A 57671-nucleotide genomic window follows, 5' to 3' on the forward strand; every position below is an offset into this window, starting at 1 on the left:
GAGCGACAATGCGGCGCACGGCTTGGGACCTGTAATGATGCGCGACGCCAAAGAACTGGAAGCCTTGAGTGGCAGCTTGAAAAATCAGGCCACCGGTAGCCAGGCCGGCGGACCGGCCGACGGCATTCTGATCCAGGAAGGCGTTTTGACCCGGGAGCGGCTGAACGACGCGCTGGCCGAGCCGCTGGTTTTCATGATGGACCGCTATGTGGTGGGCGGCTTTTATCGCATCCATGCGCCGGGTGGTGACGCTGACAATCCGGCGCCGACGGGGGCCAGCTTTGTGCCGCTGGCGTTCGAGCAAAGCACCCATTTGCCGCAGCCCGGCAGCAAGCCCGGCGCCAGTGTGCCGAATCGTTTTTACATGTACGGTGTGGTGGCGCGTCTGGCGATGCTGGCCGCCAGTTATGAGCTCGAAGCGACCGATCCGGATGCCGAGAACTATGAGTGAGCCCGGCGCGGGCGCAAATTGGCGCACCCAGAGAAAATGGAATCCCGCTGAGAAGCAAGACCGGGTGAACTAGTGGCAGTCTCCAAATCGTCTCTCTCAGCGCTCACGCTGGGTGCCATCGGTGTTGTTTACGGCGACATCGGAACCAGTGTCCTGTACGCGGTGAAAGAGGTGTTTGGCTCCGGTCACGTGCCGTTCACCGCCGACAATGTGTATGGGATTTTGTCGATCTTCTTCTGGACCCTGACGATTATCGTGTCGGTCAAGTACGTGATACTGGTGCTGCGCGCCGACAACAATGGCGAGGGCGGCCTGGTCGCGATGCTGGCGCTGGCCTCCCAGTCGGTCAAGGACAAGCCCAGGCTGCGGCGCCTGCTGCTGCTGGTGGGTATCTTCGGCACCTGCCTGTTTTATGGCGATGGCGTCATCACGCCGGCGATTTCCGTGCTGTCCGCGGTGGAGGGTCTGGAGGTGATATCGCCGACCTTCAAACAGTACGTGATTCCGCTCACCCTGGTCATCCTGTTTGGTTTGTTCGGGGTGCAAAAGCGCGGTACCAGCGGCATCGGCAAATTTTTCGGGCCGATCACCCTGGCCTGGTTCGCCTGCATCTCGGTGCTGGGGGTCTCGCACATTGTCGACAACCCGCAGATCCTGTGGGCCGTCAGCCCGCACTTTGCGCTGGGTTTCATCTGGCACAACCCGAAGATCTCTTTCATCGTTCTGGGCGCCGTGGTGCTGTGCGTCACCGGGGCCGAAGCGCTCTACGCCGACATGGGCCACTTCGGCAAGAAGCCGATTCGGGTCGCCTGGTTTTCGATTGTCATGCCGGCGCTGACCCTGAATTACTTTGGCCAGGGCGCGCTGCTGCTACAGAACCCGGCAGCGGTGAAAAACCCGTTTTTCATGATGGCGCCGGATTGGGCCCTGATGCCGCTGGTGGGCCTTGCCACCATGGCCACCGTGATTGCCTCGCAGGCCTTGATTTCCGGCGCCTTCTCGGTCACCAAGCAAGTGATCCAGCTGGGCTATCTGCCGCGGCTGCAGATTCTGCACACCAGCGTCAAGGAAACCGGTCAGATCTATTTGCCGCTGGTCAACTGGGGCTTGTTCACGGCCATCGTGATGGCGGTGGTGATGTTCAAGTCGTCCAGCAATCTGGCGGCGGCCTACGGCATTGCGGTCTGTACCGACATGCTGATCACCACCATCCTGACCTTCTATGTGATCCGTTACAGCTGGAAATATCCCTTGCTGTTGTGCGTGGCCGCGACCGGTTTCTTTCTCATCGTCGATCTGGCGTTTTGGGCCTCCAACCTGCTCAAACTGTTTGATGGCGGCTGGTTCCCGCTGCTGATCGGGGGTGCCATCTTCACCCTCATGCTGACCTGGAAGGACGGCCGGCGTTTGCTCAACGACAAGCTGCGCGCCGATGCGATTGATTTGAGCAGTTTTCTGGAAGCCGTGTTTGTCAGTCCACCGCAACGGGTCGACGGCACCGCGGTGTTCCTGACGGCCGAGCCGGGCACGGTGCCCAATGCGCTGCTGCACAACCTTAAGCACAACAAGGTGCTACACCGCAACAACCTGTTCGTCACGGTGCGCAACCACGAAGTGCCGCGGATCGGGCTGGACAAACGGCTGGAGATCGAGTCGCTGGGCCACAACTGCTGGCAGGTGATCGTGAACTACGGCTTCAAGGGCGACCCGGATCTGCCCAAGGCGCTGCAACTGATCAAGGGCCGCGGCTGCGAACTCGACCCGATGACCACCAGCTACTTCCTGTCGCGCGACATCGTGGTCCCGACCATCGGCGGCGGCATGGCGCAGTGGCGCGAGAAGCTGTTCTCGCAGATGCACCACAATGCCAGCGCGGCCGCCGAGTTCCTGAATCTGCCCAATAACGCCGTCGTTGAGCTGGGCTCCAAAATAGAAATATAGAACCTTGTGGGACAGACCAAGGCTACAGGAGCGAAGCGAGTGAGCTTGCTCTGTCCTCAACGCGAAACGGGATGTCGGAGGTCCACCTTGTGGGACAGACCAAGGCTACAGGAGCGAAGCGAGTGAGCTTGCTCTGTCCTCCACCTTGCATCGAGACGCCGCGCTGCGTGCTGACCCTGCTCTGCCCCGACAACGTCGCCCTGCTGAGCGACTACCGGGAGAAGAACCGCAGCCATCTGGCACCTTGGGAGCCCGCCGCGGACCCGCGGGTTTCACTGGCCGAGGCTTGCCGGCAGGCAGCGCGCAGGTCCTGGCAAGGCTATGCGGAAGGTTCGGCGCTGCAATTCGTCGCCGTCAGCCGCGCCTCGCAGCGCATGGTGGCGGGCTGCAACTTCACCAACATCGTGCGCGGTCCGCTACAGGCTTGCCATCTGGGCTATTCGGTGGACCAGGAACTGCAGGGCCAGGGCCTGATGCGGGAGGTTGCCGAGGCCGCCATTCGCCATATGTTCGACAGCGTGGGCCTGCACCGCATCATGGCCAACCACATGCCCGCCAACCGCCGCAGCGAGAACCTGCTGCGCGCTCTGGGATTCGAGCGCGAAGGCTACGCCCGCACCTATTTGAAAATTGCCGGGAAGTGGGAAGACATGGTGCTCAATGCACTGGTCAACCCCAGGGCGTAGCCCTCTTTGCGCCGGCTCCGGCGGCGGCACGCCGTTTGTGTCACAGTAGGGGTGTTGACGCAAAATACCCTGCTATCGAGCCCCGCAAGTACACCATGAACCTTCTTTTTATTGCCGATCCGCTGGACTCCTTCAAGATCTACAAGGACACCACTTTTTCCATGATGCGCGAGGCGCAAAGGCGCGGCCATGGCGTGGCCGCCTGCGAGCCGCAGGATGTGCTGTGGCAGCGCGGCGCCCTGGTCACCGCGCATGTGCGCGACATCGCTCTGACCGGTCAGCCAGATGCCTGGTTCGAAGTCCGGCAGACGCGCGCCGTGGCGCTGAAGGAATTCGACGCCATCATCATGCGCAAGGACCCGCCGTTCGACAGCGAATATTTCTACGCCACGCACCTGCTGGCGCAGGCCGAACGCGAAGGCGCGCGGGTCTTCAACAAGCCCGGCGCGCTGCGCGACCACCCGGAAAAACTCGCCATCATGGAGTTCCCGCAGTTCATCGGTCCGACCCTGGTGACGCGCGACGAGGCCGACATCAAGCGCTTCCACGCCCAGCACGGCGACATCATCCTCAAACCCCTGGACGGCATGGGTGGCATGGGCATCTTCCGCGTCGGGCCGGATGGCTTGAACCTGGGCTCCATCACCGAGACCCTGAACCGGCACGGCGCGCAGAGCCTGATGGTGCAGAAGTTCCTGCCCGAGATCGTGGACGGCGACAAGCGCGTGCTGGTGATCGGCGGCCAGCCGGTGCCTTACTGCCTAGCCCGCATCCCGCAAGGCAGCGAAGTGCGCGGCAACCTGGCGGCCGGCGGCAAGGGCGTGGCCCGAGCATTGAGCGCGCGCGACCGCTTGATTGCCGAGTCGCTGGGTCCGATTCTCAATGCGCGCGGGCTGCTGCTGGTGGGGCTGGACGTGATAGGCGACTGCCTGACCGAGATCAACGTCACCAGCCCAACCTGCTTCCAGGAGATTTTCGATCAGACCGGCTTTGACGTGGCGGCCATGTTCGTGGACGCCGTCGAGCAAGCCCTCAAGCGCTGACGGGCGCCGGCGCGCCGCTGCAGCAGCGGCATTTGGCGATCGCGCCGTCGACAAAAGCATGCAGTTCGCCGGTCTTCATGGCGACCCAGTTTTCGTTGGTGGTCAGCGGTTCGGTCACCACGATCGCCAGCCGGTCTTCCGGGCCGTTCAGATCGGCCAGGTCGACACTGACGTCGTCGTCCTTCAGATGCACTTGCGTGAACGGGTGCTGGCGCAGCACGTAATGCAATTGCGTGCTGGCATGCGCCCACAAGGCCTGGCCGTTGCTGAGCAAAAAGTTGAAAGTGCCGTGCTTGGCGATTTGCGGCACCAGCTCGGCCAGGGTGCAGGTCAGCTCCTCGACACTGGGCACGCCGGCATGCGACTTGGCCAGTTCCTGAAGCAGCCAGCAAAACGCCAGCTCGCTGTCGGTATTGCCGACCGGCCGGAAACTGCCGTGCAGCGCGGGCTTGTAGTCTTTCAGATCGCCGTTGTGGGCGAAAACCCAGTAGCGGCCCCACAGCTCGCGCACAAAAGGATGGCAGTTTTCCAGTGTCACGGCGCCCACCGTGGCCTTGCGCACATGGGCCACCACGTTGTGGCTCTTGATCGGGTAAGTGCGCAGCATGTTGGCGATGGGCGAGGTGGCGGCACCTTCCTTGTCGACGAAATAGCGCACCCCCTTGCCAACCTGCCCCGGCGTCGTCGCCTCGCTCTCGAAGAAGGCGATGCCCCAGCCGTCGGCATGGTGGCCGGTACAGCCGCCACGCTGCGAAAATCCGGTAAAACTCAGCGTCAGACTGGCGGGCAAGAGGCTGTTCATTCCAAGCAATTGGCACATGCCGCAATTTTACCGTGGGGTGCTGGCCCCCCATGGCCGGTTGCGGCGCGAACTCAGGCCGGCTTCAGTCGCGGCCCCGGACGCAGACGCCAGGCCGCCAGCAGCGCCAGCGCACACAAAAGCGCCAGCAGGTAAAAAGTTTCATTGAAAGCGGCCAGCCGTGCCGGGTTGCTGGCGCGGCTGGCCAGCGACTCGCCATGGCTGGCCAGTCGCCACTCCAGCACAATGCCGCAGGCACTGACCCCCATCGCCCCCCCTAGCGTGCGCAGGAAATTGATGACGCTGGAGCCCTGCGGCAGCAGGTCTTTGTCCAGGCCGCGCAGGGCGCCCGAGTTGAGCGAGGGCAGGATGAAGCCCAGCCCCATGCGGCCCAGCATGGCCCACGCGCCCAATACCCACAGGCTGCCGCCCAGGCCCACGCTGCCCATCAGGACGAACGATGCCGCCAGCAAGACCAGGCCGGTGCTGACCAGCAGGTGCGTCGGTTGCCGGTCCGCCAGATGCCCGGCCAGGGGAATGGTGAGCGCCAGCACCAGTCCGGCGGGCAGCAAAACAGTGCCCACATGCGAGGCCGAAAAAGCCAGCCCCAACTGCATGTAAACCGGCAGCAGGTAGGTCGAACCGAACAATGCCATGCCGTAGATGAAGGCCACGATGCTGCCCATGGCAAACGCGCGATGCTCAAACAGGGCCAGCTTCATCAGCGGCGCGGCAGCGCCGGCTGCCCCATTGCGACCGAGCCGTCGCTGCCAGCCGACAAAACCCATCAGCGTGGCCACGCCGCCGGCCAGCAACAGCAGGGCCGGCGCTGCCGGGCCGCGGCGCAACTGCACCAGCCCATTGAGCAGGCCCACCGTGCCGGCGCCGGCCAGCAGCAAGCCGCGCCAATCCAGTTTGCCGCCCGCGCGCTGGGCGCCCGGTTTTCCAGCGGGCATGGTCGGGACGAAGCGCTGCGCCAGCCACAGCGAGGCCAGACAAAAGGGCAGCACCATGAAGAAGATGGAACGCCAGCCAAACCAGTCGACCAGCAGTCCGCCGATGCTGGGCCCGATGGCCGGCGCCAGCACCACGCCCATGCCGAAAATGCCGCCGGCGCGGCCCTGCTCATGCGGCTGGAAAGCCCGCACAATGATGATGACCGGAATCGGTTGCACCACGCCGGCGGCCAGTCCCTCGGCCACCCGCGCCGCCAGCACCAGCGAAAAATCGTTAGCCAAGCCACCAACGATGCTGCCCGCCAGCAGCAGCCACATGGTGCCGGCGTAAGTGCGCCGATAGCCGTAGCGCGCCAGCAGCCAGGGCGTGGTCAGCATCGACACCGTCATGGCGATCATGAAGCCGGAGGCGACCCATTGGGCGCGTTCCTGCCCCAGTCCAAAGTGACGGCTCATGTCGGGCACCGCCACGTTGACGATGGTCGACGACATGATGGCCGCCATGGTGCCCACCATCACCGCCAGCAGCAACAGCCAGCGGTAACGCTCGCCGTAGTGGGCTTGCAGTTCGGTCAAGGTGGCAGGGTGCGTCAAGGGTTTCCTCGGGACCGGTGGCGAAAAATTTCAGGCCGGGTGGGGCTATGTTACCGGGGCTGCAACCGGTTTGGGTTGGACGGCCCGGCCTGCTTCAGACCGGCATGGGTGGCGCACCAATTTGACCGGATGCCACTGGCGCCGAAATCCGCTATTTCCGGGAAGACCTTGCGCATGATCAACATGGTGGCGGGCAGCAGCGTGTGTACTGCTGTCAGCTGTGTTGTCGGCTGCGGTGCGTGGCGGAGCGCCGCCAATGGAGTCGATTGGCCGGGCGCGGGTGCAGCGCAAAGTCAGTGGGCGACGCCAGCGCTGCGTCTGGCTGCCGGGCCAGGGTTTGGTAGGAGAAACGGCATGAATCATCTGCGGACATGGTTTGCCACGGCTTGGCAGCGCCTGATCGCGGTGCAGGCGCGCGACGAAGAAGAGGCGCGCCTGGGACGCCTGTTCAATACCATGATGGTGATCAGCCTCGGCATCGTGGTCTCGCTTTCGATCGACTTTTTGCTGCTGCAACCGCTGGGCCTGGTCGGCGCAAGTCTGAGCTGGACCGCAGCCGCTTTTCCCCTGGCCTTCATCCCGCTCTCGGTCTTCTGTCTGGTCCAGGCGCGGCGCGGCCACATCCGGTCAATGATCCTGCTTTATGTCTGGGTCAACCTGCTGGCCATTGGCGCGGCAGTCTGGCTGTTCGAAGGTGTTTACTCGCCGGCCTGGGTGCTGTTTATCTGGACCGTCACGGTGGCCGGGATTCTGTTGACACCGGCCTCCTCGCTTTGGATCACCGGCGGCGTGCTGGCGTACTTTGTGCTGTTGTGGTGCCTGACCAAGGCCCATTTTTACACGCCGCCTCTGACCTTCGGGTTGGCGGGGCGCGAGTTTGTCAACATGTCGGTCCTGTTGATCATGCTGGTGTCCACCGTCGGTCTGCTGACCTACCTGAACATGCGCAGCTTGCGCCAGGCGCTGGGGAATCTGCGGACCGAGATTGCCGGACGCAAGCGGACCGAGGAATCTCTGCGCCAAAGCGAGGAACGCTTCCGCGGCATTTTTGAACACGTCAACGACATCATCTACACGGTCGAGGCCGACGGCACGTTTTCTTCCATCAGTCCGTCCTGCGAACGAATGCTGGGCTGGCAGCCTGACGAATGGACAGGACACCCTTTTGCGCAGATCGTTCACCCGGACGATCTGCCGCGCATGCAGGAGTTGTTTCAGCGGGTGCATGCGGGAAGGGCACTGCCGGTTTTTGAAGTCCGAATCTTGACCAAGGCCGGTGGCTATCTGGCGTCCGAGATCGCGGCGACCCCTATTCATCGCGACCACGCCATCGTCATTCTGGGGGTGGTACGCGATATCACCGAGCGCAGGCAAGCCGAGGCGGCGCGGCAAGTCAACGAGTTGCGGCTGCAGTTGGCCATTCGATGCGGCCACCTGGGCGTATGGGATCTGGACCTGATAGATCACACCGCTTACCGGTCGCTGGAACACGACCGCATCTTCGGTTACCAATCGCTGTTGCCGCAGTGGACCTTGGAGATGTTCCTGGAGCACGTTGTTCCCGAGGAACGCATCGAGGTGAGTCGCCTCTTCAACCAGGCCGTGGCGAACCAGAGTGACTGGAATTTCGAGTGCCGCATACGCCGCATCGATGGCGAGGTGCGCTGGATATTGGCCAACGGCAGCCACCAACGCGACCCCACTGGCTTGACGCGGCGCATGATTGGAATCGTGCAGGACATTACCGAGCGCAAGCAGGCGGAAGATCAAATCCGGCAACTGAACGAAGAACTCGATGCCAAGGTGAAGCAGCGCACCCAGCAATTGCTGCAGGCGCAGGACGAGTTGCTGCGCAAGGAAAAACTGGCGGTGCTGGGCCAGGTGGCGGGCAGCGTCGGACACGAGTTGCGCAACCCGCTGGGCGTGATGAGCAATGCCGTCTATTTTCTCCAGACCGTGCTGACCGGTGCGGATGATAGCGTCAAGGAATACCTGAACATCATCCGCAGCGAGATCGCCGATTCCGAGCGCATCGTCTCGGACCTGCTGGACTCCGTGCGCACCAAGCCGCCGCAACCGGAGACGGTGGGCGTCGTCGAAATGATAGAGCAAACTCTGGGCAAACTCACGCTGCCGTCCTCGGTCACCGTGACACTGGATATTCCGGAGAAGCTGGCGCCCTTGCGGGTGGACGCCATGCAAATCCAGCAGGTGTTGCGCAACCTGATCGGCAACGCCCTGGAAGCCATGCCGCAGGGCGGCACGCTGGAGCTGGGCGCCACCGAGAACCGGCCGGCCGGCAGCGTTGCCATCAGCGTGCGTGACAGCGGCACTGGCATGACACCGGAAGTCCTGGCCAAGCTGTTCCAGCCCCTGTTCACCACCAAGGCGCGCGGCATCGGGCTCGGGCTGGTGGTGGTGAAGAACCTGGTGCAGGCCAACGGCGGCAGCGTGCAGGTGGCAAGCGTTGCCGGCAAGGGCAGCCTGTTCACCGTCACATTGCCAAGCGACAGCGCCGGGCCGGCGGCGACAGCGGAAGGAGCCGTTCATGCCTGAAAAAGCGACCTCGCGCAGCAGCACGGTCAGGCGGGTGTACCTGATCGTTGCCCTGTTCGTGGCGCTTATCTTTGGCCTGGTCTGGCTGGTTCAGATCCAGATGGATACCTTGAGCGCCATACGCGCCTTTGTCGGTGGCGAAGGGCTGTGGGCCAAGGCCCAAAAAGAGGCTATGCACAGTTTGGAGCATTACGCGGTCTCGCACGACGAGGCCCAATACCAGGCCTACCAGCAGCTGATCCAGGTGCCGCTGGGCGACCGGCGGGCGCGCATCGAACTGCAAAAGGCAAATCCGGATAGCGCCATCACCATGCAGGGCTTTGTCCAGGGGCGCAACCATCCGGACGACCACGACGCGGCGGTCCGGCTCTTTCGTCGCTTCCAGCATGGCGCGGCCCTGTCCCATGTGGTCGAGCACTGGACCACGGGCGACCGCTTGATTGCGGAATTGAACCAGGTGGCCGAGGCTTTGCACGAAGAGATTGCCTCCGGGCGCAAGCAGCCGGAAGCGATCCGCTCTTACCTCGGCCGGCTGGATGACATCAATCGGCGGGTGACCCTGGAAGAGGACCAATTTTCCTCGGCCCTGGGAGAAGCCTCGCGCTGGGTGAAGGATTTTTCCCGCAATCTCACCTATGTCATCGCACTCCTGTTCGTGACACTGGGTGTTGGCGTGTCATGGTCGATCATCACCCGCATACGCGCCACCGAGACCGCTCTGTCTGGAAGCGAGGAACGGCTGCGCAGCATCTTCGAGCATGTCGACGACACCATTTACCTGGTCGCGCTGGACGGAACCTTCATCTCTCTGAGTCCTTCGTTCGAGCGGCTGACCGGCTGGCAGCCCCGGGAGTGGGTCGGAAAACCTTTCGTGCAGATCATTCACCCGGACGACTTGCCGCGCGCCCTGGAAGTCTTCCAGAAGGCTCTTGCCGGCCGGCCGACGCCGGCTTTCGAACTGCGCGTTGCCAGGAAATCCGGGGGCTATTTCCATTCCGAGCTGAGCATCGTGCCGGTCACCCCCGGCGGTGAAACGGCCGCCATCGGGATTGCGCGCGACATCACCCAGCGCAAATTGGTGGAAGAAAAAATCCAGCGGCTCAACGAGGAGTTGGAAGCCAAGGTTCAGCAGCGCACCAGGCAACTGCTGGAGGCGCAGGAAGAACTGGTGCGCAAGGAGAAACTGGCGGTGCTGGGGCAAGTGGCAGGCAGCGTTGGGCACGAGTTGCGCAATCCGCTGGGTGTGATGAGCAACGCGGTTTTCTTTTTGCAAACCGTGCTGGCCGATGCGGACGACAGCACCAGGGAGTATCTGAGCATCATCAAGGAAGAGATCGCCAGTTCCGAGCGCATCGTCTCCGACCTGCTGGATGCGGTGCGCACCAAGCCAGCGCAACCGGAGCTTGTGGCGGTGTCGGAATTGCTGGCGCAAACCCTGCACAAACTGGTGGTACCTGCCTCTGTCAGCGTCAAACTGGACATCCCCGCGGCACTGCCCCCACTGCGGGCCGATCCCATGCAAATCCAGCAGGTGTTGCGCAACCTGATTGGCAACGCCCTGGAAGCCATGCCGGATGGCGGCACACTGGAGCTGGGCGCCGCCGAGAACCGGCCGGCCGGCAGCGTTGCCATCAGCGTGCGTGACAGCGGCACTGGCATGACACCGGAAGTCCTGGCCAAGCTGTTCCAGCCCCTCTTCACGACCAAGGCGCGCGGCATCGGGCTGGGGCTGGTGGTGGTGAAGAACCTGGTGCAGGCCAACGGCGGCAGCGTGCAGGTGGCAAGCGTTGCCGGCAAGGGCAGCCTGTTTACCGTCACGCTGCCGAGTGCCAGGTCGGAGGGGGAAATAGCATGAACAAGCCGGGGTCATGGCTTGCATCGGTGTGGGAGCGCCTGATCGCGGTACAGGCGCGCGACGAGGAAGAGGCGCGCCTGGGGCGTCTGTTCAACACCTTGATGGTGATCAGCATCTGGATCGTCGTCGCGCTTTCCATCGTCTTCCTGCTGATGCAGCCGCTGGGCTTTCTCACCTTGCGGCTGAGCTGGACGGCGGCGGCTTTTCCTTTTGTCATGTTTGCTTTTTCCGTATTCTGTCTGGTCCAGGCCCGGCGCGGCCATGTCCGGCCGATGATTCTTCTCTACGTTTGGGTCAACCTGATCGGCATCAGCGCCGCCGCCTGGGTATTCGACGGCTTGGTGTCCCCGGCCTGGGTGCTCTTTTTCTGGACCGTCACCATTGCCGGCATCCTGCTGACACCGGCCACAGCCCTGTGGATGACGGGCGGGGTGCTGGCCAGCTATCTGCTGATGCTGCTGCTGTCCCGCGCCGGTCTTTACACGCCGCCGCTGGTTCCCGGGGCGGCCGGACGCGAGTACGTCCACATGTCGCTGGTGCTGATCATGCTGGTCTTCACCGTCGGCATTCTGACCTACCTGAACATGCGCAGCCTGCAGCAGGCCTTGAGCAACCTGAGGGAGCGCTCCAGGCAGTTGCTGGAGGCGCAGGAGGAACTGCTGCGCAAGGAAAAACTGGCGGTGCTGGGGCAGGTGGCCGGCAGCGTGGGGCATGAGTTGCGCAACCCGCTGGGCGTCATGAGCAATGCGGTGTACTTTCTGCAAACCGTGCTGTCGGATGCGGACCCGACCACGCGGGAATATCTGGACATCATCAAGAGCGAGATCGCCAGTTCCGAGCGCATTGTCTCCGACCTGCTGGACTCCGTGCGCACCAAACCGCCACAGCCCGAAACCGTGGGCTTGGCGGAATTGCTGGGGCAGACCTTGCGCAAATGCAGCCTGCCTCCGTCCGTCAGCGTCAAGCTCGACATCCCGGCCGCACTACCCCCCTTGCGGGTGGACCCCGTGCAAATCCAGCAGGTCTTGCGCAACCTGATCAGCAACGGCGTGGAAGCCATGCCGGACGGCGGCGGGCTGGAAATCCGTGCGCTTGAAAACAAGCCCGAGGGCACGGTTGCCATCAGCGTGCGCGACAGCGGCAGCGGCATGGCACCGCAGGTGTTGGCCAAGCTGTTCCAGCCGCTGTTTACCACCAAGGCGCGCGGCATCGGGCTCGGTCTGGTGGTGGTGAAGAACCTGACCCAGGCCAACGGCGGCAGCGTGCAGGTGGCAAGCGTTGCCGGCCGGGGCAGTGTCTTTACCGTCACGCTGCCGGTGCTGATTGAAAAGGGGAAATGACCATGTTTAAAAAGTTGAGTCACTTGGCGCAACCGGCGTTGCCATGGACCGTGCACCAGCTGCTCAAGCTGGCCCTGCCGCGAGTCGCTACCTTGTTCGTCATGTTGGCGGTGCTGGTTTCCGTGCTGCTGGTGACGATCATCGACTTGTTGTGGGATGGCCGCTTGAATGCCGAACTGCAGTTTGCCGGCGTCCTGGTTCCTTTTCTGGATAGCCTGCTGATCGTTGGTTTGCTGGTGGCCTTGCTGGGCGAGCTGCGTGAGGAAGTGAAACGGCGCAAGAGGGTGGAGGATGAGATTCGCAGCTTGAACTGGAAACTGGAGGCAAAAGTTCAGCAACGCACGCAGCAACTGCTGGCGGCGCAGGAAGAGCTGGTGAACAAGGAGAAGCTGGCGCTGCTGGGCCAGGTGGCCGACACGGTGGGGCACGAGCTGCGCAACCCGCTGGGCGTGATGAACAACGCGGTCTACTTTCTCCAGACGATGCTGGCCGATGCGGATGAAACCACTCGGGAATATCTGGGCATCATCAAGGACGAGATTGGGGCTGCCGAGCGCATCGTCTCCGACCTGCTGGACGCCGTGCGCAGCAAGCCACCGCGGCCGGACACGGTGGCGCTGGCCGGCTTGTTGCAGCAGGCCTTGCGCAAGTGCAAGGTTCCTTCCAGCATCAGCGTGCGCCTGGACATCGCGGCCACGATTCCCCCCATTCGGGTTGATCCGCTGCAAATGCACCAGGTGTTCTGGAACCTGATTACCAACAGCGTGGAGGCGATGCCGCAGGGCGGCGTGCTGGAAATTGGGGCGTCCGAGGACCCGCTGGCGAAATGCGTGACCGTCAGCTTCAAGGACAGCGGCAGCGGCATTGCGCCGCAGCATCTGGGGCAACTGTTTGTGCCGCTGTTCACCACCAAGGCGCGCCGGGTTGGGCTCGGGCTGGTGGTGGTGAAGAACCTGACGCAGGCCAACGGTGGCCACGTCGAGGTGCAAAGCGCGCCAGGCCAGGGCAGCACATTTTCCGTCACGCTGCCCAGTGCCGGTCAAGCGGTGCGGGGTGATTCTTCTCAACAATCAGTCGGGAGTGAAAAATGAAAATTCTGGTGGTGGACGACGACCGGCGCATCGTCAAGACGACTTGCGACATTCTGACAATCAAGGGCCATGAAGCCGTCGCTGCCTACTCGGGCGAGGAGGGCGTGGCGATGGTCCGCGGCGATGCGCCGGATTGCGTGCTGATGGACATCAAGATGACCGGTATCACCGGTGTCGAGGCACTCAGGCAGATGAAGCAGATCGCTCCGGCGCTGCCGGTGGTGCTGGTCAGCGCCTACGCCACCGACGAACTGATGGAGCAGGCGAAGGGGGCTGGCGCCTATGCCGTCCTGAGCAAGCCGCTCAACTTCCCGCTGATCCTTTCCTTTCTTTCCCTGTTGCGTCAGGAGGAGAGCATTCTGGTGGTGGACGACGACCCTGAATTCTGCAGGACACTGAAGGACGTTCTGAGCCTGAAAGGGTTCCATGTCGAAACGGAAACCGAGGCGCAGCGTGTGATGGGGCATCTGGAGAGTAACTACAAGCTGGCGGTGATTCTGCTGGACCTCAAGCTGGGGGCGGTGAACGGCATCGACGTGCTGAAGGACATCCAGGCCAAGTACCCCGGCAAGCCGGTGGTGCTGGTGACCGGTTACCGCGAGGAAATGGCCAGTTCGATCGAGAAGGCGCGCCAGATCGGCGCCTACACCTGCCTTTACAAACCGCTGGAAATGGACGCCTTGTTTCAGGTGATCGAGGAGATCCGGATCAAGAAGCTGAAAAACGCGCTGATCTCGACTTAACCGGAGCAAACCGTGAAAACCAAGAAAAACATCCTGGTGGTGGACGACGACCCCAATCTCAGAAAGACGCTGGCCGACATCTTGCGCGTCAAGGGTTATGAGACGGTGGTCGCCGGCACCGGCGCCGAGGCCATCGCGGCGGCGCAACGAGAGGTGTTCGGTCTGGCGTTGATCGACCTGATGCTGCCGGACATGTCCGGCCTGGAAGTGATGGCGCACATCAAGACCCTCGCGCCGCTCACCGAGGCCATCATCCTGACCGGGCATGCCTCCATGGACAGCGCCATCAAGGCCACCGGACAGGGAGCCTTTGCCTACCTGCTCAAACCCTACCAGATGGATGAATTGCTGCAGAAGATCGGGCATGCGGTGGAACGCAAGCAGGCGCGCGAGGAGATCCTGCGGCTGGCGTCTTTCCCGCGCTTGCTGCCCAGCCCGGTGATCGAACTTGACGCCGCCGGTCAGGTGACTTATCTCAATCCGGCGGCCGAGCGACTGTTTCCCGAGTTGAGCGCGCACGGCCAGTCGCATCCCCTGCTGCGGGACCTGGGGCCGCTGCTGGCCACTTTGTGGCAGGGCCAGCAGCCGGGCGAGACCGCCCGCGAGGTCAAGGTTGGAGAAGCGACTTACGAGCTGCGCATTTCCTACGTGCCGGAGGTGGACCTGGTGCGCATCTACGTTCTGGACATCACCCAGCGCAAGCAGGCCGAGGAAGAGATCTATCTGCTGGCCACCACCGACGGTCTGACCGGCATTGCCAACCGGCGGCAGTTCGCGACCATCATGGCGCGCGAAGTGGAACGCGCCAAAAGGTATGGCATACCGATGTCGGTGGTGATGTACGACATCGACTACTTCAAGCGTGTCAACGACAGCTTTGGCCACGATGTCGGCGACGTCGTGTTGCAGGCGCTCACCGGCCTGGTGAAGGAAAACATCCGCGCCAATGACGTGCCGGCGCGCTGGGGCGGTGAAGAATTCATGCTCTTCATGCCGCAATCTAACCTGGAGGCGGCGCGCGATGCGGCGGAGAAGTTGCGGCTGGCCATCGCCGCGCACCAGTTCCACAAGTGCGGCCAGTTGACGGTCAGTTTCGGAGTTGCCACGCTGGAGCCGCAGGACGATCTCAATTCGCTGCTCAAGCGCGTCGACGACGCGCTTTACCAGGCCAAGGCGCTGGGTCGCAACCGGGTTGAAGTCCTGACCGGGGAGATGACGTCAAAGTGAAAACCCATGCCGGGCGGCTCCTTGGCTGGCGTCGGCGCGGTGTACCATTTGTCGAGCCAATTACGGATTGGGTGAAATGATGAAGAACCTGCTGCTTGGATTCATGGCGCTGCTGCTGGTCGCCTGCGGCCAGAACGAGGGGGGCAAAACGGCCGGGCCACAATTTGCCGCGCAGGCGCCAGTGGCCAGCCGGGAATATGTTTTCGCCATCCACCCGCTGCACAATCCGGTGCGCTTGTTCGAGATCTACCAGCCGGTGATCGATCACCTCAACCGCAATATCCCCGGCACCACGTTCAAGCTGGAGGCCTCGCGCAATTACGAGGAGTTCGACAAGAAACTGTACACGCGCCAATTCGACTTCGCCCTGCCCAATCCCTATCAGACGCTGAATTCGCTGGAGCACGGCTACCACGTCATCGCCAAGATGGGGGACGACTACAAGTTCACCGGCGTGATCCTGGTCCGGCGCGACAGCGGCATTCAGAAACTGGCCGACCTGAAGGGCAAAAAAGTCTCGTACCCGGCCCGCACCGCCCTGGCCGCCACGCTGATGCCGCAATACTATCTTCACACCCACGGCCTGGATGTGAACCGCGACATCGAGAACCTGTATGTCGGCTCGCAGGAGTCGTCCATCATGAACGTCTACCTGGGTCAGGTGGCGGCCGGTGTGACCTGGCCGTTGCCCTGGGAGGCGTTTCAGAAAGAGCATCCCGAGATGGCGCGCGAGCTGGAACTCAAATGGGAAACCGAGCCCATGCTCAACAACGGCGTGGTGGCCCGGGACGATGTGCCGGCGCCGCTGGCCGAGCGGGTGGCGCAACTGCTGGATACTTTGCATACCACGGCCGAGGGCAGGGCCATGCTGGCGCGCATGCCGCTGTCGCGCTTCGAGCTTGCCGACGATCGGCGTTACCGCGTGATAGCGGACTTTCTGCGCCAGTTCAGCCAGACCGTGTACCCCCTGGAAGAGGCGAAAAAATGAAACTGCTTGTTCCCGGCATTACCGCACGAGGATCCTTCAAACGGCAGATCATCCTGGCCTTTGTGGTCGGTTTCTTCTTGCTGATCAGTGCTTTTTCGATTCACCTGGTGAGCACGGAAAAGGAAAGTCTGTACCGTGACAGCAGCGAGGCCACGACCGGCCTGGCGCAATCGCTGGCGGTCAGTTCCCTATCCTGGGTGTTGGCCAACGATGTGGTGGGGTTGCAGGAGGTGGTGCGCTCTTTTCAGGGTTACCCCGGCTTGCGCTATGCCATGGTCATTTCACCCACCGGCCGGGTGCTGGCGCACAGCGACGCGGCGAAGGTCGGGCAGTTCGTCGCGGACCCGCAAAGCCTGGCCCTGCTCAAGGGGCCGCCGGGGAAACGGATCGTGACGGACGATGCCACCATGGCTGACGTTGCGCTGCCCATCAGCGTCGAGGGTCGGGCGGTCGGCTGGGCCCGGGTTGCCGTGGGCCGGGAAAAAATTTCCGGCGATTTGAACCAAATGATGTGGCGCAATGCGCTGTTCGTTCTGTCGGCCACCCTCCTGTCGCTGCTGGCTGCCCTTTTGATCGCGCATCGTCTGGGATCCCGCATCGGCGTCCTGGTGAAGGTGGCGGAGGAAGTGCGCTCCGGCAATATGGCGATGCGCGTCGGGATTCCGGCTGGTGCGGATGAAATCACGCTGCTGGCCGATAACCTCAACCAGATGCTCAATGCGCTGGCGCGCAACGAAGAACGCTTGCGGGCGGCCTCGCTCTATACCCGCAGCCTGATCGAAGCCAGCCTGGACCCGTTGGTGACCATCAGTGCCGAAGGGAAAATAACCGACGTCAATCAGGCCACCGAGAACGTCACCGGCCGGAGCCGTTCGGAACTGATAGGGACCGACTTCTGCGACTACTTCACCGCGCCGGAGCAGGCGCGAGAGAGCTATCGGCAGGTGTTCCAGAGAGGATCGGTGGCCGATTACCCACTGGCCCTGCGGCATCGCGACGGTCACATCACCGATGTGTTGTACAACGCCAGCGTCTACCAAGGCGAGAAGGGCGAGGTGTTGGGCGTGTTCGCCGCCGCGCGCGACATCACCGAACAAAAGAGGGCGCAAGGGGCACGTTCGCGGCTTGCCGCCATCGTCGAATCGTCCAGCGATGCGATCATCGGCAAGACGCTGGACGGTGTCATCACCAGCTGGAACAAGGGTGCGGAAAAGATCTATGGCTATCGCGCCGACGAAATCATCGGCAAGCCCATCACCATGCTGGCGCCGCCTTCGCTGCATGCCGAGGTCGACGCTCTGCTGGAAAAAGTGCGCCAGGGTGAAGCAGTGGTCAACCACGAGACCGAGAGAGTGCGCAAGGATGGAACGCGTTTTCATGTCGCGTTGACGCTGTCTCCGATCCGGGACGACGCCGGCCACATCGGCGGGATTTCCACCATTGCCAGGGATATCACCGAGCGCAAGCTGGACGAGGCGGCGCTGCACCGGCTGAACCGCGAACTGCGCGCCATCAGCAGTTGCAACCAGACTCTGATGCGGGCCGAGGACGAGGCGACGCTACTCAAGGAAATCTGCGATATTGTTTGCGACGAGGCCGGTTACCGCATGGCCTGGGTGGGCTATGCCGAAATCGACGCGGCCAAGTCGGTGCGCGCGGTTGCTTGGGCCGGCGTCGAGGAGGGCTATCTGGCACAGGCCGGCATCACCTGGGCCGACACGGATCGGGGGCGTGGACCCGCCGGCAGCACCATCCGCAGCGGGCGCAGTACCTGCCTGCAGGATTTCGGTACCGACCCCAGGGGCGCCCCTTGGCACGATGGCGCCTTGCAGCGCGGTTATCGTTCCTGCATCTCGCTCCCACTCAAGGACGAGAGCCAAAATACCTTTGGCGTTTTCACCATCTACTCATCGGAGCTCGGTGCCTTCACGCGGCGTGAAGTGCGGCTGTTGGAAGAACTGGCCGGCGATCTGGCATTTGGCATTGCGGTTCTGCGCACACGCAACGAGCGCCAGCGGGTGGAAGCGGTATTGCGCAAAAGCGAGAAGGATTTGAAGGATGCCCAGCGTGTCGCCCACACCGGCAGTTGGGATTGGGACGCAAAGACCGACAGCATCACCTGGTCAGAAGAGTATTACCGTATTTACGGATTCGATCCGGCACAGCCTGCGCCAGGATACGAGGCGCATTTGAAGGCCTACACGCCGGAGAGCGCGGCGCGACTGGATGCGGCCGTCAAGAGAAACATGGAAACCGGGGAGCCGTACCAGCTCGATCTGGAGCTGGTTCGTCCTGCAGGAGAGAGCCGCTGGATCACAGCCCGCAGTGAAACCAGGCGCGACGCACAAGGGCAAGTGATCGGCTTGCGCGGGACGGCACAGGACATCACCGAGCGCAAGCAGGCAGAGGAGCAGTTGCGCCGCAGCGAGCACCGTCTGGCAGAGGCGCAGCGCATGGCCCACCTGGGTAACTGGGAGCTTGATTTGGCAAGCAATGTGCTGACCTGGTCGGACGAGATTTACCGCATCTTCGAAATCGATCCGGAAAAGTTCGGTGCCTCCTACGACGCTTTCCTGAACGGGATTCATCCGGATGACCGCGAGTTGGTGAACCAGGCCTATACCGATTCGGTCAATAACAAGAAGCCCTACGACATCGTGCACCGGCTGCTGATGAAGGACGGGCGCGTGAAGTACGTCAACGAGAAGTGCGAGACCTATTACGGCGCGGATGGAAAGCCCTTGCGCTCGGTCGGCGCGGTGCACGATATCACCGCGCAGAAGGTCGCCGACATCGCGCTCTCCGCGCTGAAGGACGACCTGGAGCACCGGGTCAGGCTGCGCACGGCCGAACTGGAAGCCGCCAACAAGGAGCTGGAAGCCTTTTCCTATTCCGTCTCGCATGACTTGCGCACGCCTTTGCGCGCCATCGACGGCTTCTCGCGCATCCTGCTGGACGACTACACCGACAAGCTCGACGACGAGGGCAAAAGACTGCTCAAGGTGGTGCGGGACAACACCAGCCGGATGGGGCAATTGATTGACGACATCCTGAAGTTCTCGCGCGCCGGGCGGTTGGAGATAAGCTATGCCGAGATTGACATGGCGAGGCTGGCGCGCGAGGTTTTTGAGGAACTCCGGCCCGACGTCACGCCCGACAAGCTGCAACTCGAAATTGGGCCCATCCGGCCAGCCACGGGAGACCCCGCCATGATGCGCCAGGTATGGGCCAACCTGCTGTCCAACGCCATCAAGTTCAGTCGCCCCAAGGAAGCGGCCCGGATCAGGGTCGGCAGTTTCGTCGAGGGCGATGAAACGGTCTATTTTGTCGAGGACAATGGCGTCGGTTTCGACATGCGCTACGCCGACAAGCTGTTCGGCGTGTTCCAGCGTTTGCACGGCGTGGACGAGTTTGAGGGCACCGGCATCGGCCTGGCAATTGTCAAGCGCATCGCCACCCGCCACGGTGGGCGGGTCTGGGCTGAAGGCAAGGTCGACCAGGGTGCGACGATTTATTTCGCTTTACCGAACAAGGAGAAGGAACATGGCTGAAGCGCTGAAAGAAGTGGAAGTGCTGCTGGTGGAAGACAACCCGACCGATGCCGAGCTTTGCATCCGGGCGCTGAAAAAAAGCAATCTCGCCAACAAGCTGGTCTGGGTCAAGGACGGTGCCGAGGCACTCGATTTCATTTTTGCCAAGGGCGCTTATTCCGAGCGCACCGGGATGACCGTGCCCAAGGTCATCCTGCTGGACTTGCGTCTGCCCAAGGTCGACGGCATGGAAGTGCTGCGCCAGATCAAGGCCGATCCGCGCACCCGGACCATTCCGGTGGTGGTGCTGACCTCTTCCAAGGAGGACCGGGATGTGGCGCAGAGTTACCAGTTGGGCGTCAACAGCTTCATCAGCAAGCCGGTGGAGTTCGATGAGTTTGCCAAGACCGTGTCCGAGCTGGGGCTTTACTGGCTGCTGATGAACCACCCACCGGTGGCGGCAAAGTAGCATGGAGCAGGCGCCGATGAACCGGGAACTGCGGGTTTTGATGTTGGAGGACACGCCCACCGACGCGGAACTGGCGGAGCACGAGCTGCGCAAGGCCGGCATGACCTTCACTTTAAAGCGCGTGGAGCGGCGCGCTGCGTTCGTCCAGGCGCTGGAGGAATTTCATCCGGACATCATCCTGTCGGACTACAAGCTGCCCGACTTCAACGGCATGGACGCGCTGGGAATAGTGCAGCGCGACCATCCTGATATACCGATGGTCATGGTCACCGGCGCGCTCAGCGACATCGACGCGGTCGAGTTGATCCATGCCGGCGCCAAGGATTACGTGCTGAAGGACCGGCTGGCGCGCTTGGCGCCGGCGGTCCAGCGGGTGCTGGCGGCGGCGCAAGTGGAGGCGGCGCGCAAGTCGGCTGAAATGGCGCTGCGCGAGAGCGAGGAAACGCTGCGCATGGTTGCGGCGTCGGCACAGGACGCCATCCTGATGCTGGACAACGATGGCAAAGCCGTGCTCTGGAACGCGGCGGCGGAAAGAATGTTCGGTTATTCAAGGCAGGAAGCGCTTGGCAGGGATCTGCACGCCTTGCTCTCACCGGCACGTTTTCTCGAAGCGCAGCGCACGGCGTTCAGTCGCTTCAAGTCGACTGGAGAAGGCGCGGCAGTGGGCAAGGCGCTGGAGCTGGCGGCGCTGCGAAAAGATGGCACGGAGTTCCCGGTCGAGCTGTCTCTTTCCGCGGTCAAGCTCAAGGAGCGCTGGCACGCGGTGGGCATCGTGCGCGACATCACCGAACGCAAGCGCGGCGAACTGGCGCTGGCCAGAGCCAACCGCGCCCTGCGCACCCTGAGCGCCTGCAACGTGGAACTGGTGCGCGCCGCCAACGAGCCGGAGCTCCTCAACGCCGTTTGCCGGTTGCTCGTGGACATCGGCGGCTACCGCATGACCTGGGTCGGATTCCCCGAGCAGGACGCGGCCAGGACGGTGCGCGCGGTGGCCCATTATGGGCACGAAGAAGGCTACCTGGCGACGGCCGAAATCAGCTGGGCCGACACTGAGCATGGTCGAGGCCCGACCGGCACGGCGATCCGGACCGGCAGCGTTCAGGTCAATCAGGATTTTCTGGCCAACCCGATGATGACGCCATGGCGTGAGGAAGCGTCCAAGCGCGGCTATCGGTCCAGCATCGCATTGCCGCTCAAGAGTGCGGCGGACATTCTGGGCGTGCTGACCATCTATGCAGCGGAGCCCGACGCCTTCAATGAAGCCGAAATGAGCCTGTTGCAGGAGCTTGCCGAAGACCTGGCTTTTGGCATCCAGACCTTGCGCACCCGCCTGGAGCGCGACCGCATTGCCCACGAGAGCCTGCAACATGCCGAGGTACTGCGGCAAAGCCTGGAGGAATCCATCAAGGCGATTGCCAATACGGTGGAAATGCGCGACCCGTACACCGCCGGCCACCAGCGCCGTGTCGGGCAACTGGCGGTCGCCATCGCTCGGGAACTGGGCCTGCCAGAAGAGACCAATCATGGCATCGAACTCGCGGCCAGCATTCATGACCTGGGAAAGATCAGCATCCCGGCGGAAATCCTCTCCAAACCCAGCAAGCTGACGGCGATCGAGTTCATGCTGCTCAAGAATCACGCCCAGGCCGGTTTCGACATTCTCAAGGGCATCCAGTTTCCCTGGCCCATCGCCACCATGGTGCTGCAGCATCACGAACGGCTGGACGGCTCCGGCTATCCGCAGGGACTCAGGGGCGAGCAAACGTTGCTGGAGTCGCGCATCCTGGCGGTGGCCGATGTGGTCGAGGCGATGGCCTCGCATCGACCCTACCGGGCGGCGCTGGGGAGCGGCAGCGCGCTCAAGGAAATTGAAAGAGGCCGGGGCACTGTCTACGACGCGGCGGTGGTCGATGCCTGCCAGCGGCTATTTACGCAGAAGCGCTTTGCCTGGTCCGCCTGATTCGGCCCTGGAGAAGAAATGAACAGTGATCTGAGGGTACGACCGTGGAACAGCATCCCCATCAGGCTGGGCCTGGGGGTGCTGCTGATCAGTCTGGCGGCGTTTGCGCTGACGCTGTCGATCCTGGCCCGGCAGGAAGAGCAGCAGTTCACTGCGGCGCATCTGGCGTCGGCGCACAAAATCGCGGCTGTAACGGTGGCCGATCTGGCCGATCAAATGATGGCCGGGGGCGGCACGGCGGTCTGGCGTGCGGTCTCCGCCAGAACGGTGCTGCGCGCCCAGCTGACCGGCGCGGCCCCGATTCTGGTGCTGAACCAGGACGGCGTCGTCAAGGCCGGCTCCGACAGCGCCCTGGTCGGCACGCGCCTGGCGACCCGGGGCAACGCCGCCTGCCCGGCCTGCGACAGCGCGCGGGCACAGGACTTTCCGGCGTCGGCGATCGTCAGCACGGCGCAAGGCGCACGCCAGTTGCGCGTCGTCAACCTGATCCCGGTCACGCCAGCCTGCCAGAGCTGCCACGGTGCCGATGCGCCGCTGCGTGGCTACGTCACGATTGATTTCGACCTGTCCGCTCTCGATAGCAGCATCGCCCAGCGGCGCCTCAGCGTCCTGCTGGTGAGCCTGCTGGCAGGCCTGGCCATGCTGGCGCTGGTCGCGCTGCTGTTCCGGCGGCTCGTGATGCGGCCGATCCACGCCTTGATGGGTTCCCTGCAAGACCTGGCCGGTGGCGACCTGGGTGCGCGCACGCTGGTGCAGGGGCGCAATGAACTGTCGCTGCTGACGCGCGATTTCAACCACATGGCGGCTCGCATCGAGGAACAGGTGGCCCGCATCGCGTCGGCCCACACCGAATCGGCACTGCTCTACACGCTGGTGGTGGAGGCTTCCAAAAATCTGGAGATGAGCGACTTTGCGACCGGCGTGGCGCGAGTCGTGCTGGACAAGCTGCATGCGAGCTACTCGGCCTTCTTTCTGGAGGCCAGCGACGGCGGCTGGATCTGCGCCAGCGCCGGGACGCCGCGACAAGAGGTCCTGGCCAGGGGCGAGGACAGCCTGGAGACGGCGCTGCTGTCAGACACGGCGCAAATGCAGCAACTGCTCGATGGCATCCCGGCGCAATTTGTGGCAACTGCTTGTCGCAGTCAAAAGTTGCAGTTCACGGGAGCCGCCGGCGAGCTGACATTTGCCCTGCCGGTGCTGGCCGAGACGCGCCTGGTGGGTCTTTTGCTTTGCGTCGGTGTTGCGCAAGCGACCCGCGTCGATGAAGAACTGCTCACCAACCTGGCTGCCCACCTGACCCTGGCGGCGGTCAATTCGCGCAACTACACGGGGGCCATTACCGATGGGCTGACCCGGCTCAAGAACAAGCGTTATGGCCTGGCCCGACTGGAAGAGGCCGTGTACGCGGCGCGGCGTTACAAGTCCGGACTGGCGCTGGCGATGTGCGACATCGACCATTTCAAGCGGGTCAATGACAACCACGGCCATCAGGCCGGCGACGCCGTCCTGAAGGAAGTGTGCCGGCGCATCGTGGCCTGCATTCGCAAGGCCGATATCGCGGTACGTTACGGCGGCGAAGAATTCCTGCTGATCCTGCCCGAGGCCGACGCCAATTCACTGTCGGTCATCGGCGAGACGCTGCGCCGGGCGGTGGCTGCTGCGCCGGTCGACCTGGGCGCGGTCGGGGGTTCCCTGCCGATCACGCTGAGCGTTGGCATTGCCGCTTTTCACGCCGACAGCGACAGCGCCGACGCGCTGATCGCGCGGGCCGACCGGGCGCTTTACCGGGCCAAGGAAAGTGGACGCAATCGGGTCGAACTCGATCCCTGAAAAAGAGATCGTGAGGGGGCGGACATGACAGCGACAAGGAGACCTTATGCATACCAATTTCGATGTCAATGAGCATGTCGGTCCGGGGACCCGGCGCAACAAGGTGGTGTCGGCCACCGAAGCGGTGCGCCTGATCCATGACGGCGACACGGTGGCCACCGGGGGGTTTGTCGGCGTCGGCTTCGCCGAAGGAATTGCGGTGGCGCTGGAGGCCCGTTTTTTGGCGACTCAGGCCGAAACCGGCAGCGGCGCCCCGGCGCAACTGACTTTGGTCTACGCCGCCGGGCAGGGCGATGGCAAAACGCGCGGACTCAATCATTTTGGCCACCAGGGCATGGTGCGGCGCGTGGTGGGCGGCCACTGGGGGCTGGTGCCGGCACTGCAAAAGCTGGCGGTGGACAACCAGATCGAGGCCTATAACCTGCCGCAAGGTGTCATTTCCCATCTGTTTCGCGACATTGCGGCGGGCAAGCCCGGCACTCTGACGCATGTCGGCCTGGACACCTTCGTCGATCCGCGCTTTGGCGGTGGCAAGGTCAATGCGCGCACCACGGAAGAGCTGGTGCGCCTGATGGAGATCGATGGCCGCGAGTATCTGTTTTACAAGGCGTTCCCGATTTCGGTGGGCATCATTCGGGCCACCACGGCGGACCCGGACGGCAACCTCAGCATGGAGCGCGAAGCACTCACGCTGGAGGCGCTGGCGATTGCCATGGCGGTGCGCAATTCAGGCGGCATCGTGATCGCGCAGGTGGAGCGCCTGGCGGCGCGCGGCACCCTGCATCCGCGTCAGGTCCGGGTGCCGGGCGTGCTGGTCGATGCGGTGGTGGTGGCGACCGAGCCGGCGCACCACATGCAAACCTTTGCCGAACAGTACAACCCGGCCTATTCGGGCGAAATCCGCGTGCCGGTGGACACGCTGGCGGCGCTGCCGCTGAGCGAGCGCAAAGTGATTGCCCGGCGCGCGGCCATGGAGTTGCGCCCCAACTCTGTGGTGAATCTGGGCATTGGCATGCCCGAGGGCGTGGCCGGTGTGGCGGCCGAGGAAAAGATGATCGACTTGATGACCTTGACGGCGGAGCCCGGTGTGATTGGCGGGATTCCGGCCAGTGGCATGAGCTTCGGCGCCGCCGTCAATACCCAGGCGGTGATCGACCAGCCCAACCAGTTCGACTTTTATGACGGCGGCGGGCTCGACATTGCCGTGCTGGGCCTGGCACAGGCCGATGCCGAGGGCAATTTGAATGTCAGCAAATTCGGCAGCCGGCTGGCCGGCGCGGGCGGCTTCATCAACATCAGCCAAAACGCCAAGACGGTTGTGTTTGCCGGAACTTTTACCGCCGACGAACTGGACCTGCAGGTCGAAGGCGGTCGGCTGCGGGTGGCCCGTGAGGGCCGGACGCGCAAATTCGTCAAGGCGGTGGAGCACCGCACCTTCAGCGGACGCGAAGCCCTCAGACGGGGCCAGCGCGTGCTGTACGTGACGGAGCGCTGCGTGTTTCGGCTGCAGGGTGACGCCCAGCGCGGCGGTGGCCTGGAGTTGATTGAGATTGCGCCGGGCATTGACCTGGAGCGCGACCTGCTGGCACACATGGATTTCATGCCGGCGATCAGCCCGCAACTCAAATTGATGGACGCCGCCCTGTTTGCGCCCGAGCCCATGGGTTTGCGTGAACGCCTGCTGGCGACACCGCTGGCACAGCGCTTTGAACTGGACCGCGAGCATCGTCTGCTGTTCATCAATTTTGAAGGGCTGGCGATCGATTCGCTGGCCGATATTGTCGAGGTCGAACGCATGGTGGAAGCCCTGCTGACACCGCTGGTGCGAACGCCCGAGGAGCGGGTGGTGGTGGTGGTGAACTATGATAGCTTCAGCATCCTGCCGGCGTTGGTGGAAGAGTATTCCGCGATGGTGAAACGTCTGACCGAGCGCTTCTACAGCCGGGTCACCCGCTACGGCACCGGCGGGTTCTTGAAAGCCCGGCTTGATGCTGGCAAGATGGCGTCGGTCGGTTAACTGAAAGGCATTCGAATGGTCTTGTTTCACTGGCGGCGCGACGCCTTCATCGGCTTGCTGGGCGCCGCCCTGTTTTCAGCGCTGGCGGCGCAGGCCAGCTCCCAGTTGGCGGCGGACAAGGGCTGCTACGCTTGCCATGGCGCTTACCGGCGCGCCGATGCCCCGGCCTTCGACAGCCTGTCCAGGCGGCTGGGTCGGCTCAAGGGAAATCCGGCGGCGGAGAAGGATTTTGTCGAAAAGTACAACCAGGGTGAGTTCCTTGAACACATCGAGGCGCATGAGCGCATCAGTCGCGAGTCCGCCAGCCTGCTGATTCATTGGCTGGTCGAGGGCGCAAAGTAGACCGGGTGGCGGAGAGTCATGAGAGAATAATCGTCACTCGGGAAAGCTTTGTTGAAACATAGAACCAAAATTGTAGGACTGGCGTTGCTTTGCGTGGCGTTCGGCAGTGCCGCGCTGACGCTGGGCCGTGCTCGCGGTGCGGTGTTGATCGGACAGCCCCTGGACCTTGCGGTGCAGATTCAATTGGATGCAGGGGAGGAGGTTTCGGCCTCATGTTTCGATGCCGAGGTATTCCATGCCGATGCACGCCAGGATGGCAATCTGGTGCGTGTGCTGGTCGAGGCGGAGCCGCAAAGCCGCAGCGCCAGGGTCCGGGTTTTGTCTTCGGCGCCGGTCGACGAGCCGGTGGTCACAGTCTATTTGCACAGCGGCTGCGGCCAGCAGACAACGCGGCGCTATGTGCTGCTGGCCGATTTGGCCAGTGAAGCAGCGCCGTCCCAAGTGCCCACGCTCTCCGCAGCGGCGCTGTCGGCAGCGGCCAAGCCGGATGTGACGCCGCCCCGGGCCGCTTCCGCCAAGCCAGCGGCGACGGCTTCTGCGGCGCCGCTGGCCGCCACTGTTGCGCCGGTCAAAGCGAAGACGGTGGCGACCCTCAAGGCGGTTGCCGGGCGCGCCGTTGACGGCAAGCAGCCGGCGGTGAAGGCGGCCCCGAGTTCGGCCCGGCCGGCGCTGTCCGCCAGCAAAGCCAAGGCGAGTCGCCCGGTTGGCCAATCGCGCTTGAAACTCGACCCCCTGGAAGTGTTGTCGGACCGCATCGCCAACCTGGATTCCTTCATGAGCTTCGCGCCGTCCGAGGATGCGCTGCTGAACATCAAGAAAGTGCAGACACTGGAAGCGGATGTCAAGGCTTTGCGTGCTTCCGCTCTCAAGAGCGAGGCCAGTCTGGCGGACTTCAAGGCCCGGTTGCAGAAGGCCGAGGCGGATCGTTTCCCGGGCGTTGTCATTTATGCCTTGGCCGGCCTGGTGGTGGCCTGCCTGGCGGCTGTGGCCTGGCTTTGGAATCGCCAGCGCCGCGCCACGCCGGGGGGTTTCGATTGGTGGAGCGACGCCACCGCGCCGCCGGACTCGCACTTGCCGGTGGATCGCGTCAGCGATTTGGCAGCGCGCAAGCCCGCGGAGCAAGGGGCTGAAGCCAAGGATTCGCGCGGTGCCGCGTCGTCCTGGTCAGCCAGTCAGCCGGCTTATTCGTCCAAGCCTGATGCGCTGTGGGATGAAGCGGGCCGGGCGGCCCCGTCCGGTCTTGCGCCGGCCAGCGCGGCTGCAGGAGAAGACCACAATCAGTCGGCGCCGGAGCACGCCAGCCTGGTGCGCAGCCTGAACTCGGCGGCGATATCGGAGATACGCCAACAGGCCGAGTTTTTTGTCACGCTCGGCAAAACCGATCAGGCGGCGACACTGCTGAAGAAGCAAATCAGTGAAAGTGAAGAGCCCAATCCCTTTGTCTATCTGGATTTGCTCAGCCTGCTGCACTCGCTGGGCCTGAAAACCGAGTTTCAGCAGTATTGCCAGGATTTCAATTTGCTGTTCAACGGGACGGTGCCGGAGTTTGCTTTCTTCAAGGATGAAGGCCGCGACCTGGAGTCCTATCCCGATGTCTTGTCCCGCATTGCCGAACAGTGGCCGACCGTCAAAGTGCTGGAGCTGATGGAGGCTTGCATTTTCCGGGATCCATGGGCCGAGCTGAACCAGCCTTTTGATTTGGCGGCATTACGCGACCTGCTGCTGCTGCACGAAATAGCCCGCGGCATTGTGTTGGCGCCAGTATCGCAAGGGGCTGAAGCAGCCCGCGGCAATGCGTCAGGATCAAGTTCCGCGACCGAAACAAGCGAGTCCCCGTCGGCCGATTTTGACTTTGTGGATTCCGTGTCATCGAGTTTCCCGGCCTTGTCGGAAAGCGCCATGGCCGATTTGTTTGCCCGGGAAGTGCCGGAGCCTCCCATGCTGGACCTGGACCTGTCCGTCCTGGAACGACAGAGTTCTTCCGAGCCGCCGACCCATAACCCGGATATCGACCTGGCCCAGTTGCCGCCCAGTGCGCACGGCACGCAGACCGACGACGCCGGTACCACCGAATGGCCTGAGCCTTTTCCGCTACCTGGGTCGGGCCGCCAAAAACCGGGACCGGAACCGATCCTTTGATGCCGTCGGGGCGGCCAGGCTTTCTACAATCGCCGGATGTTCTCTGAATCGACACACGGGCTCGCCCGGAATTCCCCGCTGCTGCAAAATCTCAACCCGGAGCAATCCGCCGCGGTCACCCTGCCGGCCGAGCACGCGCTGATTCTGGCCGGCGCCGGCTCCGGCAAGACCCGGGTCCTGACGACCCGCATTGCCTGGTTGCTGCAGACCGGCCAGGTGTCACCCGGCGGCGTGCTGGCGGTGACTTTCACCAACAAGGCGGCCAAGGAAATGCTGACGCGCCTGTCCAGCCTGTTGCCGCTCAATGTACGCGGCATGTGGATCGGCACTTTTCATGGTCTGTGCAACCGCTTCTTGCGCGCCCACTTCAAGTTGGCGAACCTGCCGCAGAGCTTCCAGATCCTGGACACGCAGGACCAGCTCTCCGCCATCAAGCGCTTGTACAAGCAGTTCAAGCTGGATGAGGAACGTTATCCGCCCAAGCAGATGCAGTGGTTTATCGCCGGCTGCAAGGAAGACGGTTTGCGCCCCAACATGGTCGAGGCACGGGATCAGGAAACGCGCAAGAAGATCGAGATTTACCAGCTCTATGAAGACCAGTGCCAGCGTGAAGGGGTGGTCGATTTCGGTGAGCTGATGCTGCGCAGCTACGAGGTGCTGCGCGACAACGATCCGATTCGTGAACACTACCAGCGGCGCTTTCGCCACATCCTGATCGACGAGTTTCAGGACACCAACAAGCTCCAGTATGCGTGGATCAAGATGCTGGCCGGCACCGGCGCCGCCAGTTCCATTGACGATGCGTCGGCTTTCAATCCCACCGGCTGTGTATTGGCGGTGGGCGATGACGACCAGAGCATTTACGCTTTTCGCGGCGCGCGGGTCGGCAACATGGCCGATTTTGTGCGCGAGTTCAAGGTCAAGCACCAGATCAAGCTGGAGGAGAACTACCGCAGCGGCAGCCATATTCTGGACACCGCCAACGAGCTCATCAGCCACAACAACAAGCGCCTGGGCAAGAACCTGCGCACCGCGCAAGGCCCCGGTGAACCGGTACGGGTGTTCGAGGCCAACAGCGACTTTGCCGAGGCCCAGTGGCTGGTGGACGAAATTCGAGAACTCGTGGGGGCCGCCGCGCCGGGCCGCCCCAAGCAAGGCCGCGCCCCCTCGGGGGGCAGCGAAGCACACGAAGTGGCAAGCGTGGGGGCCGGTTTCTCCCGCAAGGAAATCGCCGTCCTGTACCGCAGCAATGCGCAAAGCCGGGTTTTGGAGACCGCCTTGTTCACGGCCGGCGTACCGTACAAGGTGTATGGCGGCTTGCGCTTTTTCGAGCGCGCCGAAATCAAGAATGCACTGGCTTATTTGCGCTTGCTGGAAAACCCGCGCGACGACACCAGTTTTTTGCGGGTGGTGAATTTTCCGCCGCGCGGCATCGGCCTGCGCAGCCTGGAACTGTTGCAGGACGCGGCGCGTGCCAGCGGCTGTTCCTTGAGCGACGCCGTCAGTGGTCTGGGTGGTAAAGCGGGCACCAATATTGGTGCTTTTCTGGCCGGCATTGACGTGCTGCGCGAACAAACGCAAGGCCAGAACCTGAAAGACATCGTCGAGGCTATGCTGCTCCACAGCGGCTTGGTCGAGCATTACAAGGCCGACCGCGAAGGCGCCGACCGGGTCGAAAATCTGGAAGAACTGGTCAACGCGGCGGAGAGTTTTGTCTCGCTGGAAAACTTTGGTCAGGATGCCGGCGCGTTGCCGCTCGATGAACAGGGTCGCGCCCTGACCCAGTCTCCGGCGTCGCAAGGCCTGGACCTGAATCAGGCAGCGGCGCCGGAGCCGGCGCCCGATCTGGAGACCGGCGAAACCCAATCGCCGCTGGCGGCGTTCCTGTCGCATGCGGCGCTGGAAGCGGGCGACAACCAGGCGCAGGCCGGGCAGGACGCGATCCAGCTCATGACGGTGCATTCCAGCAAGGGGCTGGAGTTCGATTGCGTCTTCATCACCGGCATGGAAGAAGGCCTGTTCCCGCACGAAAACTCCCTGAGCGACCGCGACGGCCTGGAGGAAGAACGGCGCCTGATGTACGTGGCCATCACCCGAGCCCGCAAGCGGCTCTACCTGAGCCATTCCCAAACCCGCATGCTGCATGGCCAGACGCGCTACAACCTCAGGAGCCGGTTCTTTGATGAGTTGCCGGAAGCGGCGCTCAAGTGGATCACGCCCAGGAAGCAGGGATTCGACGCCGGATCGGCTGCCGGTTCAGGCGCTTTTGGTGCTGGTTACAAGGCCGGCCGAGGCGCCTTCGGCACCGATTATTCGAGGTTTTCCGCCGCCCCCCTGCCGCCGCAAAAAGCGGCTCCCACGCAGGGTCTGCGCGCCGGCATGAAGGTGTTTCACAACAAGTTCGGCGAGGGCACGGTGCAAACCCTGGAGGGCAGCGGTGACGATGCCCGGGCGCAGATCAGCTTCCCGCGCCATGGGGTCAAGTGGCTGGCACTGAGTGTGGCCAAATTGACGCCGCTGCCGTGATCCCGTTCGCCTGGGGTCGCCATCAATTGCCGGTCTGCTGCTTGTGGCGCGCCGTTGGCGTGGTCTGGCGCTGAAAACATGAGGAACTGTGGATTTAACTGGAGTAAAAATGACTAAAAAGGGAAGGTGGGTGCGCCGTGCACTGGCGTGCGGTGCGATTCTGGCGACAACCTCGATGCCGCCGGCATGGGCGCAAGCTGAGAGCGGCGCGCCAAAGCAGGCCGCCAATCCGGCCGGCGCCAGTTCGGCCGCTGTCGCTGGCGAGAGCGAGTTGACGGTACGGCCGGAGATCGGCCTCCTGCTGCGCGAGGCACAGCGTCTGTTGGGTGAAAAAATGAACCAGGAGGCAGCCGGCAAACTGGTCGCGGCCGAAGCGGTGGCCGACAAGACCCCTTATGAGCAGCACATTCTGGCGCGCTTGAAGGGAGCCCTGGCGGTTGCGACCGGTGACATTGCCCAGGCGGCCCAGCAGTATGAGCTGGCGAGCCAGGGACCCTGGTTGAAGCCGGCCGACAAGGTCGTCAGTCTGCAAGTGATTGCCGGCATGTACTACAACGCCAAGAACTACGCCGAGGCGAGCGCATGGATAGTGCGTTACCGCCAGGCCGGGGGTGACGACCCGGCCATGAACCGGCTGCTGGCGCAAAGCTATTACCTGGCCGCGGACTACGCCAATGCGGCGCAAGCGCTGGAGGCCGAGATCGGCAAGGCGAGCGCGCTGGGCCAAACCCCGAGCGAGCGGCAACTGCTGCTGCTGGCCGACGCGCGCAGTCGCTTGCGGGACGACGGCGGCCATGCCAAAGCCCTGGAAATGGTGGTCCGGTACTACCCCAGCAAGGCCAATTGGCGACCCCTGTTGGGGCGTTTGTGGGCCACGCCCCAGTTGGCGGGGCGTTTGCAGCTCGATGTGTTTCGCTTTCAATTGGCCAGCGTGGGTTTCAGCCAGGGCAGCGACTACGGCCAGATGGCCGAGTTGGCCTTGCAGGAAGGCTCGGCCATCGAAGCCGCCAAAGTGCTGGAGCAGGGCTACGCCGCGGGTCTGTTGGGCAGCGCCGACAAGGCCGGCGATCTGAAGCGCCTGGGTGACAAGATCGCCAGGTCGGCGGCGGAAGACCGCGGCACCCTGGAGAAGGATGTGGCCCGCGCCAAAACCCTGCCGGATGGCTTGGCGATGTTCAATTACGGCTTCAATTTGTTCCAGCTCGGGCAGACCGAGCGCGGCCTGGCCCAGATGGAACAGGGACTGGCCAAGGGCATCGCGCGCAACAGCGATCTGGCCAGGCTGCGGCTGGTGGCGGCCTACGCCCAATTGGATCAGCGCGACAAGGCGACACAACTGCTGTCGACACTGGCGGGCAAGGCCGAGCCGGTCGGGCTGGCTGAGCTGGTGCGCTACTGGAACCTGTGGCTGCGACGGCCGTGAGGCCGCTGCGCGGCGCCGCTGGTGGCGCCGTCAGAGCGGCGCTTGCGGCGGCGGCTGGAAGCTGTCGCGGAAGGTGAAATAGAGCGAGGTAAAAAACATCGACGCCAGCAGCAGCAGGGCCGGAAACAGCAGGTCGACGGCCAGGCCGGGGTTGCCCAGCAGCGCGCCCAGCGTGGTGATGGCGGCCACCAGCAGCAACAGCGTCGCCAGCCACATCAGGGCAAAAACGGCATAGGCCCAGAAATTGCGCAAGCATGCCACCAGGCTGAAGAAAAGGCTTTTGATCGGTGGCAGGGCATGCCAGTGCACCAGCGCCGGCGCATGCCAGAACATCAACGACAGAGGCAGATGCAGGCCGATGAAAACCCACATGGCGGCCTGAAAATCGCCCTCCAGCATCATCTCGCGGCTGGGGGTTGCGCCGCCCAGATAAACGCGGGCAAAGTTGCCCCCATCGACCAGGTAGGACAGCGCCATGGCGCCGAGAAAACCAACGGCGTACAAGGCGCCCAACAGCAGCATGGCGCGCGCCTGTTGTCGACCGGCGCGAAACGCCGCCAGCAATACCATGGGCATCGGAAAACGGCCATCGATCGCCTCCCGCGTCGCCACCATCAGGCCCAGCGTGGCGGCCGGCAGCAGGGTCATGGCCAGGGCAAAGCCAATGTAGGGGATCTGGCTGGCAACGGTCATCACGGCCATGAACATGAAAAACAGACCGGCCAGTGCCAAGGGCTGTTTGAAGAACGTCCGCATCCCCAGCTTGACCCACAAAATGCCGGTGCGCGCCGGAACAAGGTTGAGCTTCATGGGCAACTGGCCGTCAGGCTGGACCGGTCCGGCTGGGTCACTCGGGCGCGCAGTACCCGTTCGAAATGGCCTGGGTCGTGGGCCTTGAGCATGCTGGCCTGGCGCGGCAGGTGGTAATCCCAGAGCCGCGAAATCCAGAAGCGCAAGGCGGCGCCGCGCAGCATGGCGGGCAGCAACTCGCGCTCCGCTGGTTCCAGCGGCCGCACCGACTGGTAGGCGGCCAGGAAACTGTCGGCCCGCCGGGCCTGATGGGCACCCGTCTGGAGGTCGACACACCAGTCGTTCAGGCACACCGCAACATCAAAAATCCAGCTGTCGACACCGGCAAAATAGAAATCGAAGAAGCCGCTGAGACGGGGTTGGCCGTCGATTACTTCAAACATAACGTTGTCCCGAAACAGGTCGGCGTGAATCGGGCCGCGCGGTAGGGCGGCATAGCTGGAACTGGCGGCAACCTGGTTCTGGTAGGCCAGCTCGCCGCGGATCAAGGCCGCCTGCGGGGCGTTCAAATGGGGCAGTACCACCGGCACTGTTTCGTTCCACCAGGGCAGGCCGCGCAGATTGGCTTGCGTCATCGCAAAGTCGCGTCCCGCCAGATGCATTCGGGCCAGCATGGCGGCCACTGCCGCGCAGTGCACGGGGCCGGGGCTGAGCTCGTTTTTGCCGGGCAAACGATTCACCACGGCGGCCGGTTTGCCCTTGACCTCCAACACCAGGCGGCCCTGCGCGTTGGGGCTCGGGTTGGGCACCGGGATGCCGCGCTCGGCCAGGTGCTTCATCAAATGCAGGTAGAACGGCAATTGCTCGAAAGTCAGCCGCTCGAACAGGGTCAGCACGTAATCGCGGGTTTGCGCGTCGCGCTGCGCGGTCACGAAATAGTTGGTGTTTTCGATGCCGCCGGAGCAGCCTTGCAGAGCCCTCAACTCACCCAGCTTGAGTTGTTGCAGCAGGGCGCGGACCTCTTCGGTCGAGACTTCTGTGTAAACCGCCATGACTCAAAAACTCAGAATTTTCCAGCTGCGCTGGCCGCTGTCGGGCGCAATTTGATAGGCCGGCAGGCCGCCTTTGGGCTGCACGCTGATGGATTGCGTCTCGCCGCCGACCCGCAGCTCGTCAATGCGGGCTGCGCTGTCCTCTACCTGAATGCGTTCGGCGCGTTTTTCCACGGCCGCCGTCACGCTGGCGCCGGAAGCCATGGGCGGGGCGGAAGCTTTGGCAGCGGGGGCCGGCGACTGGGCCCAACCAAGACTGGCAGCAGACAGGTAAAGACCAAGAAACAGGACAGAGCGCATGGTTTGATTGTAGAACCACGGGGGGTCTGCCTGGCACAGGCAAAATAGGCGCATGAATGAGGCCCAATCAATGAAAAAAACCCTGCTGCTGGTGGACGGTTCGAGCTACCTGTACCGCGCCTTCCATGCCATGCCCGATTTGCGGGCGGTGCCTGGCGATGCCGGCAGCGCGCCCACCGGCGCCATTCGCGGCATGATCAATATGCTGCAAAGCTTGCGCAAGGAGGTGCCGGCCGATTTTGCGGCCTGTGTCTTCGATGCCAAAGGCCCCACCTTCCGCGACGCGCTCTACCCGCAGTACAAGGCACATCGCTCGCCCATGCCGGATGATTTGCGCAGCCAGATCGAGCCGATCCATGAAGTGGTGCGCCTGATGGGCTGGAAGGTGCTGGCGGTGCCCGGTGTCGAGGCCGACGACGTCATCGGCACGCTGGCCGTGACGGCGGCGCAGCAAGGCATCGAGGTGATTGTGAGCAGCGGCGACAAGGATCTGGCGCAACTGGTCAACAGCCACATCACCATCATCGACACCATGAACGGCAAGCGCCGCGATGTGGCCGGGGTTGAGACCGAATTCGGCGTGCCGCCGCGCTTGATGGTGGATTTTCAGACCCTGGTGGGCGACGTCATCGACAACGTGCCGGGTGTGCCCAAGGTCGGTCCCAAGACCGCTGCCAAGTGGTTGCAGGAATACGGCTCGCTGGACGGCGTGGTGGCCAACGCCGACGCCATCAAGGGCGCGGTCGGCGAGAACCTGAAAAAGACGCTGGACTGGTTGCCGCTGGGGCGCCAGTTGCTCACCATCAAGACCGACTGCGACCTGAACGGCTGGGTGCCGGAACTGCCGGCGCTGGATTCCATAGCCACCGGCACCCTCAATACAGAGGGTTTGGCGGTTTTTTACGAGAAATACGGTTTCAAAGGCTTGATCAAGACGCTGGGCGCCGAGGCGTCGCCAACGCGCACCGCCAAGCCGCGCGAGCCAGGCCTGTTCGACGAACCTGAAGCGGCCCAGACCCCGGTCGCGTCGTCCGTCGCTAGCGTGCATTACGACACCGTGCTGGACTGGCCGGCCTTCGAGCACTGGCTGCACAAGATCGAAGCCGCCGAGCTGGTGGCGCTGGACACCGAGACCACGTCGCTGGACGAGATGCGGGCCCAAATTGTCGGTATCAGCTTCAGCGTGACGCCGGGCGAGGCGGCCTACATCCCGCTGGCGCACAGCTACCCCGATGCGCCGGCGCAATTGCCACGCGACGAAGTGCTGGCTCGGCTCAAGCCCTGGCTGCAGGATGCCGGCAAAAAGAAGCTGGGCCAGCACGTCAAATACGACCGCCATGTGTTCGCCAACCACGGTATCGAGGTGCAGGGCTATGCCCACGACACCATGCTGCAAAGCTACGTGCTGGAAGTGCACAAGCCGCATGGGCTGGCCAGCCTGGCCGAGCGCCATCTGGGGCGCAGCGGCATCAGTTTTGAGGATTTGTGCGGCAAAGGCGCGCATCAGATCTGCTTTGACCAGGTCGATATTGCCAAGGCGGCCGAGTATTCCTGCGAAGACTCGGATATGACGCTGGACGTGCACCGGGTCTTGTGGCCCCGGCTGCAGGCCGACGACAAATTGCGTTTCATCTACGAGTTGGAAATCGCCAGCAGCGAGACGCTTTACCGCATCGAGCGCAACGGCGTGTTGATCGACGCGCCGACCCTGGCGGCGCAGAGCCACGAACTGGGGGGCCGCATCGTGCAACTGGAGAAAGAGGCGCACGAACTGGCCGGCCAACCTTTTAATTTGAGCAGCCCGAAGCAGATCGGCGACATTTTCTTTACCAAGCTGGGTCTGCCGGTGGTCAAGAAGACCGCCACCGGAGCGCCCAGCACCGATGAGGAAGTGCTGGAAAAACTGGCCGAGGATTACCCCTTGCCGGCCAAGATTCTGGAGCACCGGGGCCTGGCCAAACTCAAGGGCACTTACACCGACAAGCTGGCGCAACTGGCCGATCCGAACACCGGCCGGGTTCACACCCATTACGCGCAAGCGGTGGCGGTGACCGGGCGGCTTTCCAGCAACGATCCGAATTTGCAGAACATCCCTGTGCGCAGGGTGGAAGGGCGGCGCGTGCGCGAGGCTTTTGTGGCGCCGGCGGGTTGCGTCATTGCCAGCGCCGACTACAGCCAGATCGAGCTGCGCATCATGGCCCACATCAGCGGTGACGCCGCCCTGCTGCTGGCTTTTCACGATGGCATGGACGTGCACCGCGCCACCGCCGCCGAGGTGTTTGGCGTCGCTACCTCGCAGGTCAGCAGCGAGCAGCGCCGCTACGCCAAGGTCATCAACTTCGGTCTGATCTACGGCATGAGCGCCTATGGCCTGGCGCGCGCCCTGGGTATCGACAACACGGCCGCCAAGAACTACATAGAACGCTATTTCGAGCGCTACCCCGGCGTGAAACACTATATGGACCAGACGCGCCAGAGCGCCAAGGCCAAGGGCTATGTGGAAACCGTGTTCGGCCGCCGTCTGTACCTGCCGGAAATCAATTCTCCCAACGGTCCGCGGCGCAGTGGCGCCGAGCGCGCCGCCATCAACGCCCCGATGCAGGGCACCGCGGCCGACCTGATCAAGCTCAGCATGGTCAAGGTGCAGCAGGTGCTGGATGAGGAAAAGCGCGGCACCAAAATGATCATGCAAGTGCATGACGAACTGGTGTTCGAGGTGCCCGAGTCAGAGGTGAGCTGGCTCAGGACCGAGATCCCGCGCCTGATGGCCGGCGTGGCGCATCTGAAAGTGCCTTTGCTGGCCGAGGTCGGCGTGGGACCGAACTGGGACAAAGCGCATTGAACTGAAGCGGCGGGGACCCAGTCCGGCTTCCTGCTATAATTTCCCGCTTGGCGGCTGTAGCTCAGTTGGATAGAGTACTTGGCTACGAACCAAGGGGTCGTGGGTTCAATTCCTGCCAGCCGCACCAGTAAAGACGAGGGTTAGCGTGTAAGTACACGCTAACCCTTTTGTCTTTTATGCCAAGCCTGGGAACGATTTGGGAACAGTAGCGGACGAGGTTGTCGCAACGATGGTTGGTCATGCTCGCCAGCGCACAGCGAAGTCCCAGCGTTCAGTGTTGTTTTTCTGCCTCCGGATCTACTCACGGTCCAATTGAGTATCCATGGGGCACGATGAGCTTTCTTGGGTGTCATTGCCTCTGAGAACTGCTTGAGTCGTTACTTCAAGACTGTTTCTCTCTGTCGGCGTGGGCTCGCCACCATCTGTTCCGCCGGGGGTGCCGTCCACTCGGCTCAAAAGTAAGCAATCGCCGGCCCGCAGCCCGTGTTTCGTTTCAACCCCGGTCTGTGGTATCCGGCTGTGACTGGGATTTCATGAGCCGTTGTGGGCCATCGAGAAGATGATGTGCTCTTGTTGGACGAAACAATCACCTTGCGTACGTGGGAAGATCGCTCTCCAGTTCGCCTGACTATGAGAGACCTCTGCGATGTGTCGTCGCGCCTGTCCCTCCTGGTTGAGGAGTTAAAAAAATCGTCTTGTCCGAAAAAGCTATGCAACTTTCGGACAAATCAGAGTTGGAGGAAAATATCTCATCGTCTAAAAATAGCCACATGTTTCGGACAAAACTCTTGCCTAAAGTCCAGAAAACGCCTACAAACATCGGACAACTATGTCCGATCTCAAATCCGCTGTCGTATCCCTCATCAAAGCCGACGGGGCTAGCCATGTCTGGGTGCCGACGGACTTCGCTGCTTTCGGTAACCGCGATGCCGTCGACAAGACGCTGCAACGCCTGGTCCGCGACGGTGAACTGCGCCGCATCGACAGGGGGCTGTACGACAGGCCGACCATCAACCGCCTCACCAAACGGCCCACCAGTCCGGACTATCGCGCCGTGGTGGACGCCATCGCGCGCCGGGATCAACTTCGGCTGCTCGTTGACGGCATGACTGCGGCGAACGACCTCGGTCTAACGGACGCGGTGCCCGCCCGCGTCACGATTCACACGGACGCGCGGCGCCGGGCCGTCCGGCTGGACAACCTCGTCATCGAGTTCAAGCAGACAGCCCCCGGCCGTTTGTACTGGGCCGGCCGGCCGGCGATGCGTGTCGTGCAGGCTCTGCACTGGTTGAAGGACACCTTGGCCACGGACCGGCAGCGAATTCTGAGCAAGCTGAGCAAGCTGCTCGCAGATCCGATCCACGGCAATGCAGTACGCAAGGACCTCTTGGAAGGCTTCAGTACGTTGCCGACCTGGATGCAAAGTCTCGTTCGAGAACTGCCGGGATGCGATCCAAAAACTGCCACCGCCACCGTGCTCAAACGGCCTCAGACCAGCGGAAGCGCCAAACGCCCCCGCTCGAAGCGAGTGATCGGGGAGGTTGTTTGAACCCCGCTTTCCAAGCCGTGATCGTGGCGAACGATGCCGAGCGCCGGGATCTTTTCCTAGGCGCTGCGGCGCGCCTGGGCACCGCTGTCCAGAACGTCGAAAAGGACTTTTGGGTCTGCTGGACTCTGGACGCGCTGTTCAACGGTCTCCCTGCTGGCGGCCCGCGACTGCTGTTCAAGGGCGGTACATCCCTGTCGAAGGCCTTCGGGCTCATCTCCCGGTTCTCCGAGGACATCGACATCACGGTCTTCCGCGATGACCTGGGCCAGCGTGTCGAGGCGGCGGACCTGGACGGGCTCAGCGGCAAAAAGCGCCGCGCCCGGCTCGACGCCATCCGCGATGCCTGCCAAGGTTACATCGCGGGGCCGCTGACCAGGCAGCTCGCCGAAATCGCGGCGACTGCGATTCCCGGAGGACGTTTCCGGCTGGAGGCAGATCCCGACGACAAGGACGGGCAAACCCTGCTGTTCTGGTATCCCGTGGTTACGGCTGACGAGGGCAATTACATCCGCGCCGCCGTCAAGATCGAGGCCGGCGCCAAATCCGCACCGGATCCCCACATTGCCGCAACAGTGACGCCCTACGTGGCGGCCGATTTGGCCGATCTGGACCTCGCAGTCCGCAATGTCACGACGGTACAACCGGAACGAACCTTCTGGGACAAGGTCATCATCCTCCACGGTCTGCGCCAGTGGTACGAGCGTCGTAAGGAACTGCGGCACGAAGGCCAACGGGTATCGCGTCACTACTACGACGTCCATCGGCTCGCGCAGGCTGACGGCGCGCAAGCGTGGCAAGCCGATCACAGTCTTGCCATCGACTGCGCCACGCACGCCAGACTGTTCTTCGGCAGCCCGGACTTGGGTCTGGACTCTGCGGCTGTGGGCACGTTTGCGCTAACCCCCGACGCCGCGATGCGCGACGCACTCGGGCGGGACTATGCAGCCATGTCGGGAATGATCTTCGGCGACATCCCGTCTCTTGACACGGTGCTGACCAGCGTTGCGGCCTTGCAGGACGCGATCAACGCCGCAGCCCCAAAGCCAGCCTCGCGCACAGGGAAACCCGCGTGATCGACTATTTCAGCGACCGCCAAAACGGGCCTGTTGCCCGTACCGAAGAAGTGATCACTCCGGTGGTGTGGGCTGCCATCGTCGCCACGGTACGGGGCTTGATCAACAGCGGTGCATTCGGTCAGCGCTTCCCCGAGCGCTGCGCCGACGGGCAGGCCGTTTGTGGATGTGATGAAGCCGCCTTTGGCGCTGCGGTCGTCGGAGAAATTCGCGGACTGGAATGGCCGCTACAAACCACCAAAAAAGTGGAAGAGAGCTTCATCTCTCAATGGGAGCCATTCGCGCCAGACACACTCCTCATCCTGGACTTCGTGGCATACGTGCACGCCATGGCGGCCAAGCCCATCCAGCGTGAATATCACAATTTTCTGAGGCACCATCACTTGGCGTTTGACCAAGAAGCCGGTCAAGAAGAATTTCGTGACACGATAAACCGTTACTTTGGACGCAACGGCCTTGCGTTCGAGATGCAGCCGACAGGTCGCATCGTTCGCGTGCTGCCACCTGTCATCGATCTGGCCCTCAGGCGCACGACGTTCAACACCGGCGAGCGCACCCTGGATCTCCTGCTCGAAGAGGCGCGAACCAAATTTTCAGACCCCAACTCGCTGATCAGACGGGAAGCGCTGGAACGACTGTGGGATGGCTGGGAACGCCTCAAATCTTTGGCAGATCCGTCGAACAAGAAAAACTCGGTCCACCTTATTCTGAGTGCAGTGACAGCGGAACCTGCCCTGTACGCACGGCTGGACGCTGAGGCGCATCAATTGACCTCAATAGGCAACGATCACCTCATTCGGCACTACGAAGTAAATCAGAAGCCCGTGATCGACGCAGATCATGTTGATTACCTTTTCCATCGCCTGTTCGCAATGATCCAGTTGGTGCTCAGAAAGAAGGCGGCGTGACCATGCCCCACAAAAATCTCGCGCCGACTCTCAGTAAACCAATTTTCCTTCTTGACTCCGCAAGGGGCGCAACGCTCCTTTTGCAAGACGAGTCTGCGTATATATCGGATCAAGTACCCTGGATGCTCTAATACCATGAATAGACATAAATTCGCTCACCTCTTGGCTGTGCCATCAGGGCAGTAAATATGAATCGCCAGACGAATAGGGTTGGCAGAACTAAAGAAACGCTGGGGACGCAATGAAGAGCACCGTGGATCGATTTTCAGGACATGAATCCTTTGTGTGCCGTTACGGCTGGTTACCCAAGGTCTACAGCGCGGTAAAGGCAGACGGCACTTTGCTGCGCAACGAAGAAAGCGCAATGAATGCGTTGGGCATCGGGCGGAACATGGTCAAGTCGCTTCAGTTCTGGGCGGAAGCTACGGGCGTGCTGCAGGCGGCCGATGGCGGCGGTCACGAACCAGGGCCGGTCGGGATCAAGCTGTTCGGGGGAACAGAGGCTTGGGATCCGTATCTGGAATCGCTGGAATCCTTGTGGCTGATTCACTGGCAGCTATGCACCGAAGGGGGTCTTGCGGCATGGAACGAGGTCTTCGGTGAAGGAAAACTCATCCGGTTCGAGCGCAAGCAACTTGTCGCCGCTCTGGGTCGCCGTGGCGAGGGCGCAGCCCGCCCGCTGGCTGCCAGCACGCTGGAGCAGCATTCTTCGATCTTCATCCAGTCCTACTACCAGGAAGAACGTGGCGGCGACGATACGTCCTGGTCGCCGTTGCAAGACCTGGGACTGCTGCGGGCGGTCAAGGGCGAGGATGGGAGGACCATCTTCAACACTGAGCCGCGCGCGCCGATGGGGCTCTCCCACCGCGTGTTCGCGATGGCGCTGATCGATTTCCTGACCGCCGAGGGCCAGGGTGAACTATCGGTCGATTTCGTCCGCCTGCTCAAAGGAGCCTACAGCCCGGGGGTCGTGTTCCGTCTAGATGAACAGCAGCTCCGGGTATTCGTCGAAGCCCTTTGCGCGGGACCGCTGAAAGGTGCGCTCCGATTCGTCGATACGGCCGACACCCAAAGCCTTGTACTGAACTTGAAAAAACTGGATTCGCAGTATCAGCTGCGGCGGGCAGAGGAGGCCTATGCACATGCCTAATCGTATTTTGCAAAGCATTGAACTGGGCGGCGGCCACACGCGATCCATCGCACTAGACAGAGATCTAAACGACGAATCTGCTGTCAAGAAATATTTGTTGACGCCAGCGGCGGCGAGCGCGTTGAAGCAGATCGGTCAAGGCCTGGCCAACCAACACGCGCAAAGAGCCTGGAAAATCGTCGGTCCCTATGGCAGCGGTAAGTCCGCGCTGGGTGTCATGCTGGCCCAACTGCTGAGCGGGCGGAAATCGCATCCTGCAGCATCATTGGCGATCATCAAAAGTGCGCCTCAGCTCGTGCCGTTGTTCAAGACGGCCAACCGTTTCCCATTGGCGATCGTCGGGGCGCGCGTGTCCATTGGCGCCGCTCTGGCGCAAGCCATCGGTCAGGCACTGGGTCATCTCGGCAAAGGCAAAGCGGTGTCGGCGCTAAAGAAGCAATTGGATACCGAAGCGTTGATCTACAGGGGCATGCCGGTGAACTCTGTTGCCGGTAGTCTCGCAGCTGATTTTGCGCAAGCCATGGTTGCGGAGGGGTTCGATGGTGTCCTGCTGCTCATCGATGAGGTCGGCAAGTTTGTCGAGCATGCGGCACTGCACCCGGAAACAGGCGACCTGATCGCGCTGCAACAGATTGCCGAGCAAGCCTGCCAGCCGGAAGACGCCAAATTGGCCGTCGTGGCCATGTTGCACCAGCATTTCGCAAGCTACGCCGCAGGTGTGGGCCGGTCGCTTGGCGACGAGTGGCAAAAAGTGGCGTCGCGGTTTGATGAAATTCCGTTCGACGAACCCGTCGAGCGTTACGCACATTTCGCCGCTCACGCCATCGGGGTGAAGTCCGCAATCCGCACGAACCGCGAGGTCGTTTGTGAAGCGCAGGCGCTGTACGCATCGGCCAAGAAGCTGGGCGCCTTGAGATCCTTGACCGCAGCCGACCATGCACTGTTCGAGCGTGCGGAGGTTCTCTATCCCTTGCATCCTTTCAGCATCGCAGCACTCGCAGTGGTGGCGAAACGCTACGGCCAAAGCGAACGGTCATTCCATGCGTTCCTGCGCGGGAACGAGCCACTCGGGCTGCGTGACTTTGCGGATCGCCATGACGTCGACTCTGCTGTCTGGTATCGGTTGCCCGAGGTATTTGACTTCCTCGCCAGTGGCTATGGACTCCGTTTCAGGGACCTCAGCGCTGAGCGTCGATGGGCCTTCGCTCTGGCTTCGATGGAACGGCAAACCTTCGATCCCGAAGTCGTCAGAGTTCTCAAGAGCATCGCTGTGCTTGAGCTTGTTTCCGCAGGTCTGGGCGTCCCGATTACGCCAGAGTCGGTTGCATTCGCGCTCGGCGATGTGACCAAGGCCTCGGTATCCAAGCACTGCGACGGCCTCGTGGAGCAGGGCTTGCTTGTACGTCGGCGCAACAGGGCGGAATATGCCTTCGCGGTGTCGGATGCGGTCAATATTGAGGCCGTTTACGAGAAAGCAGCAAGAAGCGGTGAGGACGAACTTGTCATCTCCGGTGTTTCGCATGCGCTGTCACAGCGACTCATCGTTGCGAACAAGCATTACGACCGATCCGGCACGATTCGGACCGTCGGTGTGCTTGTCGGCTCGCCTGCCCAATGGCCCAAACCGCCGGTATTCAAGTCCGATGAGGCTCGCCCAGACGGTTGGATCAAATTGGTGCTGGTCATGGAAGGCTCAAGCGACGAGGCTCTGACGCTTCAACGGCTAAAAGAGGAGGCCGACACTCTCAGCATCTGCGGAAGTTTGTCACTCACCCCGGAGAGTCGCGCTGCGCTTGCCGAATACTCCATCTGGCTGGCGGTGCAGCGGGAAGTCACCAGCAAACGTCTGGACCCATGGACTAGCCAGTATGTGGCCGGTCGTCTGCACGACGTTTCCGAAAAAGTCAGCCTGTTGGTATTGCGTCAGCTAATGCCCGTGCCAGGAAATCCTGGGCCAGAGTATTGGTACGGCGGGCAGCACATCCCCAACAGTCGAAACATGAACGCCAACCAGCTCGCCTCCTGGCTGTTCGATTCGGTGTACAACCAAACGCCGACAGTCGTCAATGAGCTCATCAACAAGGAAAGGCCGCCTTCGGCCATTGTGCTGGCACGCCAGCGGATGTTCGAATTCATATTGAGCGGGGACAAGGCGGGTCAACTGTGCGGAGCTAGCGAGTACCCCCCCGAACGACTTATTCACAACACGCTGCTTCGCCAGACAGGAATCTGGCACGAGGAGGCCGGTCGCTGGAGCCTGGCTGAGCCCACTGCCGATGCGGCAATAGATATCTCCAAAGTCTGGGCTGCGATCTCACAGGAGCTACGGTCTTCAAGGGCGCCAACTCTTGCAGACATCCTGGCGGTGCTGGCAGCGCCGCCATTGGGCGTAAGAGCAGGACCAGCTGGCATCTGGATCGTCTTGTATTTGATGATTCACCGCAGTCGGTGCGCGGCCTTCGAACGAGGGTCGCTGATTCTCGAATTGACCAATGAACACCTGCAGCGGATGTACAAGAATCCGCAGACGTTTGAATTGCGTGAACTGTCCAGCGGAGCGGACAGCAGGAAACTTCTGCTTGAGTATCAGGCAACCTTCACTGCGATCGGCTGTGCGGTTGGTGGGGAGCTGACATACCTGGAGCTGGCGCGGAGCTTGTATCGCTGGCACGCGCGACTTCCGGAATTCAGTGTGCAAACCAGCCGTGTTGGCAAGGATGCCAGCCTTGTGCGGTCAGTTCTGAAGAAGGCCCAGGACCCAATCAAGCTGCTCACTGCGAGCCTCCCGGAAACCTATGCCCAGGCCAACGTGAAAGTGCCCTTCGGTGAATGGTTGACTAGCACGCTTTCAGATCTGGGGATGGCGCATCGCCGATTGCAGGAAGCCATGTCTGCTGAGGTCAGCAAGGCATTCGCCATCGCAGGCCCTCTGAGCCGTGTGCGAAACCAGCTCCAAGCCGAATGTGCAGGCACCGCTTCGGACCTGGCGGACATCAAGCTCAAAAGCTTCATCCTGCGGTGCACAGACCTGTCTCTCACCGATGAGAAATGGTTGGACTCCATTGGTAGCCTCTTGGTCCAAAGGCCACTCGACGCATGGGCCGACGAGACCATCGGAAAGTTTGCGCAGGAGATCACCGAATCGTGCGGCCGGTACAAACGGTGGATGCGCATGGTCACCGAGCGTGGATTGGCACCTCGAGCTTCCGAGCGCTTTGTCGGCTTGACGCTGACCATGCCAGGTGGCCAAGAATCGACTCTGTTCGTGGCAACATCAGACGAGTCCAGCGCGGTGGCGCGCAGCATCATGGATCTGATCGCGAAAGAGACAAAGGGAAATGTGCAACTCGCGGCGTCGGCACTTGCGCAAGCACTCCTGGAGCTTCAAGCCCCCGTCACCCATGCCTCAGAAGAGGAGAGTTTCAATGGCAACCGAAAAGCGAGTTAGGCATATTCTGAGCCTCTCAGGGGGCAAAGACAGCGCGGCCTTGGCGATCTACATGCGAGACCGAGTGCCAGAGATGGAGTACATCTTCAGCGACACGCGCAAGGAGCTACCAGAAACCTACGAATACCTCGAGCGAATCGCTAGTTATCTGGGTAAGCCCGTAACTCGCTTGAACGCCGACGTGGGTTTTGACCATTGGTATGAGATGTACGGAGGCATGATTCCCTCCAACCATCGGCGCTGGTGCACGCGCGCCTTGAAGCTCAAGCCCTTTGAACAACATTGCGGCGACAGCGAGGTGATTAACTACGTGGGCCTTCGTGCAGACGAGGAGCGCAGCGGTTACATCAGCACCAAGCCGAACATCAAAGCGGTCTACCCATTCAAGGAAGACGGGCTCATCCTGCGCGACATTGAAGAAATCCTGCAGACATCCGGCGTCGGGATGCCGCCATACACGAAATGGGGACGCACCAGGTCAGGCTGCTATTTCTGTTTCTATCAGCAGAAGATCGAATGGGTGCGGCTCAGGGAAACTCACCCTGATCTGTACGACAAGGCGAAGGCGTACGAAAAGCCATACGAACAGACGGGAAACTTTTTCACCTGGAGTCAGGGCGAAAGTCTCGTCGAAATGGAACAACCTGCACGCGTCGAACAGATCAAACGAGAGCACATCATTCGCATTGAACGAAAGGCGGCAAGAAAAGAGAACGCAACTCTTGCTGAGGTTTTTGCGGAAGCAGACCGTGGCGAAGAGCCGGAAGATGATGACGATCAGGGCTGTTTAGTCTGTCAACTTTGAAGGAATGACGCGGAATGTCCTTCTATATCACGGCGCGAACGATTCTTCACCTCGGTTCTGAACTCATCTCTTCAGACGCGGTAGCAATCTACGAGCTGGTGAAGAATGCGATTGACGCCGGCTCGAAAACCGGTGTGGAGGTGGCGTTTGAGGTCGTGATTCGCCAGTCCGACTATGCATCGGCAATGGCACTTCTTGACCCTGACGATCCTTCTGAATCCACTCTCGAGGACGTCCAGCTAGCGCTGCTGTCAAAGGTAAACGGCGAAGCTCCAGACGAGCTGAAAGATAAGTTCATCGCAGCGGTGAAGGGTGCACGATCCAAGGCGAGTCTTACTACCCGGGCAGAAGCCGCATATCGCGATTGCAACCGAATCATCGTCTCGGATACGGGGCATGGCATGTCCAGAGACGATTTGGAGAATATTTACCTCACCATCGGAACAACGCATCGAACTAACGCGGTCAGAAAAGCAATTGAAGAGGGTTCCAAGAAGCCTCCATACCTCGGCGAAAAGGGGGTGGGCCGACTCTCAGTGATGCGCTTAGGCTGGAAGGTTCACGTTGAGACTGGCACGGTCGATGACACGGAAAGCAACATTCTTGAGATTGACTGGCGGAGATTTGAGAAGGCATACGATCAGCCTGCGTCGAGCGTAAAGATTGAGCCGGAGCAAGGCGATCAAAAACCAAGAGGGGAGTCCTTTACTCGTATTGTGATCTCGGACTTGAGATCGTCATGGTCCCTGAGTCGGCTGACAGAAATAGCCAAAGGCCAGATAGCGAAGATGACGGATCCCTTCTCCTGGACGGAGAAGCGTCGATTCCAGATTCGCCTTTCGTTCAACGGAGTGCCCGTGCAGCAGGTGCGTGCTGTAGCGAAGGACCTCTTGGATGACGCCCACGGCAAGTGCAACGGAACCTACTCGCTCGAGAAGGGTAGCCCTGTACTTCGTGCCACGATCGAGTCTCGGCTTTATGCAGGAGATAGCAGGGAGTATGTTTTCGACCTGGTTGACCTGATGGGGATGGCGGGCCTCCGCGAGTCGGGCCAGCCGACTTCAGTGCTGAAATCATTGGGCCCGTTTGCCTTTGAATTTTATTGGTTCAACCGACAGAGGCTGCGAGCAATTCCGAATGTTGGCGACCGAGAAACGGTGCGACAGCTCGTCAAAGCTTGGGCTGGAATCTGCCTGTTTCGTGATGGCTACAGGGTCCTCCCTTACGGCGACGAAGGCGATGATTGGTTGCGTCTCGACCTAGAGGCTCTTGCGGCCAGCGGATACAAGCTAAACACGAAGCAAATCATCGGACGCGTAAGCATAGGTAGGGTTTCAAATCCTCGACTCCTCGATCAGACGAATCGCCAAGGACTGATCGAGTGTCCGGAAAAGGAGGTGCTGATCGAGCTACTTCGGAAGTTGATCGCAGGGTGGTGGCACGACTACCTCAATGAGGCAAACCGGGTTCAGAAACGGCAAGACACTTTGCAGTTTGATTCGCTGAAAGAGTCCTCAGAGGTTGAGAACCTTGAGCAACGTGCAACTCAGTCGATCAAGGAGATTCAGACTCACTATACCGGGGAGGCCAGGTTACTGCGTGAGGTAAAGGATGCCTTCCTGGAGATCAAGGACGCACACCAGCGTGCCGTCGAGCGGATTGGAGCAATCGAGGAGGAGAAGGAGCGACTAACCCAACTGGCTGGTGTTGGGTTGATGATTGAAGTGATCGCTCATGAGCTCACTAGGGCGACTGAGTTGACCCAGGCCACCTTAAAGGATTTAAGCCGGAAGAATATCGGTGATGAGGCGTCCTCAGCGTTAGAAGTCCTTGGTAAGCAAATACGTGTCATTCAGAAAAGACTGCAGACGCTGGAGCCGCTTTCGATTACCGCCCGCCAAAGGCGGAGCCATATTCGGCTGGCTGGGATTATTGGGTACATCCTTGAGTCGCATGTGGCGCAGTTTGAGAGGCACCGGATTGACGCCAAGCTCTCCAAGCAATCCGAAAATGACACGGTCGGGTTTGTGGTTGAAGGGCACATTGTTCAGATTCTCGAGAATTTGATTGACAACTCGGTGTACTGGCTGGACCTGCAACGCAAAGAGCATCCTGCATTCAAACCGGAGATCATCCTGCGAGTGTTGAGTGATCCCCCAAGAATCAGGTACTTTGACAATGGCCCGGGAATTCCGAAGAGCAGGGTCGAATCAGTATTTGAGCCATTTTTCTCGACAAAGGGCGGGTCGAAATCGCGCCGTCAAGGTTTGGGCTTGTACATCGCCCGACAGAACGCCGAATTTTTGGGCGGAACATTGAATTTGGTCGATTTGGGAAAGGTCCATGAGAACCGATACAACACATTCGAGCTCGAGTTGAAGGGGAGCGCAGAATGACCTTGATGGATTCCTTTGCGGCGGGAGGGATCAATTGCGCCCACATCATTGATGACGCATTCGACGATCTACCGGTAACGGCCCTCATTGAGGAAGAGGCGCAGGGGTTTCTTGAGGCCCTTGATGACACTGACTTTGATTCCATTGGCGACGTCTTGGGAATACAGGTTCCGAGTGAAGATCAAGTACGGGCTGCCCTTCAAGAACTCTCCACCTATCAGACCCTCTTCAGGCAGCGTGAGAGACTCCCGCCAACCTGCGCGCCGTTGTTCGCCAACTTCATTACCTCACAGGAATCGAAACTTGCCCAAATTCAACCGTTGATCACGCTTCTTGAGGCACAGGGTGTGGCGTGTCACAAGTTTGGTGCAGCGTACGAGGTGGTCGGGAGTCCTGTTCCGCAACTATTCTTCGTCGATCTGCGTTTGCAAGAGAATACGGCGTTGGTCGGCCCGGAAGACGCGGTCAAGGTCTACCAGAAGTTGACCGCGGTGCACGCCGGCTGCAAACCGTTTGTCTTTCTGATGTCGTCACTCAGCACGCCTCTTGCCGCGCGACGAGAGGATTTCCGACGGACCGCGGATCTGTTTCAGTCTGAGTTCGAAGACATCGACAAGAAGATATTTGAAGACGAAACAGAGCTGGCGCGGGTGTTGGGTAGGTACGCAAAGGTGATGCCTCAGCTTGCTCAGATGCGCGGACATATGGAGGCGGTCCAAGGCGCGGTTGCAGTGGCAACGACGAATGTCATGAGGGAACTGCGGGCACTTGACCTTGCAGATTATTTTGTGCTGTATCACAACACGACCTCTGTCGAAAAGATAGGACTAGGTGGCTATGTTGTCGAACTACTGCTGGAGTTCCTGGCGCATGAGGTCGAAGGCACTGAACAGGTGTGGGAGCTTTCAAAAGCGCTAGACAATCTCGACATCAAGACGCTACCGCGATCCCGATTCGGGCTTTCCTTCGCCGCTGCGAACATTTATTCGGCGAGCATGCTCCACGCGAGAAAGAGGTTGTTCGCTGAGGAAGCCCTAGGAACTGGCCCAGCACAAGGCTATTTCTATCTTGGGGACATCTTCTTCGAAGCCAAGGAATTGAACGAAGCCCTACCCACACGGGCGCTTGCCGTAATTACGCCAGCTTGCGACTTGGTTCGTCCGGACCGCCTCAAAGATCGCAGCGTGTTGTTGTGTGAAGGTTCGGTGCGAGCTGTGAACCCCGGAACGATTCCTTCGGGAACTGACTTTCTGCCGTCCGTCGTCATGCATCATCCAAAAGATGAGAAGAAGCAGCTGCTGATAGACTGGTCGAAAAAGAAAGTGCATGTCTGGGGTGACGAAGAGAGGGCCAAGTTCGCGGATCCCGAAAAATGTCACTACGTGAGGGTAAGTCGACTTCGCCCTTTATATGCCATCCAGCTCCAACATGCGGTAACTGCCGACTTGAGTCGGATCGGGACACAGCGTCCTCCGAGCCTGCTTATGCCGCACGGATTGCAATGTTTGATTTCTGATGGAGAGAAGTGGATTGAACTTGACACTGAGGACGCAACCGATCCCACGGTTGCGGCTTTGTCAGATGGCGAGCGAGGCGACAAGAAGCACACGCTATTTGTCGTGGCCGATCCGGTCGTTCAACGGGTGTTGCGGAAGCTCAAGGTTTGGCTTGCAGCGAATCCTGGCGCCAAAAGCCACGCAGTTCTGACCAAGTTTCTGAACCATCCCGACATCGAGCAGACACTCATGTATTTTGATCAGAGGGTGCCCCTGAAGCCTCCGAAGAGCGGAGTGCTTGACGTGTCGGCCTATCCGCTCAGCGCGAGCCAGGATTTTCCTGGAGATGAAGCAATGGTTGTGGCGATCGTGCGCCCGCGCACCGCTTCACCGTATGTAGAGATCGCTGAAGGTCACCAAACTACCCAGCAGCAGCGTTCTCGAATCGTGCTCCGCTTGGTCGAAGTCAATCTCGGGAGCGGAGGAGAAACATGACCGACGAGGGAGAGCGCTGGATAAGGTTTCTGCGGAAGTACGGGCCACTCCCGCGAAACGAGAACATGTACGACGAGCACATTCGGCGGTCGGCGCGTCGGCTCGGGGTGCTCCCGATTACATTCAAGCATCCGCTGGAAGAGAGCGTGCTTTCCGTCTTCAACGGGACGTCGGCCCCCAAGCCCGTCATCCTCACGGGAACAGCTGGAGACGGCAAGAGCCACCTCTGTGGGAAAATCTGGCAACGCCTCGGCGGAGATGCGTCGGCGTGGGCATCAGACGATATATATTTTCGGCTAGAAACTGCGATCGGCGAGCGTTCCTTCACGTTGCACGTGATCCGCGATCTGACTGCGCTGCCCGATCAAGACGAGCAGGGGCGATATGTCAGCAAGGCAGCTTTACTTCAGCAGCTGAGCGAAACGGTCTTTGACCCGTCGTCAGACACACTATTCCTCTTAGCAGCCAATGACGGGCAGTTGATCGAGACTTGGCGGAAGCTGGGGCCGACCGGCAACGCACTGCGGGCACGCGAGCTCTTTGAGGCCCGACTGATGGGTGATGCCGACCCAGAGCCGACCGCTCACCTCCACCTTTTCAATCTGAGCGTCATCTCAAGTGCGACTATTCTTGAGCTCGCCTTGGATTCGCTTCTGGCCCATCCGGGGTGGCCGGCGTGTATTTCTGAAGCCAAAGTTGATGGATTCTTTGGCTCACTTTGTCCTATTCGCCACAACTACGAATTGCTTCAAACGCCTCTCGTCAAATCGCGATTGGCGGCACTGTTTCGGCTTTGCGACTTCAATGAACTGCATACGCCCATCCGACGGGTGCTGATGTTGCTTGCCAACGGACTCCTGGGGCATCCGCTCGCGAAGGATCGACTGCTGGTGCCCAGCGACGTATCGCGCATCATCACGAATGGGACAAGTTATCAGGCCAGCCTGTACAGCAATCTGTTTGGAGCCAATTTGGGCGGCACCAAGCGCGAGTCGCTGGAGATCTTCGAGTACCTCGGACGATTCGGTATCGGCCAGGAAACCACGAATCGTGTCGACAACATCCTGATTTTTGGCGCTGAGGATGACAACCTCATGCCGTACTACGACGTGCTCATCAGCGCTGACAAGTTCTATGGCGGAACTGATCGCTACGGCGCCGCCCGGCGTGCCTATGTCGAAACACCCGAGGCCACAGTGGGGGATCGCCATGTGTTCCTGGAAATGCTGATTGAACAACGTCGTGGACTATTCTTCAAGATTCCGGAGGCTTGGGCTGATGAGCTAAGACTTTGGAGTCTCACTGTGTTCGCAGGCGCAGGCGGGTATCTGGCTGATATTGCGAGGCCCTTATTTGCGGGCGAGCGCGTGCCCCGTCATGTCGTTGCCAGTCTGGTCAATGGGCTCAACAGAATCTTCACGGGCGTTCTCGTGTCGTCCGATCGCGAACTGCTACTGGCAAATTTCTCAATGAACATTTGGGCAACAGCAGACGGTTGAAACTCCAAATCTGGCGGGTACCCTGAGTTCTCAAGAGGTCCTTATGCGTAAAACCATTTTTGTATTCTTCATCCTGCTTGGAGCGGCAGTCGGCGCATTTACCGCGCTCAATGAGGGCATTGGTCTCAAACTCCTTTCTGGCGGCATCGGGTCCCTGGTGGGTGCCATCGTTGGCGGGGCCATCGCGGGAATCGGTCGAAGGCATTCTCGGCACCCGGCTCACTTCGACAGCGACGGGTTGCTGGACGAACAAGCCAACAACTACTGGCTGGATCGAGGGCGGCTGACCGCAGCGCCAGGCTTGCCTCAGGCTGATGACCTTGACCCATTCAGCCACGAGCCGTGACTACCTTTCACGCTTGAGCAGGTTCTTCGCCGCCTCCTTGGCCGCGTCCAGCGTCACGTCGGCATCACCAGCTAACTGCTTTTCAGTCTGCACGAACAGCGATTTTCGGGACTTGAGTGTGCCGTCGGGAGTTTCGACGATCTCGGCCTTCGCATCAAATTTGTTGACTGCGGTTGCCGCCTGCCCATGAAGATGATCGTGAGCCTGCTGAACTTCCGCCCTGACCGGCGATGGCTGTGTCTTATGCGGCTTGCCCGTCGTGTTGCTGGTCTTCGGTCCGGCCACTTGCAATTCGTTGCCCTGTCTGGCGCTGTCTACAACGCGTTCAAAGACGCTTTCAGAGCGTTCTTGATCGTACGCGTCACGGATGGCTCCGAACGAGGAAGGCAAGGCAGTCCCATCCGACAACACGCGCGTGGGACGAAGCCCCTGCCGCGCCAATTCCGATTCCATCATCGTGTGCGCCGCCGCACTGGTACCGCCATACTGCTCTGCGTAGCGCATGAACATGTCCAGGTTGTGCGGGTCCTGGGCGATGTCGATGGACAAGGTCTCTCCACGCTCGTGCGCCGCGCTCATGCGTTCGGTCAGCCCTTGGTGCTGGGCAAACACTGCTTCAGCGCGTTCCGCCTGGGCGGTCGCGGTGGCCAGGCGTGACGATATGTCGCGTCCCTCCTTGCTGTCGGAGGCGATCACGTTCATTACACTGCTGTCCCGAGAGACCCGGTCGCCGAACTGCTTGAACGCTGCAAGCTGCTCGGTGGTCATGGTGTTGAGAACCCTCTGTTCGTCACTCAGGATGCCCGACTGGTAGTTCTTCCCGGCGCTGCCCTGGATTTTCGCGCTGGCGGCGGGTGTTGAGAGGCCCAGGGAGCCACTGGCACCGAAGGCGATGTGGGCGACCTGGGATTGCGACAGTCCTGTGCGCTGCGACACGCTCTGGGCAATCTGATCCAGGTTGTTGAGGCTTTCGCCCAGTTGCTCAAAACTGCTGGATGCCGTGCCCGTGCTGTTGCGCGTTGAGCGCAGCTTGCTGACACCGCGCGTGAAGGCTTCCGTGAGCGTGGCAGAGCGCTGTTGCCCAGCCGAAACCGCATCGCTGCGCGCCATTTCCGCCTGGTGGCTGGCTTCGGTCACATCCTGTTCCGACACCCGCATCGACACCACGCGCGACGCAAACCCCTGGTTGCGCAACAGGCTGGCCGCCGCGCGCCCCGTCAGGGCATTGGAGGATAAGGTGTTCCCGGTCAAGTCATTCTGTAGGCTCCCCATGAAAGCCGAGGTGCGGTTCGGTGCCAATTGCATCTGGTCCATGCCCACATTGCCCAGGCTCACGTTGCCAGCGGCCGCACTGCTGGTCGCGCCGGACAGCGTACCTTGCAGACCAGACAGACCACCCGCAAGTGCCGTGCCCATGTTCTGCATCCCTTTGAGTGCTGCCCAGGCGATGAAGGGCACGCTGATGGCCAGGTAGCCCACGACCGCTTCTCCCGAAATCGCGCGCGAATAGATGGTCGAAGCCGTCTGGAGCGCCAGCGCCTTGGCCCCTGTCCCCAGATCGGCTGCCGCTGCCAGGTCATAGGCCGCGTAAATCGATGCCATGTAGTTCAGGATGGCGTACAGCGGCGGCCAGAGTTGGATCCAGATCAGGATGGCGGCGTAGCCCTTGAACGCCAGCATGGTCTCCCGGCCGCTGGTGAGCAGGAGCAGCAGCACGAACAAGGGAAAGAGGGCGTAGGTCACGGCTTCGATCACATTGCGGAATACCGGCAGCGCCTGCTCAGCCACCTTACCGTAATTGAGCCAGGATGCATTCTGCTGAGCGACCGCTTGGGCTCGGCCCACCGCCAGTACCATGGCCGCCGGATCGTTGACCTTCTGGCCGACGATCTTCCCGGTGTCTTCGATGGCGTTGAGCACCGCGTTCTGCCGGATGATGTCAGCCGCTGTGGCGGCAGCGTTGGCAATGCTGTTCTTGAGGTAGGCCTGCTGGACTTGGCCCGAGATGGCCGCAGCGGCCGCAGCCCCAGGCAGCGTCGGATTAAGTTGAAATGCCAGTCGCCCCTGAATCCGCGTGATCTGCGCGGGCAGGCGACCATTGAGGTTCAAATAGACGGTCGGGCAGGTATCGATGCTGATGCCGCCGGCACCCGTCACCGTGCTGAAACGCGCCGGATTGGGCGAAGCCATCAGCGGCCAGACATCGCCGGAACTGGAGAACGTCGCTGGATCCAGCGTGCCATCGACCAGATCGTAGGTCGTGCAGTTGTGAATGAAGTTGATTAGGTCGGTCCTGAATCCTGGATCCTGAAACACCACATTGCCGGTTTCGCGGATCAGCCGGTTGCCGAACATAAGACCGTTCTGTTGGTAGCTCAGCTCCGCGGGAAGAGCGCCAGGCCCTGGAATCACCTGGAAGGCGGTTTCAAACAGACCGGTCAAGGTATGGCCGATGGTGCTGGTGATGCTTCCCAGCGCTGCCACGCCAAAAGGTACGTTGTCCACAACCTTGACCGCCGATCCGCCGGTCTTATCGACGATGCCGACCGTTACCTTGGGCACGATCAGCACAGAAAACACCAGCACCACCGAGCCCAGCCACTTCCAGCCCTGCAGCTTCTCGGGTGCGAAGGCATAGGCGATCAGGGCGGAAACGAAGCCGCAGAAGGCCACCGCCGCCACGGCAGACAGGTAGTCGTTGGATGCATGGATGGCGGCTGCGGCGTTGAAGACACCGAACAGGCTGTCCGAGTTCTGGTAGGCATAGATTTCCCACATGGTGCTTCACCTGACTTGCGTTAGCGGGAGAGGTAGGCCGCCTGCTGGCCCAGCATGTCGATCACGTGCTGGGGCATGCTGGAGCGCAACTGGCGCTCCAACTGCTCCAGATGACTGGAGACCGCCCGAAACGACCCCACCTTCTGGTAAAGCAGGTTTTTCTCCTGTGACAGCTGTAGCAACATGGCCTGGGCGCGCTGGCGGATATGGTTGGCCTGCTCACGCTGGGTCTGTTGCAGGGTGTAGTCCTTGTCGAGCGCGGCCATGCCCAGCCGAAGATTGCGCTCCAGGAACACGTAGGCGTAGTCGGCGGCGATCACGTCCCGGTACTGACCGATCAGGCTGTCCGAAAGACCGGAACCGGGGATTGTTGCGCCGATGGACAACATCTTGTAGACCGGCTCGGTGGTCTGGTTGACGAAGCCGACCTCGGGCGAGTTGTTGGGAATGGCGGTGCGGGTGGCAATCTTGTCGGCAATCGACCGCATCATGGTCTCGACCTTGGCCGTGAACGGGGTGTGGGTGTAACCCGTGTTCAGGGTCACGGCGTCGCAATTGGTGTAGTCATTGCAACGCAGCAGGTGTTGCACAACGTCAGTGCCGGTGCTGGCGGCTTGCCCATAGAGCAACTGGCTGATCGAAGTGAGGGTAGGCGCGATCGGCTCCGGGTCGCGGTTGGCGTCTTCAGGGTAGAAGACCACAGTCCCGACCAGGCTCATGATCAGTTCGCGCTCCTGATCGTCCAGGTAGGCACCGGTGTACTGCAGCGCCTTCCAGGTCAGGTTGCCGACAAAGGGGGCTTTGTTGCGGATATTGGCGTCACCGGAAGACCGGGCGGAGGCCAGAATGCTGCTGCGGTCCGTCGCACAGCGCCGACGCGCCGAATCCCGGTCACTCTCCAGGCCCATCTCGATGGCCAGATCAGCACAGGTTTCCTGCGAACTGTAGCCGGTTGCTTCGGCTGCGGTGCTGACGATGGCTTTGGCGGTTTCGCAGGAATTGATGCGCGCGTTGTTGATCCAGGTCTCCAGGCCCTTGGCCCATTTCGTTAACCCGCCCAGCAGCGGCGACACAGCTTCCAGTGCCAACTGGAAAGCGATGCCCGGCAATGCTGCCGTGATGTTCTTGAGCATGTTCTTGAACTCGGTGGCAGAGATGTGGCTGAAGCTACCGCCAAACACGTCGATGCCGCCGCAGCCGGCCTTGGCGCTCGGGAACTGGATGGCAGCCAGTTGATAAACCTTGTTGGGCGAACGCATCATCAGGTTGCCGCCGGTGTAGGTGTTGAAGGTCTGACCCCGGAAAGCACCCGGCGCGGTGTAGTTGCCGATGGCCCCGAGGTTGTTGAACATGGTGTTCACTTCGGCGTTGAGATCGCCCGCCAGCAGCGGATGTGGGGTGATCGCTATCACGGTCGCCATGACGACGGTGATGGCAGAGGCCGCAGTTCTCTGGAACAGGGTACGGGTCATGAAGGACTCCTACGGTAAAACAAACTGACGGCCAATCTGGCTGGAGGCACCGGGCAGCATGGCGTCGGCCTGCGGGGTCGAAACGAGTGCAATGCGCTCCAGCAACTGCGCTTCGGACAGCACGCCAAAGCCAATCGGTGTGATCTTTCCGGTGAAGGGTTGGGCCAGGAACACGGCGGGGACCTGGGTCACCTTCAGGGTGGTGGCGATGCCGTTGTCGGCGCGTGCATCCGGAAACCCCGGTATGGGTCCGCCATCCACGCCAATGGCCACGACCTTGATGCCGTGACGCACCTGGAAGGCTTCCAGCGTGGGCGCAAAGGCATGGCAGTACGGACAGTCGGCGCGGTAGAAGAAAAACAGCACATGGTCCCGGCCCAAGTCGGCGATGGAACGGGAGCGTTCTGTGAGCTGTTGTTTCTCAAACACCTCCAAGGCTTTTGCGCCCACCGGCCTGCCCTGCAGCGTTGGGTCAAGTTCCGGTGTGGCCCAGGCCACGCGCTGCGCCACGTCCGCAAAATACGAGGCCCGCTCAACCACCTGGGATTCGAGCTCCATGTAGCGGCGCACATTGGCTTCGGTCGGCTGCATGATGGCGATGTTGCGGGTCTCCTCTACGGTCTTTTGCAGGCGCTCGAAGGCTGCCAGTTCGGGTGCCTTGAGGGGTTGGACAGGCATCGGTACCGCAGGCGAAACGGTTTTTGGGGGGACTGCAGGCTTGCCCTCGCCGCCGTCAGGCTCCGGGTCTTCGTAGAAGTGCCAGCCGCGCCAGGTGTCCGACCAGTAACGACTGGGAGCTTCCTGGG

39 protein-coding genes and 1 tRNA gene (2 of these 40 cut by a window edge) are annotated in these 57671 nt (G+C 61.5%); 32 read left to right on the top strand and 8 right to left on the bottom strand.

Annotation, left to right across the window (positions count from 1 at the left end):
- The 4 genes from gshA to gshB form a co-directional block, all read left to right on the top strand.
- A protein-coding gene (gene gshA, locus PHS32_RS03745) for a glutamate--cysteine ligase (RefSeq protein WP_301077482.1) crosses the window boundary here: on the top strand, window positions 1-451 show its 3' end. 845 nt of this gene lie to the left of the window's left edge; only the last 451 of its 1296 coding nucleotides appear in the window; the start codon falls outside the window, past its left edge; it ends in the stop codon at window positions 449-451.
- A gap of 72 nt (window positions 452-523) precedes the next feature.
- Window positions 524-2392, top strand: coding sequence for a potassium transporter Kup (locus tag PHS32_RS03750; protein WP_301077483.1), 1869 nt, complete (start codon window positions 524-526; stop codon window positions 2390-2392).
- Window positions 2393-2514: 122 nt separating this feature from the next.
- The gene (locus PHS32_RS03755) at window positions 2515-3078 is read left to right on the top strand and encodes a GNAT family N-acetyltransferase (RefSeq protein WP_301077484.1); all 564 of its coding nucleotides are present in this window, start codon (window positions 2515-2517) and stop codon (window positions 3076-3078) included.
- Between the two features lie 95 nt (window positions 3079-3173).
- Entirely contained in the window at window positions 3174-4121 is a 948-nt protein-coding gene (gene gshB, locus PHS32_RS03760; RefSeq protein WP_301077485.1) for a glutathione synthase, read from the top strand.
- On the opposite strand, the gene PHS32_RS03765 is transcribed toward gshB, so the two are convergent.
- On the bottom strand, window positions 4111-4941 hold the full coding sequence (locus PHS32_RS03765; RefSeq protein ID WP_301077486.1) for a class II glutamine amidotransferase: 831 nt from the start codon (window positions 4939-4941) through the stop codon (window positions 4111-4113). The two genes, gshB and PHS32_RS03765, sit on opposite strands and share 11 nt — an antisense overlap.
- Before the next feature lie 53 nt (window positions 4942-4994).
- Window positions 4995-6470, bottom strand: coding sequence for an MFS transporter (locus PHS32_RS03770; RefSeq protein WP_301077487.1), 1476 nt, complete (start codon window positions 6468-6470; stop codon window positions 4995-4997).
- 354 nt (window positions 6471-6824) lie between these two features.
- Here PHS32_RS03770 and PHS32_RS03775 point away from each other — a divergent pair, with 354 nt between their 5' ends.
- From PHS32_RS03775 to PHS32_RS03850, 16 genes are all read left to right on the top strand, one after another.
- On the top strand, window positions 6825-9026 hold the full coding sequence (locus PHS32_RS03775) for a PAS domain S-box protein (protein WP_301077488.1): 2202 nt from the start codon (window positions 6825-6827) through the stop codon (window positions 9024-9026).
- Window positions 9019-10881: a PAS domain S-box protein gene (locus tag PHS32_RS03780; RefSeq protein ID WP_301077489.1), complete on the top strand. Its 1863-nt coding sequence runs from the start codon at window positions 9019-9021 to the stop codon at window positions 10879-10881. Before PHS32_RS03775 ends, PHS32_RS03780 begins: the two co-directional genes overlap by 8 nt.
- Complete coding sequence (locus tag PHS32_RS03785) at window positions 10878-12221, top strand: ATP-binding protein (RefSeq protein ID WP_301077490.1); 1344 nt, start codon at window positions 10878-10880, stop codon at window positions 12219-12221. Before PHS32_RS03780 ends, PHS32_RS03785 begins: the two co-directional genes overlap by 4 nt.
- Window positions 12222-12223: 2 nt before the next feature.
- Window positions 12224-13312 carry an ATP-binding protein gene (locus PHS32_RS03790; RefSeq protein WP_301077492.1) on the top strand — a complete coding sequence of 363 codons (1089 nt, stop codon included), beginning with the start codon at window positions 12224-12226 and terminating at the stop codon, window positions 13310-13312.
- A complete protein-coding gene (locus PHS32_RS03795; protein ID WP_301077494.1) occupies window positions 13309-14055 on the top strand; it encodes a response regulator in 747 nt (248 codons plus the stop codon). Before PHS32_RS03790 ends, PHS32_RS03795 begins: the two co-directional genes overlap by 4 nt.
- 12 nt (window positions 14056-14067) lie before the next feature.
- Window positions 14068-15282, top strand: a complete 1215-nt coding sequence (locus PHS32_RS03800) for a diguanylate cyclase (RefSeq protein ID WP_301077495.1) — start codon at window positions 14068-14070, stop codon at window positions 15280-15282.
- Between the two features lie 76 nt (window positions 15283-15358).
- The gene (locus PHS32_RS03805) at window positions 15359-16270 is read left to right on the top strand and encodes a phosphate/phosphite/phosphonate ABC transporter substrate-binding protein (protein WP_301077496.1); all 912 of its coding nucleotides are present in this window, start codon (window positions 15359-15361) and stop codon (window positions 16268-16270) included.
- The gene (locus tag PHS32_RS03810) at window positions 16267-19821 is read left to right on the top strand and encodes a PAS domain S-box protein (protein WP_301077497.1); all 3555 of its coding nucleotides are present in this window, start codon (window positions 16267-16269) and stop codon (window positions 19819-19821) included. Before PHS32_RS03805 ends, PHS32_RS03810 begins: the two co-directional genes overlap by 4 nt.
- On the top strand, window positions 19814-20269 hold the full coding sequence (locus PHS32_RS03815; protein WP_301077498.1) for a response regulator: 456 nt from the start codon (window positions 19814-19816) through the stop codon (window positions 20267-20269). The genes PHS32_RS03810 and PHS32_RS03815 overlap by 8 nt, the downstream gene beginning before the upstream one ends.
- 1 nt (window position 20270) lies before the next feature.
- Entirely contained in the window at window positions 20271-22229 is a 1959-nt protein-coding gene (locus PHS32_RS03820) for an HD domain-containing phosphohydrolase (RefSeq protein ID WP_301077499.1), read from the top strand.
- Between the two features lie 18 nt (window positions 22230-22247).
- On the top strand, window positions 22248-24059 hold the full coding sequence (locus PHS32_RS03825; protein WP_301077500.1) for a diguanylate cyclase: 1812 nt from the start codon (window positions 22248-22250) through the stop codon (window positions 24057-24059).
- A 46-nt stretch (window positions 24060-24105) separates the two neighbouring features.
- Window positions 24106-26076, top strand: coding sequence for an acyl CoA:acetate/3-ketoacid CoA transferase (locus tag PHS32_RS03830; RefSeq protein ID WP_301077501.1), 1971 nt, complete (start codon window positions 24106-24108; stop codon window positions 26074-26076).
- A 15-nt stretch (window positions 26077-26091) separates the two neighbouring features.
- Window positions 26092-26418 (top strand): hypothetical protein, encoded by a 327-nt coding sequence (locus tag PHS32_RS03835; RefSeq protein ID WP_301077502.1) that lies wholly within the window; start codon window positions 26092-26094, stop codon window positions 26416-26418.
- A gap of 51 nt (window positions 26419-26469) precedes the next feature.
- Window positions 26470-28557, top strand: a complete 2088-nt coding sequence (locus PHS32_RS03840) for a hypothetical protein (RefSeq protein ID WP_301077503.1) — start codon at window positions 26470-26472, stop codon at window positions 28555-28557.
- Between the two features lie 36 nt (window positions 28558-28593).
- A complete protein-coding gene (locus PHS32_RS03845) occupies window positions 28594-31083 on the top strand; it encodes a UvrD-helicase domain-containing protein (protein WP_301077504.1) in 2490 nt (829 codons plus the stop codon).
- Between the two features lie 109 nt (window positions 31084-31192).
- Window positions 31193-32506: a hypothetical protein gene (locus PHS32_RS03850; protein ID WP_301077505.1), complete on the top strand. Its 1314-nt coding sequence runs from the start codon at window positions 31193-31195 to the stop codon at window positions 32504-32506.
- A 30-nt stretch (window positions 32507-32536) separates the two neighbouring features.
- Here PHS32_RS03850 and PHS32_RS03855 read toward each other — a convergent pair whose 3' ends face one another.
- Genes PHS32_RS03855 through PHS32_RS03865 form a run of 3 tightly spaced genes read right to left on the bottom strand, consistent with a single transcriptional unit; the run spans window position 32537 to window position 34608 of the window.
- Window positions 32537-33316: a BPSS1780 family membrane protein gene (locus PHS32_RS03855; RefSeq protein WP_301077506.1), complete on the bottom strand. Its 780-nt coding sequence runs from the start codon at window positions 33314-33316 to the stop codon at window positions 32537-32539.
- Window positions 33313-34308, bottom strand: a complete 996-nt coding sequence (locus tag PHS32_RS03860) for a homoserine kinase (protein WP_301077507.1) — start codon at window positions 34306-34308, stop codon at window positions 33313-33315. Before PHS32_RS03860 ends, PHS32_RS03855 begins: the two co-directional genes overlap by 4 nt.
- Window positions 34309-34311: 3 nt before the next feature.
- The gene (locus PHS32_RS03865; protein ID WP_301077508.1) at window positions 34312-34608 is read right to left on the bottom strand and encodes a hypothetical protein; all 297 of its coding nucleotides are present in this window, start codon (window positions 34606-34608) and stop codon (window positions 34312-34314) included.
- A 70-nt stretch (window positions 34609-34678) separates the two neighbouring features.
- Between PHS32_RS03865 and polA the strand changes: the two genes are divergently transcribed.
- The 12 genes from polA to PHS32_RS03925 all read left to right on the top strand — a co-directional run bounded on the left by polA (window position 34679) and on the right by PHS32_RS03925 (window position 52615).
- Window positions 34679-37450, top strand: a complete 2772-nt coding sequence (polA, locus tag PHS32_RS03870; protein WP_301077509.1) for a DNA polymerase I — start codon at window positions 34679-34681, stop codon at window positions 37448-37450.
- A gap of 50 nt (window positions 37451-37500) precedes the next feature.
- Window positions 37501-37577 (top strand) — tRNA-Arg (locus PHS32_RS03875).
- A gap of 702 nt (window positions 37578-38279) precedes the next feature.
- The gene (locus tag PHS32_RS03880) at window positions 38280-38999 is read left to right on the top strand and encodes a DUF6088 family protein (RefSeq protein ID WP_301077510.1); all 720 of its coding nucleotides are present in this window, start codon (window positions 38280-38282) and stop codon (window positions 38997-38999) included.
- Window positions 38996-40072, top strand: coding sequence for a nucleotidyl transferase AbiEii/AbiGii toxin family protein (locus tag PHS32_RS03885; RefSeq protein WP_301077511.1), 1077 nt, complete (start codon window positions 38996-38998; stop codon window positions 40070-40072). The genes PHS32_RS03880 and PHS32_RS03885 overlap by 4 nt, the downstream gene beginning before the upstream one ends.
- Window positions 40069-40980: an AbiJ-NTD4 domain-containing protein gene (locus PHS32_RS03890; protein ID WP_301077512.1), complete on the top strand. Its 912-nt coding sequence runs from the start codon at window positions 40069-40071 to the stop codon at window positions 40978-40980. The genes PHS32_RS03885 and PHS32_RS03890 overlap by 4 nt, the downstream gene beginning before the upstream one ends.
- Window positions 40981-41221: 241 nt before the next feature.
- Window positions 41222-42130: a DUF4007 family protein gene (locus PHS32_RS03895; protein WP_301077514.1), complete on the top strand. Its 909-nt coding sequence runs from the start codon at window positions 41222-41224 to the stop codon at window positions 42128-42130.
- Complete coding sequence (locus tag PHS32_RS03900; protein WP_301077515.1) at window positions 42123-45578, top strand: hypothetical protein; 3456 nt, start codon at window positions 42123-42125, stop codon at window positions 45576-45578. Before PHS32_RS03895 ends, PHS32_RS03900 begins: the two co-directional genes overlap by 8 nt.
- Window positions 45556-46383, top strand: coding sequence for a phosphoadenosine phosphosulfate reductase family protein (locus PHS32_RS03905; protein ID WP_301077516.1), 828 nt, complete (start codon window positions 45556-45558; stop codon window positions 46381-46383). Before PHS32_RS03900 ends, PHS32_RS03905 begins: the two co-directional genes overlap by 23 nt.
- Before the next feature lie 14 nt (window positions 46384-46397).
- The gene (locus tag PHS32_RS03910; RefSeq protein ID WP_301077517.1) at window positions 46398-48779 is read left to right on the top strand and encodes a sensor histidine kinase; all 2382 of its coding nucleotides are present in this window, start codon (window positions 46398-46400) and stop codon (window positions 48777-48779) included.
- Window positions 48776-50770: a hypothetical protein gene (locus PHS32_RS03915; RefSeq protein ID WP_301077518.1), complete on the top strand. Its 1995-nt coding sequence runs from the start codon at window positions 48776-48778 to the stop codon at window positions 50768-50770. The genes PHS32_RS03910 and PHS32_RS03915 overlap by 4 nt, the downstream gene beginning before the upstream one ends.
- Window positions 50767-52269: a hypothetical protein gene (locus tag PHS32_RS03920; protein WP_301077519.1), complete on the top strand. Its 1503-nt coding sequence runs from the start codon at window positions 50767-50769 to the stop codon at window positions 52267-52269. Before PHS32_RS03915 ends, PHS32_RS03920 begins: the two co-directional genes overlap by 4 nt.
- Before the next feature lie 43 nt (window positions 52270-52312).
- Window positions 52313-52615 carry a hypothetical protein gene (locus PHS32_RS03925; RefSeq protein ID WP_301077520.1) on the top strand — a complete coding sequence of 101 codons (303 nt, stop codon included), beginning with the start codon at window positions 52313-52315 and terminating at the stop codon, window positions 52613-52615.
- Here the strand turns inward: PHS32_RS03925 and PHS32_RS03930 are convergent, their stop codons facing one another.
- The 3 genes in view from PHS32_RS03930 to traF are tightly spaced (at most 20 nt apart) and all read right to left on the bottom strand, a layout consistent with a single transcriptional unit that may run on beyond the window.
- On the bottom strand, window positions 52616-55393 hold the full coding sequence (locus PHS32_RS03930; RefSeq protein ID WP_301077521.1) for a conjugal transfer protein TraG N-terminal domain-containing protein: 2778 nt from the start codon (window positions 55391-55393) through the stop codon (window positions 52616-52618).
- A gap of 20 nt (window positions 55394-55413) precedes the next feature.
- The gene (locus PHS32_RS03935; protein WP_301077523.1) at window positions 55414-56865 is read right to left on the bottom strand and encodes a conjugal transfer protein TraH; all 1452 of its coding nucleotides are present in this window, start codon (window positions 56863-56865) and stop codon (window positions 55414-55416) included.
- A 9-nt stretch (window positions 56866-56874) separates the two neighbouring features.
- Window positions 56875-57671, bottom strand: the 3' portion of a protein-coding gene (gene traF / locus PHS32_RS03940; protein ID WP_301077524.1) for a conjugal transfer protein TraF. It continues 91 nt past the right edge of the window; the window shows 797 of its 888 coding nt (coding positions 92-888); its start codon lies beyond the right edge, outside the window — the gene reads right to left on this strand; it ends in the stop codon at window positions 56875-56877.

The sequence above is a fragment of the Rhodoferax sp. genome (genome assembly GCF_028714215.1).
GTDB lineage: Bacteria > Pseudomonadota > Gammaproteobacteria > Burkholderiales > Burkholderiaceae_C > Rhodoferax.

What these genes read in the sequence shown, in the direction of transcription:
- gshB (WP_301077485.1), top strand. Translation starts at nt 3,174, where the DNA reads ATGAACCTTCTTTTTATTGCCGATCCGCTGGACTCCTTCAAGATCTAC.
- PHS32_RS03765 (WP_301077486.1), bottom strand. Translation starts at nt 4,941, where the DNA reads ATGTGCCAATTGCTTGGAATGAACAGCCTCTTGCCCGCCAGTCTGACG.
- PHS32_RS03775 (WP_301077488.1), top strand. Translation starts at nt 6,825, where the DNA reads ATGAATCATCTGCGGACATGGTTTGCCACGGCTTGGCAGCGCCTGATC.
- PHS32_RS03780 (WP_301077489.1), top strand. Translation starts at nt 9,019, where the DNA reads ATGCCTGAAAAAGCGACCTCGCGCAGCAGCACGGTCAGGCGGGTGTAC.
- PHS32_RS03785 (WP_301077490.1), top strand. Translation starts at nt 10,878, where the DNA reads ATGAACAAGCCGGGGTCATGGCTTGCATCGGTGTGGGAGCGCCTGATC.
- PHS32_RS03790 (WP_301077492.1), top strand. Translation starts at nt 12,224, where the DNA reads ATGTTTAAAAAGTTGAGTCACTTGGCGCAACCGGCGTTGCCATGGACC.
- PHS32_RS03795 (WP_301077494.1), top strand. Translation starts at nt 13,309, where the DNA reads ATGAAAATTCTGGTGGTGGACGACGACCGGCGCATCGTCAAGACGACT.
- PHS32_RS03805 (WP_301077496.1), top strand. Translation starts at nt 15,359, where the DNA reads ATGATGAAGAACCTGCTGCTTGGATTCATGGCGCTGCTGCTGGTCGCC.
- PHS32_RS03810 (WP_301077497.1), top strand. Translation starts at nt 16,267, where the DNA reads ATGAAACTGCTTGTTCCCGGCATTACCGCACGAGGATCCTTCAAACGG.
- PHS32_RS03815 (WP_301077498.1), top strand. Translation starts at nt 19,814, where the DNA reads ATGGCTGAAGCGCTGAAAGAAGTGGAAGTGCTGCTGGTGGAAGACAAC.
- PHS32_RS03820 (WP_301077499.1), top strand. Translation starts at nt 20,271, where the DNA reads ATGGAGCAGGCGCCGATGAACCGGGAACTGCGGGTTTTGATGTTGGAG.
- PHS32_RS03825 (WP_301077500.1), top strand. Translation starts at nt 22,248, where the DNA reads ATGAACAGTGATCTGAGGGTACGACCGTGGAACAGCATCCCCATCAGG.
- PHS32_RS03830 (WP_301077501.1), top strand. Translation starts at nt 24,106, where the DNA reads ATGCATACCAATTTCGATGTCAATGAGCATGTCGGTCCGGGGACCCGG.
- PHS32_RS03835 (WP_301077502.1), top strand. Translation starts at nt 26,092, where the DNA reads ATGGTCTTGTTTCACTGGCGGCGCGACGCCTTCATCGGCTTGCTGGGC.
- PHS32_RS03845 (WP_301077504.1), top strand. Translation starts at nt 28,594, where the DNA reads ATGTTCTCTGAATCGACACACGGGCTCGCCCGGAATTCCCCGCTGCTG.
- PHS32_RS03850 (WP_301077505.1), top strand. Translation starts at nt 31,193, where the DNA reads ATGACTAAAAAGGGAAGGTGGGTGCGCCGTGCACTGGCGTGCGGTGCG.
- PHS32_RS03855 (WP_301077506.1), bottom strand. Translation starts at nt 33,316, where the DNA reads ATGAAGCTCAACCTTGTTCCGGCGCGCACCGGCATTTTGTGGGTCAAG.
- PHS32_RS03860 (WP_301077507.1), bottom strand. Translation starts at nt 34,308, where the DNA reads ATGGCGGTTTACACAGAAGTCTCGACCGAAGAGGTCCGCGCCCTGCTG.
- PHS32_RS03865 (WP_301077508.1), bottom strand. Translation starts at nt 34,608, where the DNA reads ATGCGCTCTGTCCTGTTTCTTGGTCTTTACCTGTCTGCTGCCAGTCTT.
- polA (WP_301077509.1), top strand. Translation starts at nt 34,679, where the DNA reads ATGAAAAAAACCCTGCTGCTGGTGGACGGTTCGAGCTACCTGTACCGC.
- PHS32_RS03880 (WP_301077510.1), top strand. Translation starts at nt 38,280, where the DNA reads ATGTCCGATCTCAAATCCGCTGTCGTATCCCTCATCAAAGCCGACGGG.
- PHS32_RS03895 (WP_301077514.1), top strand. Translation starts at nt 41,222, where the DNA reads ATGAAGAGCACCGTGGATCGATTTTCAGGACATGAATCCTTTGTGTGC.
- PHS32_RS03900 (WP_301077515.1), top strand. Translation starts at nt 42,123, where the DNA reads ATGCCTAATCGTATTTTGCAAAGCATTGAACTGGGCGGCGGCCACACG.
- PHS32_RS03905 (WP_301077516.1), top strand. Translation starts at nt 45,556, where the DNA reads ATGGCAACCGAAAAGCGAGTTAGGCATATTCTGAGCCTCTCAGGGGGC.
- PHS32_RS03910 (WP_301077517.1), top strand. Translation starts at nt 46,398, where the DNA reads ATGTCCTTCTATATCACGGCGCGAACGATTCTTCACCTCGGTTCTGAA.
- PHS32_RS03915 (WP_301077518.1), top strand. Translation starts at nt 48,776, where the DNA reads ATGACCTTGATGGATTCCTTTGCGGCGGGAGGGATCAATTGCGCCCAC.
- PHS32_RS03920 (WP_301077519.1), top strand. Translation starts at nt 50,767, where the DNA reads ATGACCGACGAGGGAGAGCGCTGGATAAGGTTTCTGCGGAAGTACGGG.
- PHS32_RS03925 (WP_301077520.1), top strand. Translation starts at nt 52,313, where the DNA reads ATGCGTAAAACCATTTTTGTATTCTTCATCCTGCTTGGAGCGGCAGTC.
- PHS32_RS03930 (WP_301077521.1), bottom strand. Translation starts at nt 55,393, where the DNA reads ATGTGGGAAATCTATGCCTACCAGAACTCGGACAGCCTGTTCGGTGTC.
- PHS32_RS03935 (WP_301077523.1), bottom strand. Translation starts at nt 56,865, where the DNA reads ATGACCCGTACCCTGTTCCAGAGAACTGCGGCCTCTGCCATCACCGTC.